This is a genomic window from Halopseudomonas sabulinigri (genome assembly GCF_900105255.1).
GTDB classification, from domain to species: domain Bacteria; phylum Pseudomonadota; class Gammaproteobacteria; order Pseudomonadales; family Pseudomonadaceae; genus Halopseudomonas; species Halopseudomonas sabulinigri.
On sequence record NZ_LT629763.1, the window covers coordinates 3,755,963 to 3,811,440 of the forward strand.

At 60.7% G+C, this 55,478-nt stretch carries 53 protein-coding genes and 2 tRNA genes (2 of these 55 running past the window's edge); 30 read left to right on the forward strand and 25 right to left on the reverse strand.

Going from position 1 to position 55,478, the window contains the following annotated elements; translation table 11 throughout:
- Positions 1–22 (reverse strand) — tRNA-Met (locus tag BLU26_RS17170); it reaches 55 nt to the left of the window's first position.
- A gap of 247 nt (positions 23–269) precedes the next feature.
- Between BLU26_RS17170 and BLU26_RS17175 the strand changes: the two genes are divergently transcribed.
- Both BLU26_RS17175 and dinB read left to right on the forward strand, forming a co-directional pair.
- Entirely contained in the window at positions 270–1,451 is a 1,182-nt protein-coding gene (locus tag BLU26_RS17175) for a GGDEF domain-containing protein (RefSeq protein WP_092288063.1), read from the forward strand.
- Between the two features lie 97 nt (positions 1,452–1,548).
- Positions 1,549–2,550 (forward strand): DNA polymerase IV, encoded by a 1,002-nt coding sequence (gene dinB, locus BLU26_RS17180; protein WP_231702084.1) that lies wholly within the window; start codon positions 1,549–1,551, stop codon positions 2,548–2,550.
- Here dinB and BLU26_RS17185 read toward each other — a convergent pair.
- Positions 2,547–2,990: a hypothetical protein gene (locus BLU26_RS17185; RefSeq protein WP_092288065.1), complete on the reverse strand. Its 444-nt coding sequence runs from the start codon at positions 2,988–2,990 to the stop codon at positions 2,547–2,549. The genes dinB and BLU26_RS17185 overlap by 4 nt on opposite strands.
- 148 nt (positions 2,991–3,138) lie before the next feature.
- Here BLU26_RS17185 and BLU26_RS17190 point away from each other — a divergent pair, with 148 nt between their 5' ends.
- On the forward strand, positions 3,139–3,921 hold the full coding sequence (locus BLU26_RS17190; protein WP_092288066.1) for an SDR family oxidoreductase: 783 nt from the start codon (positions 3,139–3,141) through the stop codon (positions 3,919–3,921).
- Between the two features lie 34 nt (positions 3,922–3,955).
- On the opposite strand, the gene BLU26_RS17195 is transcribed toward BLU26_RS17190, so the two are convergent.
- Both BLU26_RS17195 and BLU26_RS17200 read right to left on the reverse strand, forming a co-directional pair.
- Positions 3,956–4,396: a DUF2489 domain-containing protein gene (locus tag BLU26_RS17195; protein ID WP_092288067.1), complete on the reverse strand. Its 441-nt coding sequence runs from the start codon at positions 4,394–4,396 to the stop codon at positions 3,956–3,958.
- Positions 4,397–4,401: 5 nt separating this feature from the next.
- Positions 4,402–4,872 (reverse strand): LEA type 2 family protein, encoded by a 471-nt coding sequence (locus BLU26_RS17200; protein WP_092288068.1) that lies wholly within the window; start codon positions 4,870–4,872, stop codon positions 4,402–4,404.
- Between the two features lie 103 nt (positions 4,873–4,975).
- Between BLU26_RS17200 and BLU26_RS17205 the strand changes: the two genes are divergently transcribed.
- A complete protein-coding gene (locus BLU26_RS17205; RefSeq protein ID WP_092288069.1) occupies positions 4,976–5,521 on the forward strand; it encodes a hypothetical protein in 546 nt (181 codons plus the stop codon).
- A 12-nt stretch (positions 5,522–5,533) separates the two neighbouring features.
- On the opposite strand, the gene BLU26_RS17210 is transcribed toward BLU26_RS17205, so the two are convergent.
- A complete protein-coding gene (locus BLU26_RS17210; protein WP_092288070.1) occupies positions 5,534–6,013 on the reverse strand; it encodes a YchJ family protein in 480 nt (159 codons plus the stop codon).
- A gap of 2 nt (positions 6,014–6,015) precedes the next feature.
- Entirely contained in the window at positions 6,016–6,507 is a 492-nt protein-coding gene (locus BLU26_RS17215; RefSeq protein WP_092288071.1) for a DUF6231 family protein, read from the reverse strand.
- Positions 6,508–6,638: 131 nt separating this feature from the next.
- Between BLU26_RS17215 and dinG the strand changes: the two genes are divergently transcribed.
- The 4 genes from dinG (at position 6,639) to BLU26_RS17235 (ending at position 11,695) form a co-directional block, all read left to right on the forward strand.
- On the forward strand, positions 6,639–8,774 hold the full coding sequence (gene dinG, locus BLU26_RS17220) for an ATP-dependent DNA helicase DinG (RefSeq protein WP_092288072.1): 2,136 nt from the start codon (positions 6,639–6,641) through the stop codon (positions 8,772–8,774).
- 114 nt (positions 8,775–8,888) lie between these two features.
- A complete protein-coding gene (locus tag BLU26_RS17225) occupies positions 8,889–10,061 on the forward strand; it encodes a serine hydrolase domain-containing protein (protein WP_092288073.1) in 1,173 nt (390 codons plus the stop codon).
- Positions 10,062–10,149: 88 nt separating this feature from the next.
- Positions 10,150–10,791 (forward strand): pyridoxamine 5'-phosphate oxidase, encoded by a 642-nt coding sequence (pdxH, locus tag BLU26_RS17230; RefSeq protein WP_092288074.1) that lies wholly within the window; start codon positions 10,150–10,152, stop codon positions 10,789–10,791.
- Positions 10,792–10,867: 76 nt separating this feature from the next.
- The gene (locus BLU26_RS17235; RefSeq protein WP_092288075.1) at positions 10,868–11,695 is read left to right on the forward strand and encodes an SDR family oxidoreductase; all 828 of its coding nucleotides are present in this window, start codon (positions 10,868–10,870) and stop codon (positions 11,693–11,695) included.
- On the opposite strand, the gene BLU26_RS17240 is transcribed toward BLU26_RS17235, so the two are convergent.
- Both BLU26_RS17240 and BLU26_RS17245 read right to left on the reverse strand, forming a co-directional pair.
- Positions 11,670–12,914 (reverse strand): TIGR03862 family flavoprotein, encoded by a 1,245-nt coding sequence (locus tag BLU26_RS17240; RefSeq protein ID WP_092288076.1) that lies wholly within the window; start codon positions 12,912–12,914, stop codon positions 11,670–11,672. The two genes, BLU26_RS17235 and BLU26_RS17240, sit on opposite strands and share 26 nt — an antisense overlap.
- Positions 12,915–12,945: 31 nt before the next feature.
- Entirely contained in the window at positions 12,946–13,866 is a 921-nt protein-coding gene (locus tag BLU26_RS17245; protein WP_172830668.1) for a histone deacetylase family protein, read from the reverse strand.
- Positions 13,867–14,072: 206 nt separating this feature from the next.
- Between BLU26_RS17245 and tesB the strand changes: the two genes are divergently transcribed.
- Together tesB and BLU26_RS17255 are read left to right on the forward strand one after the other, a co-directional pair.
- On the forward strand, positions 14,073–14,936 hold the full coding sequence (gene tesB / locus BLU26_RS17250) for an acyl-CoA thioesterase II (protein WP_092288077.1): 864 nt from the start codon (positions 14,073–14,075) through the stop codon (positions 14,934–14,936).
- Positions 14,933–15,517: an HAD family hydrolase gene (locus tag BLU26_RS17255; protein WP_092288078.1), complete on the forward strand. Its 585-nt coding sequence runs from the start codon at positions 14,933–14,935 to the stop codon at positions 15,515–15,517. Before tesB ends, BLU26_RS17255 begins: the two co-directional genes overlap by 4 nt.
- A gap of 7 nt (positions 15,518–15,524) precedes the next feature.
- Here BLU26_RS17255 and nadC read toward each other — a convergent pair whose 3' ends face one another.
- Both nadC and BLU26_RS17265 read right to left on the reverse strand, forming a co-directional pair.
- Positions 15,525–16,382: a carboxylating nicotinate-nucleotide diphosphorylase gene (gene nadC / locus BLU26_RS17260; RefSeq protein WP_092288079.1), complete on the reverse strand. Its 858-nt coding sequence runs from the start codon at positions 16,380–16,382 to the stop codon at positions 15,525–15,527.
- A gap of 117 nt (positions 16,383–16,499) precedes the next feature.
- Positions 16,500–17,864 (reverse strand): alanine/glycine:cation symporter family protein, encoded by a 1,365-nt coding sequence (locus BLU26_RS17265; RefSeq protein WP_092288080.1) that lies wholly within the window; start codon positions 17,862–17,864, stop codon positions 16,500–16,502.
- A 347-nt stretch (positions 17,865–18,211) separates the two neighbouring features.
- Between BLU26_RS17265 and BLU26_RS17270 the strand changes: the two genes are divergently transcribed.
- From BLU26_RS17270 to BLU26_RS17285, 4 genes are all read left to right on the forward strand, one after another.
- Positions 18,212–20,623, forward strand: a complete 2,412-nt coding sequence (locus tag BLU26_RS17270) for a DUF1631 domain-containing protein (RefSeq protein WP_092288081.1) — start codon at positions 18,212–18,214, stop codon at positions 20,621–20,623.
- 81 nt (positions 20,624–20,704) lie between these two features.
- Complete coding sequence (gene ampD, locus BLU26_RS17275) at positions 20,705–21,265, forward strand: 1,6-anhydro-N-acetylmuramyl-L-alanine amidase AmpD (protein WP_092288082.1); 561 nt, start codon at positions 20,705–20,707, stop codon at positions 21,263–21,265.
- A gap of 11 nt (positions 21,266–21,276) precedes the next feature.
- Entirely contained in the window at positions 21,277–22,098 is an 822-nt protein-coding gene (ampE, locus tag BLU26_RS17280) for a regulatory signaling modulator protein AmpE (protein ID WP_092288083.1), read from the forward strand.
- Between the two features lie 174 nt (positions 22,099–22,272).
- Complete coding sequence (locus BLU26_RS17285) at positions 22,273–24,291, forward strand: methyl-accepting chemotaxis protein (RefSeq protein WP_092288084.1); 2,019 nt, start codon at positions 22,273–22,275, stop codon at positions 24,289–24,291.
- Between the two features lie 18 nt (positions 24,292–24,309).
- Here the strand turns inward: BLU26_RS17285 and BLU26_RS17290 are convergent, their stop codons facing one another.
- From BLU26_RS17290 to BLU26_RS17300, 3 genes are all read right to left on the reverse strand, one after another.
- Positions 24,310–24,876 (reverse strand): cob(I)yrinic acid a,c-diamide adenosyltransferase, encoded by a 567-nt coding sequence (locus tag BLU26_RS17290; protein WP_092288085.1) that lies wholly within the window; start codon positions 24,874–24,876, stop codon positions 24,310–24,312.
- Between the two features lie 72 nt (positions 24,877–24,948).
- Positions 24,949–25,860 (reverse strand): 2-dehydropantoate 2-reductase, encoded by a 912-nt coding sequence (locus tag BLU26_RS17295; RefSeq protein WP_092288086.1) that lies wholly within the window; start codon positions 25,858–25,860, stop codon positions 24,949–24,951.
- A 5-nt stretch (positions 25,861–25,865) separates the two neighbouring features.
- Positions 25,866–26,822 (reverse strand): GGDEF domain-containing response regulator, encoded by a 957-nt coding sequence (locus tag BLU26_RS17300; protein WP_092288087.1) that lies wholly within the window; start codon positions 26,820–26,822, stop codon positions 25,866–25,868.
- A 114-nt stretch (positions 26,823–26,936) separates the two neighbouring features.
- Here BLU26_RS17300 and BLU26_RS17305 point away from each other — a divergent pair, with 114 nt between their 5' ends.
- From BLU26_RS17305 to BLU26_RS17315, 3 genes are all read left to right on the forward strand, one after another.
- Complete coding sequence (locus tag BLU26_RS17305; RefSeq protein WP_092288088.1) at positions 26,937–27,422, forward strand: YajQ family cyclic di-GMP-binding protein; 486 nt, start codon at positions 26,937–26,939, stop codon at positions 27,420–27,422.
- A gap of 27 nt (positions 27,423–27,449) precedes the next feature.
- Positions 27,450–28,301: a mechanosensitive ion channel family protein gene (locus tag BLU26_RS17310; RefSeq protein ID WP_092288089.1), complete on the forward strand. Its 852-nt coding sequence runs from the start codon at positions 27,450–27,452 to the stop codon at positions 28,299–28,301.
- Positions 28,302–28,582: 281 nt separating this feature from the next.
- The gene (locus tag BLU26_RS17315) at positions 28,583–29,041 is read left to right on the forward strand and encodes a hypothetical protein (protein WP_407920333.1); all 459 of its coding nucleotides are present in this window, start codon (positions 28,583–28,585) and stop codon (positions 29,039–29,041) included.
- An 80-nt stretch (positions 29,042–29,121) separates the two neighbouring features.
- On the opposite strand, the gene BLU26_RS17320 is transcribed toward BLU26_RS17315, so the two are convergent.
- Together BLU26_RS17320 and BLU26_RS17325 are read right to left on the reverse strand one after the other, a co-directional pair.
- Positions 29,122–30,495, reverse strand: a complete 1,374-nt coding sequence (locus tag BLU26_RS17320; protein WP_092288091.1) for an AmpG family muropeptide MFS transporter — start codon at positions 30,493–30,495, stop codon at positions 29,122–29,124.
- A gap of 31 nt (positions 30,496–30,526) precedes the next feature.
- Positions 30,527–30,883, reverse strand: a complete 357-nt coding sequence (locus BLU26_RS17325; protein ID WP_092288092.1) for an MGMT family protein — start codon at positions 30,881–30,883, stop codon at positions 30,527–30,529.
- Positions 30,884–30,929: 46 nt separating this feature from the next.
- Between BLU26_RS17325 and BLU26_RS17330 the strand changes: the two genes are divergently transcribed.
- The gene (locus BLU26_RS17330) at positions 30,930–31,952 is read left to right on the forward strand and encodes a DUF481 domain-containing protein (protein ID WP_157719396.1); all 1,023 of its coding nucleotides are present in this window, start codon (positions 30,930–30,932) and stop codon (positions 31,950–31,952) included.
- Positions 31,953–32,018: 66 nt separating this feature from the next.
- Here BLU26_RS17330 and BLU26_RS17335 read toward each other — a convergent pair whose 3' ends face one another.
- Positions 32,019–32,777 (reverse strand): SDR family oxidoreductase, encoded by a 759-nt coding sequence (locus BLU26_RS17335; RefSeq protein WP_092288094.1) that lies wholly within the window; start codon positions 32,775–32,777, stop codon positions 32,019–32,021.
- A 189-nt stretch (positions 32,778–32,966) separates the two neighbouring features.
- Between BLU26_RS17335 and BLU26_RS17340 the strand changes: the two genes are divergently transcribed.
- The 3 genes from BLU26_RS17340 (at position 32,967) to groL (ending at position 35,610) form a co-directional block, all read left to right on the forward strand.
- Complete coding sequence (locus tag BLU26_RS17340; protein ID WP_092288095.1) at positions 32,967–33,416, forward strand: FxsA family protein; 450 nt, start codon at positions 32,967–32,969, stop codon at positions 33,414–33,416.
- A 202-nt stretch (positions 33,417–33,618) separates the two neighbouring features.
- Positions 33,619–33,912 (forward strand): co-chaperone GroES, encoded by a 294-nt coding sequence (locus tag BLU26_RS17345; protein ID WP_092288096.1) that lies wholly within the window; start codon positions 33,619–33,621, stop codon positions 33,910–33,912.
- Positions 33,913–33,960: 48 nt separating this feature from the next.
- Positions 33,961–35,610: a chaperonin GroEL gene (gene groL, locus BLU26_RS17350; RefSeq protein ID WP_092288097.1), complete on the forward strand. Its 1,650-nt coding sequence runs from the start codon at positions 33,961–33,963 to the stop codon at positions 35,608–35,610.
- A 609-nt stretch (positions 35,611–36,219) separates the two neighbouring features.
- Here the strand turns inward: groL and fdxA are convergent.
- Positions 36,220–36,543 carry a ferredoxin FdxA gene (gene fdxA, locus BLU26_RS17355; protein ID WP_092288098.1) on the reverse strand — a complete coding sequence of 108 codons (324 nt, stop codon included), beginning with the start codon at positions 36,541–36,543 and terminating at the stop codon, positions 36,220–36,222.
- A gap of 157 nt (positions 36,544–36,700) precedes the next feature.
- Positions 36,701–39,277 (reverse strand): DNA mismatch repair protein MutS, encoded by a 2,577-nt coding sequence (gene mutS / locus BLU26_RS17360; protein WP_092288099.1) that lies wholly within the window; start codon positions 39,275–39,277, stop codon positions 36,701–36,703.
- Between the two features lie 287 nt (positions 39,278–39,564).
- Here mutS and BLU26_RS17365 point away from each other — a divergent pair, with 287 nt between their 5' ends.
- The 3 genes from BLU26_RS17365 to BLU26_RS17375 all read left to right on the forward strand — a co-directional run bounded on the left by BLU26_RS17365 (position 39,565) and on the right by BLU26_RS17375 (position 41,687).
- Positions 39,565–40,086 (forward strand): CinA family protein, encoded by a 522-nt coding sequence (locus BLU26_RS17365; RefSeq protein WP_092288100.1) that lies wholly within the window; start codon positions 39,565–39,567, stop codon positions 40,084–40,086.
- Between the two features lie 110 nt (positions 40,087–40,196).
- On the forward strand, positions 40,197–41,231 hold the full coding sequence (gene recA / locus BLU26_RS17370) for a recombinase RecA (RefSeq protein ID WP_092288101.1): 1,035 nt from the start codon (positions 40,197–40,199) through the stop codon (positions 41,229–41,231).
- Between the two features lie 12 nt (positions 41,232–41,243).
- Positions 41,244–41,687 (forward strand): regulatory protein RecX, encoded by a 444-nt coding sequence (locus BLU26_RS17375; protein ID WP_092288102.1) that lies wholly within the window; start codon positions 41,244–41,246, stop codon positions 41,685–41,687.
- On the opposite strand, the gene BLU26_RS17380 is transcribed toward BLU26_RS17375, so the two are convergent.
- Positions 41,647–42,732 (reverse strand): LOG family protein, encoded by a 1,086-nt coding sequence (locus BLU26_RS17380; RefSeq protein ID WP_092288103.1) that lies wholly within the window; start codon positions 42,730–42,732, stop codon positions 41,647–41,649. The genes BLU26_RS17375 and BLU26_RS17380 overlap by 41 nt on opposite strands.
- A gap of 39 nt (positions 42,733–42,771) precedes the next feature.
- Positions 42,772–43,170, reverse strand: coding sequence for a PA3611 family quorum-sensing-regulated virulence factor (locus BLU26_RS17385; protein WP_092288104.1), 399 nt, complete (start codon positions 43,168–43,170; stop codon positions 42,772–42,774).
- A 165-nt stretch (positions 43,171–43,335) separates the two neighbouring features.
- Between BLU26_RS17385 and BLU26_RS17390 the strand changes: the two genes are divergently transcribed.
- Complete coding sequence (locus tag BLU26_RS17390; RefSeq protein WP_172830669.1) at positions 43,336–44,040, forward strand: tRNA-uridine aminocarboxypropyltransferase; 705 nt, start codon at positions 43,336–43,338, stop codon at positions 44,038–44,040.
- On the opposite strand, the gene BLU26_RS17395 is transcribed toward BLU26_RS17390, so the two are convergent.
- Positions 44,034–44,966 (reverse strand): DMT family transporter, encoded by a 933-nt coding sequence (locus tag BLU26_RS17395; protein ID WP_092288105.1) that lies wholly within the window; start codon positions 44,964–44,966, stop codon positions 44,034–44,036. The two genes, BLU26_RS17390 and BLU26_RS17395, sit on opposite strands and share 7 nt — an antisense overlap.
- Positions 44,967–45,148: 182 nt before the next feature.
- On the opposite strand from BLU26_RS17395, the gene BLU26_RS17400 reads away from it, so the two are divergent.
- From BLU26_RS17400 to BLU26_RS17415, 4 genes are all read left to right on the forward strand, one after another.
- Complete coding sequence (locus BLU26_RS17400) at positions 45,149–45,802, forward strand: response regulator (RefSeq protein WP_092288106.1); 654 nt, start codon at positions 45,149–45,151, stop codon at positions 45,800–45,802.
- A gap of 145 nt (positions 45,803–45,947) precedes the next feature.
- On the forward strand, positions 45,948–49,445 hold the full coding sequence (locus BLU26_RS17405; RefSeq protein WP_092288107.1) for a hybrid sensor histidine kinase/response regulator: 3,498 nt from the start codon (positions 45,948–45,950) through the stop codon (positions 49,443–49,445).
- Positions 49,446–49,563: 118 nt separating this feature from the next.
- Entirely contained in the window at positions 49,564–50,286 is a 723-nt protein-coding gene (locus BLU26_RS17410; RefSeq protein WP_092288108.1) for an AzlC family ABC transporter permease, read from the forward strand.
- The gene (locus BLU26_RS17415) at positions 50,283–50,609 is read left to right on the forward strand and encodes an AzlD domain-containing protein (protein WP_092288109.1); all 327 of its coding nucleotides are present in this window, start codon (positions 50,283–50,285) and stop codon (positions 50,607–50,609) included. The genes BLU26_RS17410 and BLU26_RS17415 overlap by 4 nt, the downstream gene beginning before the upstream one ends.
- Positions 50,610–50,612: 3 nt before the next feature.
- Here BLU26_RS17415 and BLU26_RS17420 read toward each other — a convergent pair whose 3' ends face one another.
- The 3 genes from BLU26_RS17420 to BLU26_RS17430 all read right to left on the reverse strand — a co-directional run bounded on the left by BLU26_RS17420 (position 50,613) and on the right by BLU26_RS17430 (position 53,764).
- Entirely contained in the window at positions 50,613–51,842 is a 1,230-nt protein-coding gene (locus tag BLU26_RS17420; RefSeq protein WP_092288110.1) for an MFS transporter, read from the reverse strand.
- Between the two features lie 72 nt (positions 51,843–51,914).
- A complete protein-coding gene (locus tag BLU26_RS17425; protein WP_092288111.1) occupies positions 51,915–52,979 on the reverse strand; it encodes a metal-dependent hydrolase in 1,065 nt (354 codons plus the stop codon).
- A gap of 92 nt (positions 52,980–53,071) precedes the next feature.
- Complete coding sequence (locus BLU26_RS17430) at positions 53,072–53,764, reverse strand: crotonase/enoyl-CoA hydratase family protein (protein WP_092288112.1); 693 nt, start codon at positions 53,762–53,764, stop codon at positions 53,072–53,074.
- Between the two features lie 211 nt (positions 53,765–53,975).
- Between BLU26_RS17430 and BLU26_RS17435 the strand changes: the two genes are divergently transcribed.
- Positions 53,976–54,065, forward strand: a tRNA-Ser gene (locus BLU26_RS17435).
- Positions 54,066–54,260: 195 nt separating this feature from the next.
- Here BLU26_RS17435 and BLU26_RS17440 read toward each other — a convergent pair.
- Positions 54,261–55,478 carry the 3' portion of a hybrid sensor histidine kinase/response regulator gene (locus BLU26_RS17440; RefSeq protein WP_092288113.1) on the reverse strand. 720 nt of this gene lie beyond the right edge of the window, so 1,218 of the gene's 1,938 nt are visible here — the last part of the coding sequence; its start codon lies off the right edge, out of view — the gene reads right to left on this strand; the stop codon is at positions 54,261–54,263.

Consider the following 55,478-nt stretch of genomic DNA (forward strand, 5'->3'; position numbering starts at 1 on the left):
TACCAGACTGCTCCACCCCGCGTCAGAGGTGGCCATTCTACTCACAGAAAGTTTTCTGTCAAGCGATTGAAGAGAAAAGATTTTTTATTGGCGGGCAGGCTTGGTTCTACAGATCAGGCGGTAGGGGAAAGGATCGGGTTTATTTGACGTCATAATGACATCACTGAATATTTGACTTACTCTGCTCTTAAGGCAAAATCGCTGTCTTGTAGTTGAGACGCAGAACAATAAAACGGCCCAAGCCGGACAGAGAAACAGGTAACAGCTACGTGGAAAATACGCACGCAACCTATGACGTGTCGCCTTGGCGCGGAGAGTTCTCCGATCCCGCAATAGAACGTGCCTATCGCAAACACAGCGAGGTCACTGTTGCTCGTCACCTGCGTCGCGGGCTGATGGTCTGGCTGGTATTGCTGTTGCTGTTCGGGATGCTGGATTACCCGGTTCTGGGCAACAGCGCCGATTTTGCGCTTGTCGCGGGTTTACGCCTGGCGACGGCGGCCCTGCTGTTGACCCTGTTCTTTTACAGCAAGCGCAAGCCTTCCCTGGCGACTGACGGTTATGCCGTCACCGCTATTGAGGCGTTCGGCTTTGTGCTGTTCTTTTTTCTCTACTTCATTCGTCACGATATTGTCAGTTGGATAATCGGCGTAGTCGCGATGCTGATCATCAGCCTGTACGTCTTTATTCCGAACCGTGTGTACCTCTCGACCCTGGCAGCCGCATTCGGGATTGGTGGGATGATGTTTGCGGTTTGGCTGCGCGGCTTTGGCGCCCCGGTATTGGTTGGTCTGCTGTTTATGCTGTCGTTACCTATGGTGGTGGGTTTTTTTACCGCGTTGCGACTGCAAACCGTGCAACGCCAGGAGTACGCATTGTTTCAGCAGGTCAGTTCGATCAACCGCGACCTGCAGAACGAAATCAAGCAGCGGCAGGCCCTGGAAGAAGAGCTCAAGCGGCAGGCCACAACCGACCCCTTGACCGGCCTGTTCAACCGCCGCCAATACGAAATGCTGTTCAACCGTGAGCGTGAGCGTTGTAGTCGGCAACACAAGTTTATTAGCCTGTGCGTTGCGGATCTGGATCATTTCAAACGAATCAACGACACCTACGGGCATGACATCGGCGATCTGGCGCTGCGCCATGCTGCCGATCTGTTCAGCAACCTGTTACGCCAGTCGGATGTGGTGGGGCGATTTGGGGGCGAGGAGTTCGTCCTGATCCTGCCCGATACCGACCTTGAACAGGCGGTAGCGGTTATCAGTCGTTTACGGCAGGAACTGGAGTCCACCCCGCTGGCTTCCCCGGCCGGGGCAATCAGATTGACCGCGACCTTCGGTGTGACCCAGGTCTTTACCGGAGATGACAGCATCGAGACCGTTATCAAGCGCGCTGACCAAGGGTTGTACGAAGGTAAAGGCGCCGGTCGCAATCGGGTAATGACCGCCTGATCGGTTACACTGACCGTCTCCCTGTTGCGGTCTGGTGCGGTCTGCTGTGCGCAAGATTATCCATGTCGATTGTGATTGCTTTTACGCCGCAATAGAAATGCGCGACGATCCGCGCCTGCGCGGTCGTCCGCTGGCGGTGGGTGGCGACCCGGGCAAGCGCGGGGTGATCTCTACCTGTAATTATGAGGCCCGCGCCTACGGCGTACACTCGGCGATGGCCTCTGCCTACGCCAAGCGCCTGTGCCCGGACCTGTTGATCGTGCCGGGGCGTATGTCGGTCTACCGTGAGGTATCAGCCGCCATCCAGGCGATCTTCGCCGACTACACCGACCTGATTCAGCCGCTGTCGCTGGACGAGGCCTATCTTGATGTTACTGCTGCAGAGGCCTGTCGCGGCAGCGCCACGCTGATTGCCAAGGAAATTCGCCAGCGCGTGCAGGCCACCCAGGGCATTACCGTGTCTGCCGGGGTGGCGCCCAACAAATTTCTCGCCAAGATCGCCAGCGACTGGAACAAGCCCGATGGTCTGAAAGTGATTTTGCCGCACGAAGTAGAATCCTTTGTGCACGATCTGCCGGTCACCAAACTGCACGGTGTGGGCAAGGTCACGGCAGAGCGGCTCAAGCGCGTGGGCGTTGATGTGTGCAGCGAGCTACTGCCGTGGCGCAAGCAGGATCTGGCGCGTGAGTTCGGCAGCTTTGGCGAGCGTTTGTGGCAGCTGGCCCGTGGTATTGATGATCGGCCGGTCGTCGTGGAAAGCAAGCGCCAGTCGGTCAGCGTGGAGCATACCTACGAGCACGATCTGCCGGATCTGGCCGCCTGCCTGGCGGCATTACCGCCGCTGCTCGACAAGTTGGCCGAGCGTCTGGGCCGGCTGGACAGTGTCTATCGAGTCAGCAAGCCGTTCATCAAACTCAAGTTCCACGACTTTACCCAGACCACCCTGGAGCAGGCCGGTGCACCGGTGACGCCGGAAGGTTATGCCGAACTGTGCACTCAGGCTTACGCCCGGGGCGGACGGGCGGTGCGGCTGATCGGCGTGGGAGTGCGCCTGGATAATGCCCACTCGCCCATGGGCGAGCAGCTGGCGTTGTTCTAGCCGTGCGCTTGCTGGCGGGCGCAGGCCGGGCAGAGGTGGTTCTCACCCACGGGCTGCCAGCCCAGTTCGGCAATGCGCGCTACGGCTTTCTGTGTGCGCGCCGGCAGGTCATCTCGCTCGGCCGCCAGAAACTCGAAGGCCTGTTCGCGCGCGCACTGATCACAGGTAATTGACCAGCCGAGTACGGACTGGCCGCGCAGATCAGGGCCTTTGGCAGTGGCAGTCCATTGGCCGGCCGGGTTGATCAGGTAACGAACCTTCTCCACGGTCAGGCGCAATGGCAGATCCCGACTACCCTTGACGGTACAGATCAGGCGGTCGCCGGGCTGCACGCCGCCGCCCTGACCGGTTACCTGAAACAGGCCGGCGCCCAGCGTGCGGCACTCGATCAGGGTGTGAGACGGGTTGAAAGCAGTGCGTCTGAAGTCGTGTTCGGCCATGGCTGGGGTCCGCGTTGGTAAAGGCGCGCATGATAACACCTGTGTGGGGCGGCATATCACCCGGATCACTGATGGTCGGCCTTCACCCCTCGGGTGTCTATGATGCCCAGGTTGAATTGTCATCCATAACGACACAAGAGGATATTCCATGAGCGTCAAGCAACTGTTCGACATGACCGGCAAGGTTGCCCTGATCACGGGTGGTACCAAAGGCCTGGGCCTGCAGATGGCGGAAGCCTTCGGTGAGCAGGGCGCCAAGGTGTTCATCAGCGCGCGTAATGCGGCAGAGATCGAGGCCGTTGTCGCCGAGCTGAAGTCCCAAGGTATCGAGGCCGCCGGTGTGGCCTGCGATCTCGGCAAACTGGATACCAATCCGGTCAAGACGCTGGTGGACGCTGCCGAAGCGGCTTTCGGTACCGTCGACGTACTGGTGAACAACGCCGGTACTACTTGGGGTCAGCCCGCCGAAGAGCACAGCTATGAAGGCTGGCAGAAAGTGATGACCTTGAACGTTGATGTCTGCTTCCTGGTGGCGCAGGAAGTGGCCCGCCGTTTCATGATTCCGCGCCAGTCCGGCAAGATCATCAACATCGCCTCGATTGCCGGCTTCAAGGGTAACCGCGCCAATTCCGGTATCCACACCGTGGCTTACAACACCTCCAAGGCCGCCGCCATCAACCTGACACGCGCGCTGGCTGGCGAGTGGGGCCCGTATAACATCAACGTCAATGCCATCTGCCCCGGCTACTTCCCGACCAAGCTGGCCAAAGGTCTGGAGAAGGTCACCGAGCTGATCAAGCAGGGCACGCCGCTGGGTCGCATTGGCGGTGAAGAGGACATCAAGGGCGCAGCCGTGTTCCTCGCCAGCGAGGCGTCACGCCACGTTAGTGGTCAGGCATTGGCGGTCGATGGTGGTAACTCGGTAGTCTGAAGCAGGCCGGGCGGCGCAATGCCGCCCGTGTCATTCAGTGTAGGCCGTCAGCCAGTTGGCGTGCGGCCTGTTGTACCTGCTGCTGATGGTCACGCTCGATGGTGTCCATCAGGCGCAGGTGCAGTTTCCGCTCTGCTGCGCTCAGCTGCTTCCAGGCCTCATGGGTGGGGATGTGGGCAGTCTGATCGTACACCTCGGTAAAGACCTCCAGCGTCAGACCTTCCCGACGTGGGCCGGCATAATTATCCAGCAATACCTTGAGGCGAATCGAGCCTTCGATCATCGGCACTTGGCCGTTGACCAGGCTTTGCGCGATGAACTGGATGTCGCCAGCCAGCCGAGCGTTACGCTGATCCTGCTGGGCCTGTTGGTCGGCACGCTGCCGCCATACGCGGCGCCAGAGGTACCAGGCATAACCGGCCAGGGCGGCGATGATGAGCAGGCCGCCAAGCAGCAGCCAGTGATATAGGTGCATAGGTGTCAGAAACTCAGTTGCGAGGGATCCAGCGTCCCTTCTTCTTTCAGATTGATGTTGGGCGCAAGGAACAGCCCGGTGCTGATATGGCCTTCAATGCGGTAGCTAACGGACTGCTGCTTTTCTACCAGCTTGACCAGGTCGGCAAGATGCCGCCAGAGGTTTGAGCGTACTTCCAGTTCAAATGTTTCCGAGCCATAGGCCGGTACGTCAAAGACATTGTTGCTGACGCCTGTGGCCAAGCGCATGTCGTTCAGATAAACCTTGTACTGCATGCCGCGAATCGGCAGCGACTTGCTATTGGGGTTATCGACCCGTAGCTGCAGTCGGAAAGACTGCTCCCACAGATTGGATTTGAGCATTTCTACGTTGGCCAGACTCACATCCGGTTTGCTGTAAGACGGCATGAATATGGCGCAACCGTGCAGCAGCAGGCAGGACATCAGCACCAGCGATCCCAGCACACGCGACTTCATTGTCTCCCCCCTCGCGATCGATACAGGCTGACTTATATGTGGAGTTGTCGATCAGCTTGCCTCGGACCATACTAACCCTAATTGACGTACAGGGAGTGACAAGATGGCCCGTTTCGAGATTGTTTTTCAAGGACAAGTGCAACCCGGTACGCCGGAAGACCAAGCGCGAGCGCGTATCGGTCAACTGTTTCAGGTGGCGGGCGAGCAGCTGGATATGCTGTTCTCCGGCCGCCGGATTGTGATCAAGCAGGGCCTGGATGAAGCGGCGGCCGCCAAGTACCGCACAGCCATTGAGCGTGCCGGGGCGTTGTGCAGTATCGAATTGATGGAGCCCGCCGAGGCAGTGCCTGCCAGCGCGTTGGCGCCCGCAGCAGAACCCGCGCCGACGCCGATTACCTCGGGCAAGGCGGCGGGCAAACTGGTGCCGCGTGACGAATACATGGCGGCATTCGCCGATGTGGAAGCGCCAGATTTCGATATTGCCCCGCTGGGCGCGGACCTGCAGGACGACTACGAAGCGCCTGCGCCGCTACCGATTGACCTCAGTGCCCTCAGCCTGGCTCCGGTGGGCAGTGACATGGGTGAGCTGAAGCGCGATCTGCCAGAGGTAGTACCCAATACCGATCATCTGAAATTGCAGGACGACTGACGGCGCAACCGCCTAGAGCGCGCAGCACTGCTTGAACTTGCGCCCCGAGCCGCAGGGGCAGGGTTCATTGCGACCCGCCTTGATCACATGGTTGGGGTCGATGAAGTACCAGCGCTCACCCAGCCGCTTGAAGTCCGAGCATTCACGATGGCTTTGCTGGCTGCCGTCCGGGTCGGCCCAGCGCGCGACAAAGGCGACCTGGGCGCGGTCGCTGCCGGGGCCATCGGCTACCTGCTCAACGCTCAAACCCTGCCACTGACTCTGCGCGCTCCACAGGCGCATCTGTTCGACCTCCAGCAGCCCCTGCTGGGCGGGCAGGGTGGTCGCTACCAGGTAGTCAATCAAGCCCAGGGTGTACGCACTGTAGCGTGAGCGCATCAGGCGTTCGGCGCTTTGCGCCGCCGTGCCATGGTGCAATGGCTGGCAGCATTCGGCGTAGGTCTGAGCGCGGCCGCAGGGGCAGGCGTCCTGGCTGCTGATCATCTTGTGCATGCTTACCACCAGTACTTGTCGAACATCTCGGGATTCGCCCAGTATTTGGAGTTGAGCCAATCCGGTACCTGTTTGTAATCGGCCAAGTCATAAGTGTAGAGCGACAGGGTGCGTTGGTCGTCAGCGCCGGTGAAATTGGCGCGGCGTTGCAGGGCCAGGGCAAAAAAGTCGTTCTCCTGCCAGTCGGCGGCCTGCAGCAGATCAACCAGTACCGCCAACCGGCTGGCCGACAGGTTGCGCAGGCCAGCGAGCAGTTCAACACCGGTACGCTGTGGCACATGCTCCAGTTGGTCGGCGATGATCGCCAGATCATAGCGCTGGTTGGCAACTCCTGCGGGCAAGGGCGCCTGGTCGCTGGTCACCAGTTGGGTAGCCGGGTGAGTAGCGCAGTAGGCCTCGACCGCAGGTACCCGTGATTGGCTGACGCAAAGCAGGCGAGCGGGCTGATAATGCTCAAGAATGCTCAGCAGGGTGGCGTTGGGGGTAGCCGTCATGGCGCTCCTCGGGTGGGTAGGCGAAAGAAACGGCAACAGACCCTAGAGCGAGTTGCCGGTGGATGCAAGCCTGATGGCAGTCGGTTGCCAGACGGTTCAATGTTATCATTGCCGGCTAGCCCGGAGCCCGCATGCTGAACGATGAACTCAAAGGCCAGATTCAAACGGCCTACCGCACCTTTCTCGACAACAAATCCCTCAAGCCGCGTTACGGCCAGCGGGTGATGATTGCCGAGGTGGCCAAGCTGTTTGGTGGCGTCAACCTGGATGACGACGGCCATCGTGACGGTGACCCGGCGGTTGCGGTCATCGAGGCCGGCACCGGTACTGGCAAGACGGTGGCCTACTGTCTGGCCGCCATTCCCATCGCCAAGCACCTGGGCAAGCCGTTGGTGATTTCCACCGCCACGGTCGCGCTGCAGGAGCAGATCGTACTCAAGGATCTGCCCGATATTCAACGTAACGCCGGCCTGCAATTCGGCTTCTCGCTGGCCAAGGGGCGGGGACGCTACGTGTGCCTGTCCAAGCTCGATAACCTGCTGCGCGAAAACCAGTCCATGGCCGATCAGCAGCAGATTTTCGCCGACGACGGTTTCAAACTGGACGTGGATGAGGCCGGACTCAAGCTCTACACCCGCATGGTGGAAGCCCTGGGCGGCAACAAGTGGGATGGCGAGCGCGATTCCTGGCCTGAAGCGCTGGAGGATCAGCACTGGTCACGTCTGACCACCGACCACATCCAGTGCAGCAACCGCCGCTGCGGGCATTTTCAGCAATGCGTGTTTTATAAGGCACGTGAAGGCGTGCAGAAAGTGGACGTGATTGTCACCAACCACGACCTGGTGCTGGCCGACCTGGCGCTGGGCGGCGGCGCCATTCTGCCCGACCCGCGCGATTGCCTGTATATCTTCGACGAAGCCCACCATCTGCCCGACAAGGCGATTTCACACTTTGCCCACAACACGCGTCTGCACGCGACCGCCGACTGGCTGGAACAACTCGACAAGAACCTGAGCAAGCTGCTTGCTCAGCATCCGCTGCCTGGCGAGCTTGGCCGGGTATTGGAAAAAGTGCCGTTGGAGGCGCGTGACCTGAAACCGCACCAACAGTTCATGCAGCAGGCGATGGGCGAGGTCGCGGATTTCTCCAGCGCAGAAGACCTGCGCGGTAACGTGCGCCCCCAGCACCGCTTTGAGCATGGCGTAGTGCCGGAAGAGCTGGTCGAGATGGGGCTGGAGCTCAAGGCCGGCTTTGGCCGCATCACCGATTTGCTGCAGCGCATGGTCGACATGCTGAAGGAGGCGATGGATGGCGAGGCGACGGTCGGCGTCTCGGAGTCCCAGGCTGAGGAGTGGTATCCGCTGTTTGGTGCCCTGCTGGCGCGCGCCGAGGCCAACTGGACGCTGTGGACCCAGTTCTGTCTGCAGGACCCGGAAGGCAGGCCCCCAACCGCGCGCTGGCTGACGCTGACCGACACCAATGACATTGAAGTGCACGTGAGCCCGATTCTGGCTGCTGATACCCTGCGCCAGTATCTGTGGCATAGCGCCTTTGCTGCGCTGGCCACCTCGGCCACGCTGACCGCACTGGGCAAGTTTGATCGTTTCAGCCACCGTGCCGGCCTGCCGAAGAGCGCCGTGTGTACACTGGCGCCGAGCCCGTTCAAGCACGGCGAGGCGGGCTTGTTACACGTGCCAAACCACGGCGCCGATCCGCGTGACAGCGCCGGCCACACGGCGGCCATTACCGAGCACTTGCCGGATATTCTGGCCGACGAGCGCGGCAGTCTGGTGCTCTATTCGTCGCGCAAGCAGATGCTGGAGGTTTACTCTGGTTTGCCGGCGGCCTTCCGTGAGCGCGTGCTGGTGCAGGGCGACCTCTCCAAGCAGGAACTGATCCGCCAGCACCGCAGCGCGGTGGATGATGGCAAGCAGAGCGTGATCTTTGGCCTGGCCAGCTTTGCCGAAGGTGTGGATCTGCCTGGCAAGTACTGTGAGCACGTGGTGATCGCCAAGATTCCCTTTGCCGTGCCGGATGATCCGGTCGAGGCAGCGCTGGCTGAATGGATCGAAAAGAACGGCGGCAACCCCTTTATGGAAATTGCCGTGCCGGACGCCAGCCTGCGGCTGATTCAGGCCTGCGGGCGACTGCTGCGGACCGAGCAGGATACCGGCACCATTACCGTGCTTGATCGTCGTCTGGTTACCCAGCGCTACGGCAAGGCGATTCTCAAGGCGCTGCCGCCGTTCCGTCAGCAGATTGACTAAGCGTCATCAGCCTGCTCGATACTGCACTGACGCAGCGCCTTATGGTCGCTGCTTTCGAATGCGCGGCGCGGTTAAATGGCAATACAACAAGACACTGACCCAAGGACTATTCCGATGAGCAACGTGCAGGGCTACTTTGACCCACGCTTCGAGCGGGTACGCGAACTCTTTGCCGAGCAGCAACAGGACGAGCAGGCGCGTGGCGTCGCGCTCTGCGTGACCGTGGGTGGCGACACCGTGCTGGATCTCTGGCAGGGCGTGATGGACAAGGACAACCAGCAGGTCTGGGAGCAGGACACCTTGGTCAATGTGTTCTCCTGTACCAAGCCGCTGGGTGCGGTCGCTTTGCTGCAGCAGGTGGCTGCCGGTCGTATCGAGCTGGATACCCCCATTGCCGAGGTCTGGCCCGAGTTTGCCCAGGCTGGCAAGCAGCAAATCAGCCTGCGCCAGTTGCTCAGCCACCAGTCCGGCCTGTCGGCAGTTTCCAAACCCCTGCCACCCGAAGCGCTGTTTGACTGGGCCGCCATGAGCCAAGCCCTGGCCGAACAGGCGCCGTGGTGGCAGCCGGGCACGGCCCATGGCTACGCGCCGGTGACCTATGCCTGGCTGCTGGGTGAGCCGCTGGCGCGGCTGAGCGGTCAGCGGCCCGGCGGCTATATCCAGCAGCATATCTGCGCGCCTCTGGGTATGGACTTTCACGTTGGCGTGCCGGATCAGGATCTGGCACGCGTGGCGCATGTTTCGCGCCTGCGTAACCAATATGGCGACGAGGGCGCCCGCGCCCTGTTCGCCGCCATGGGGCAGCCTGAAGGGCTCACCGCCAAGGCGTTTGGCAACCCGGCCAGCATGATGACCAGTACCAATAAACGCGAATGGCAGCAGGCGGAGATCCTCTCCGCCAACGGCACCGGCAATGCGCGCTCGCTGGCGCGCTTCTGGCAGCTGCTGGCGCACGGCGGCGAACTGGACGGCGTCAAACTGCTGGACGCTGAGCTGGTTGCCCTCATGCAACAGGAACACAGCCAGGGCCAGGATCGCACCCTGCTTTGCCCCACGCGCTTCGGGCTGGGCGTGATGCTGGAGCAAAACACGCCCGGTGGTGGGTTCGGTATGGGTCCGCAGGCCTTTGGCCACCCGGGTGCGGGCGGCTCGTTGGGTTTTTGTGACCCCGAGGCAGGGGTTGGCTTTGGCTACGTTACCAACACCATGGGCCCCTACGTGCTGATGGATCCGCGCGCACTGGCCTTGAGCGAGTCGATTTATCAGTGCCTGCGCGAGCTGGACTGAACACTGCTGCAGATCAAGGTGTCTGTAACAGGGAGTGCTAGGCTTGGCCTGGAGATGACTGGCTTGAATGCATGAAGGAGTGACGCTGATGAAACCGACCATTGCCGACCTGCGGCGTGATTACACCCGCGACGGGCTGACCGAAGCTCAGGCGCCAGACGAGCCGCACCTGCTGTTCGCCACCTGGTTTGCCCAGGCAGTGGAGATTGAAACCACCGAAGCCAATGCGATGATGCTGGCCACGGTAGACGAGCAGGGTCAGCCGCATCTGCGCACCCTGCTGCTCAAGGGTTTTGATGAGCGCGGCTTTGTGTTTTTCACCAATTACCAGAGTGCCAAGGGCGAGCAACTGGCGACCCAGCCACGGGCAGCCATGACCTTCTGGTGGCACGACCTGGAGCGGCAGGTGCGTATCGAGGGCCAGGTGGAAAAGGTCAGCGATGAAGAGTCCGATGTGTACTTCCATAGTCGCCCGGCGGGCAGCCGGCTCGGTGCCTGGGCCTCACCGCAAAGCCAGGTAATTGCCGGGCGCGAGGTGCTGGAGCAGCGTCTGGCTGCGCTGGAAATACAATATGCCGAGGATCAGCCACCGCGGCCACCGCATTGGGGCGGATATCGGCTGGTGCCGCAGGTGATCGAGTTCTGGCAGGGGCGTGCCAGTCGCCTGCACGACCGCCTGCGCTATCAATTGCAGGACGGTCAATGGCGGCGCGAGCGCCTGGCGCCCTGACCCCGTATCCTGATGTGCTTGCCGCCATTCTCCGCTGGCTTTAGGCTGAGCTCAAAGCCGTCAACAAGGAGGCGCTATGGGCCGGCGAGTCTTTCAGCAGAAAGTAGTAGTGATCACGGGCGGCTGCGCGGGGATTGGCCGCGCTCTGGCCCTGCGCTTTGCCCAGGCTGGCGCGCACATTGCCATCCTGGATATTCACGATGAGTCGCTGGTCGCCTTTCGCCAGCAACTGCAGGACAAACTCAACGCCGATGTTATGGCCTTGCACTGCGATGTCTCCGATGACCAGCAGTGCGCCGAAGCCATCAGTCAGATAGTCGAACGTTTCGGCGGTATAGATTTGCTGATCAACAACGCCGGCATTACTCACCGCAGCACCTTCGCCGAAACCGACGCTGCGGTATTCCAGCGCATCATGGCGGTCAATTACTTCGGTGCTCTCAACTGTACGCGTCATGCCTTGCCGAGCCTGCTGGCGCGCGGCGGCCAGGTGATCGTCCTCAGCTCACTCTCCGGCTTCGCGCCGCTGCTTTATCGCAGTGCCTACAATGCCAGCAAGCACGCCTTGCACGGTCTGTTCGAGACGCTGCGCATGGAGGTGCGTGAGCAGGGCGTTAACGTCATGCTGGTCACACCCGGTTTTACTGCTACGGACATTCGCAAGAATGCGCTAGTGGGCGATGGCTCGGTAAACCAGGGTACAGTCAATCTGGCATTCAAGGTATCCGCGCCGGCGGACGTGGCGGACGCGATCTACCAGGGTGCCTGCAAGCGCAAGCGGCTGCTGGTACTGTCGAATGTCGATTGGCAGGCGCGGCTGGTGGCTCGGCTGTTTCCGCACCTGTTCGAGCGCTGGATGGTGCCGCGCTTGTCGGGTGTCAAGCCGGCGCGAGCCAACGAATAACCCCTTCACCGGCGCGCGTGCCGCTGGCAAAGCAAGCGGTGAGCAGGTAGCCGCCGGTGGGTGCTTCCCAGTCAAGCATCTCTCCGGCGCAGAACACGCCGGGCAAGGCTTTCAGCATCAAATCTGCATTCAGCGCCTGCTGTTCTACACCGCCGGCGCTGCTGATCGCCTGGTCCAGCGGGCGGGTGGCGTTGAAGCTGAGCGGCAATTGCTTGATCGCGCGGGCCAGTTGCTCGGCGGTACTCAATTGGCTTTTATCGAAACGCTCATGCAATAGCGCGACCTTGAGCGCGTCCAGTCCGGCTTTCTTGCGGAGCAAGGTGGCCAGAGATTGGCCCTTGCGGCTGCCTGCCAGCGCAGCAGCAAGCTGCGCTTCGTTGCGGTCGGGTGCCAAATCGAGCGTCAGCCGAGCTTCGCCTACGGTTGTCAGTTGCTCGCGCAGCGGCGCAGACAGCGCATAGATCAGGCTGCCTTCCATACCATCGTGGGTAAGAATGCACTCACCGCGTCGGCTGATGATCTGGTCGTCTTTATCCTGCACGCTGGCGACCACCGGTTTGAGTGGCTGACCGGCGAAGCGCTCGCTGAGAAAGGCACTCCAGTTGCAGATGAAACCACAGTTGCTCGGCTGCAGGTCGCGTATGGCAGCGCCCTGCGCGCGTAGCGGGGCAACCCAACTACCGTCGGAGCCCAGGCGCGCCCAGCTGCCGCCGCCCAGTGCCAGCACGCAGGCCTTTGGGTTAATGTTTAGCTCACCCTCAGGGCCTTGTAAGCGCAGTGCGCCCTCTGTCGTCCAGCCCAGCCAGCGGTGCCTGGTGTGCAGCTGCACCCCGGCCTCGCGCAGTCGTCTGAGCCAGGCGCGCAGTAGCGGCGCAGCCTTCATGTCGGTAGGGAAGACGCGACCGGAGCTGCCGACGAAGGTGTCGATGCCCAGTTCATGGATCCAGGCTTGCAAGCGTTCGGCGTCAAGGTTCTCTAGCCAGTCGGCGATCCAGGGCGCGGCTTCGCGGTAGCGCGAGATGAAGTCCAGCTTGGCTTCGGAGTGGGTGATGTTCATGCCGCCGACCCCAGCCAACAGAAATTTGCGGCCGACCGAGGGCATAGCGTCAAACAGGTCCACCCGGTACCCGGCATTGGCAATGATTTCCGCGGCCATCAGGCCAGCCGGTCCACCGCCTATTACGGCAATGCTGTCGGTGTACGGCTGTTGCTTGGTCATCACGTTGCCCCTGGTCTGCAAGTCGCGCAGTTTACCCCAAACCTTGTGCCTGCCATATCTGCGCGGCGCTGTGGTGCAGTAGCCCGTGGCGTTTGGCCAGGGCGTCTCGATCCTTGTCGTAGCCGCCGCCGATAACGGCGCAAACGGGGATGTCATGTGCCAGGCAGGCGTTGAGTACATGACTGTCACGCGCGGCAATGCCGGCATCGCTCAGTGCCAGATGGCCAAGCGCGTCGGCGACATGCACATCGACGCCGGCGTCATACAGCACCAGGTCCGGCTGGTACAGCGGCAGCAGGTAGTCCAGGGTATCTGCAACTACCTTCAGGTAGCCGGTATCGTCGAGATTACGCGGTAACGGGATGTCCCAATCACCGTGCGCCTTGCGCGCCGGGAAGTTGTTCTCGCAGTGCAGCGAGACAGTGATGATGTCGTTGTCGTTCTCCAGGATGCGCGCGGTGCCGTCGCCCTGGTGCACGTCGCAGTCGAAGATGAGTACGCACTGCGCTCGGCCGCTCGCCAGCAGGTAGCGGCTGGTGATGGCCAGGTCATTGAAGATGCAGAAGCCGGAGGCAAAATCGTAATGTGCGTGGTGGGTGCCGCCGGCCAGGTGGCAGGCCAGCCCGTGCTGGAGTGCCAGTTCGGCGGTCAGCAGGGTGCCGCCCACCGCGCGCTGGGTTCTGGCTACCAGCCGCTCGCTCCAGGGCAGACCCATGCGGCGCTGCGCGGCCGCATCCAGTTGGTTGCTGCAAAAGCGCGCAACGTAGTCGGCGTCGTGGGCCAGTAGCAACAGATCGGTAGGGCACGGTTGTGGTTGATAGAGATTATTGCCGTGCAGTAGCCCGCTGGCGCTGAGATGGTCGTGCAGGCGCACGAACTTGTCCATCGGGAAGCGGTGCGGCGCCGGGAAGGCAAAACTGTAGTCGGGGTGATATACCAGTGGCAGGTCCACCTGTGCTCCCCTTGCTGTACGAAGAGTCCGAGTATGCTGGAGCCGATGCTGCGCAAACAAGTCTCACGGTGAATCAGGCGGCCGCTGAACTGCTAAGTTGGGACAATCCGGGTTAAACTTGCCGGCATTCTGGTGGCGACCAAGATCGCTGCTGCTGGTGTGGAGTAGAGCGACAGCCGTGGTCGCGCCGATTGTGAGGAAGGAATATGAGCCAATTGCTGGATGATCTGGTAGACCTGCTGGCGCTGGAAAAAATTGAAGAAAACCTGTTCCGCGGGCGTAGCCAGGACCTTGGCTTCAAGCAGCTGTTTGGCGGTCAGGTGCTGGGGCAGTCGCTCTCGGCTGCCAGCCAGACGGTCGATAACGAGCGCCATGTGCACTCGGTGCACGGTTACTTCCTGCGACCCGGCGATGCCACTCACCCCATTGTGTATCAGGTAGATCCGTTGCGTGATGGCGGTAGCTTCACCACACGCCGCGTGCAGGCTATTCAGAAAGGCAAGCCGATCTTCACCATGATCTGCTCCTTTCAGGGCGATGAAGAAGGCTACAGTCATCAGGCCCAGATGCCGGATGTGCCGGGCCCGGATGACCTGCCGAATGAAACCGACTGGACGCGCAAGTACCAGCACCTGATTCATGAAAAGGTGCGCGACAAGGTGCTGTGCGGCAAGCCGATCGAGATTCGCCCGGTAGGCGAGTTCAACCCCTTCGAGCCCAAGGTGTCCGAGCCGGTGCGCTACATGTGGTATCGCGCCGACGGACAGCTGCCGGACGACCCCCAGGTACATCGCTATCTGTTGGCCTATGCCTCGGACTTCCACCTGCTCGGTACCGCCATGCAGCCCCACGCGATTTCCAGCTGGTCGACCAAGCTGCAGGTCGCCAGCCTGGATCATGCGCTCTGGTATCACCGCCCCCTGCGCATGGACGACTGGCTGCTCTACGCCATGGATAGCCCCTCGGCGGCCGGTTCACGCGGCATGTCTCGCGGGCAGATCTTCAACCGTGCCGGCGAGCTGGTGGCCTCGGTGGCGCAGGAATCGCTGATGCGCAAGGTCAAGGACTGAACGTGCGCGAGTTGCAGGGCTGGATATTCGATCTCGATGGCACGCTGACGCTGGCGCAGCATGACTTTCCGGCAATCCGACGCGAGCTGGGCGTACCGGCTGAGGCGGATATCCTCACGTATATGGCGGCGTTGCCTGATTCAGAACGTTTTGCCATGAAGGCGCAGCTGGATCAGATTGAGCTGCGCCTGGCGGCAGAGGTGCAGGCCGCACCCGGCGCGGTTGAGTTGATTCGCAGCTTGCACGGGCGCGGCTTGCGGTTGGGTATTCTCACCCGCAATTTGCAGGCGGTAGCGCAGTCGACCCTGGCGCACCTGGGGGTACTCGACTGCTTTGCGGCTGAGGATGTATTGGGCCGCGAAGAAGCTGCGCCCAAGCCACACCCTGAAGGCATACAGCTGTTGCTCAAGCGCTGGAGGTTATTGCCGGCACAGGCGGTGATGGTTGGCGATTTTCGCTTTGATCTGGAAGCGGGCCGGGCAGCAGGCGCCCGCACTTGTCTGGTTCATGCCGACAACCAATGGCCCGCGTTGGCCGATTGGCACGTGGCTGACTGTCGGCACCTGTTAGCCCAGTGTTGAGCCGCACTCAGCTCGCCCGATAGCGCAGGCGCATGGACAGGTCCACCGCCTTTACGTCCTTGGTCAGGCTGCCGATAGAGATGTAGTCGACCCCGGTTTCCGCCACACTGCGCAGCGTGGTCTCGTTGATGCCACCGGAAGCCTCGAGCTTGGCTTTGCCGGCGGTCAGTTCCACTGCGGTGCGCATGTCTTCCAGGCTCAGCTCGTCGAGCATGACAATATCGGCTCCGGCTGCCAGCGCCTGACGCAGTTCATCCAGGCTTTCCACCTCCACTTCCACCGGCTTGCCCGGCGCAATATGGTGCGCCTGATTGATGGCTGCGGCGATGCCACCGCAGGCGGCGATATGGTTTTCCTTGATCAGAAAGGCATCGAACAGGCCAATGCGGTGATTGTGGCAGCCGCCACAGGTAACCGCGTATTTCTGCGCCATGCGTAGCCCCGGCAGCGTTTTGCGCGTATCCAGCAGCTGTACCGGCGTGTCTTTTACCAACGCCGCAAAATGGTGGCTGCGGGTAGCGGTGGCCGACAGCGTCTGAATGAAGTTGAGCATACAGCGCTCGGCGGTCAGCAGGCCGCGAGCCGGTCCTTTCAGGCGGCACAGGGTCTGGTCGGCGATCAGCTGGTCGCCATCGCGCACCAGCCACTCGATCTCGATGCTGGCATCCACCTGCCGCACCACCTCGTGCGCCCAGGCGCGACCACAGAACACCGCCGGCTCGCGGGTGATGATGCTGGCCTCGGCGCGGTGCTCGGCGGGAATCAGGCTGGCGGTAATGTCGCCATCGCCAACGTCTTCATTCAGGGCGCGGCGCACATCGTCAACAATGACCGCTTGCAGGCTGTCGAGGGTGAGGTTTGGCATGGGGGCTCCAGCAGGTGTGACAGTCAATATGAATGGGCGCGAGTATACCCCAGCGAACAAAAAATACCCGCCGGGTAGGGCGGGTATTGGTATTGCAGAGGTGTTTCTGAACGGTGGCTACTTGTTCAGGTAGTTCGCCGGATCATTGAAATAATCGCGGGTCAGGCGGAACACGACCGGGCTCAGCAGCAGCAGGGCGATCAAGTTGGGAATCGCCATCATGGCATTCAGCGTGTCCGCTACCAGCCACAGGCTGCCCAGATCGATACCGGGGAGGGTGCCCAGTGGTACCGCGATGATCCAGAGTACGCGGAAGGGTACATTCGAACGCTCACCAAACAGGAACTGGGTGCACTTTTCCGAGTAGAAGCTCCAGCCGATGATGGTGGTGAAGGCGAATACCGCCAAGCCAATGCTGACAATGTACTGACCCCAACCGCCTGGCAGACCCTGACTGAAGGCCAGGGCCGACAAGGGCGCACCGTTCTCGCCGCTTTGCCAGGCCCCGGTCACCATGATCACCAGGCCGGTAATCGAGCAGATGATGATGGTGTCGATAAAGGTGCCGAGCATGGCAACGGTACCCTGACGGATCGGGTTGTTGGTTTGCGCCGCAGCGTGGGCGATGGGCGCACTGCCCAGGCCTGCCTCGTTGGAGAACACGCCGCGGGCAATACCAAAACGCATGGCCGCCCACACGGTTGCACCGGCAAAGCCACCGGCAGCGGCGGCGGGGTTGAAGGCGTAATACAGAATGTCGCCGAAGGCGGCAGGAATGCGGTCGAAGTGCATGATCAGAATGATCAGGCCGCCACCCACGTAGAACAGCGCCATGATGGGTACCAGCTTGCCGGCGACGTCACCGATACGCTTGATACCGCCCAGCAGCACCAGCGCTACCAGCACGGCAATGATGATGCCGGTTACCAGCGGCGGGATGCCGAAGCTGCTGCTCAGCGCGTCAGCAACCGAGTTGGACTGAATGGTGTTGCCGATGCCAAAGCCAGCCAGCATGCCAAAGATGGCGAACAGGATGCCCAGCCACTTCCACTTGGCGCCCAGGCCGTTCTTGATGTAGTACATCGGGCCACCGACGTGGTTGCCCAGCGCATCTTTCTCGCGAAAGCACACAGCCAGTACCGCCTCGGCGAATTTGGTGGCCATGCCCACCAGCGCGATGACCCACATCCAGAACAACGCGCCAGGGCCGCCAAAGAAGATGGCGGTGGCCACGCCGGCGATGTTACCCGTGCCGACGGTAGCGGAGAGGGCGGTCATCAGTGCGTTGAAGGGGCTGATATCGCCCTCTTCGGTGCTCTTGCGACCCCGCCAAAGCATGCTGAAGCCATAGAAAAGCTTGCGTTGGGGGATGAGCTTGAGGCCGAGGGTGAGGTAAAGGCCGGTGCCTGCCAGCAGGGCAAGCATGGCAGGTCCCCAGACAATGCCATTGATATCGCCGATCAGGCTTATGAGTGCTTCCATTGACGCTGCTCCTGATTATCTTTTGTATTGATGCACTGGGTGGCGCATCAGTGTTATGAGGGTGCCTTTTGGGCGATCCGTTGTCAGGATATACCAGGATTGCCAGTTGCGGGGTAGGCAAAGCCTGCCAAGTTCTGAAGCGTGCGAAACGCAAGCGACTAAACTCAATATCAAGTGTGACCTGCTTCAAGAAATCGCATCGGCCAGGGGTGCGTTCAATTTGAAAACGGGTATACTGAATAAAATTTTTGACGCCAAATTTACGACACACGGAAGGCAGCCCTTGTTAGCAGGATAAGCAACCCAGGCGTTGTACGCGATAAGCCAGGCTTATCAGGAGAGGTAGCATGTCCCAGGACCCGAAGGTGGTCTCGATCAAACCGAATCTCGCCAGCCGCAATATGCAGAGCGCCGGCACCGGTTCGTCATCGTTGCCAGCGCCGCTGATCAGCGTGCGCGATCACCTGCAGCAGTACCTGAGCACGGCCTTCAATGTGCTGTTTGACAATGCCGACGACAACCTCTTCGAAATGGCTGATCGGGCGACCAGTAATGCCGATCAAACCCTGTTCTTTGAAGCCATGCGCACCGTGCGGTTGCAGCGTGGCAGCATCCTGAAAAGTATCGGCGCCAGTCTGCACCAGGTGACCGAGCAGATGAATGGCGAAGCCCCCGCCGCCGCCGCGGCGTACTCCTCCTTTGAACTCGATAGCCTGACGCTGGTACAGCCGGACGAGCTGGAGCAGTCTGTTGCGCTAGACGGCATGATCAGCCGCGTCAATAACCGCAATCAGCAAGCGCTGATGCATCTGGCGATGCGTACCAACAGTCTGGTCAAGAACCTGGTGGATGAGCGCAATAATCCGCTGGCGCCCGCTGCGCTGGCCGACTATTTTGCCGATGCCCTCAAGCCTCTGGCGCTGGAGATCAAGGTTCGGCTGATCATCTTCAAACTCTTTGAACGCTATGTGTTTAACGGTATCGACGCCGAGTACGAGGCGCTGAATACGCTGCTGGTTAATGCCGGCGTCATGCCTGATCTGCGTTTGGCTCAGGTGACGCCCTCGCGCCGTCGGTCACCGCCGGCCGGCGCTGGAAATGGCGCTGCGGCTGAATCCAGCCCCGGTAATCGGCAGAGCAGCGCAGATCAGCAGGAAGTGCTGAGCATGTTCAGCGAGCTGATCGGTAACTGGCGGCATGCCAGCGGCGATATGGCGCTATCGGGGCTCTCTGGTAGTGCCGCACGTACGATGCCCAGCGACGAGTTACTGCAGGTTCTGGCTGATATTCCGCTCGATGAGTTGCCCGACAGGGCGGCGGACAGCCCCGCGGACATGCGCCAGCGCATCCAGCGTGCGTTGCAGGCTCAGCGTCAATCTGTGGGTGCTGCTGAGCAAAAAGTGGTGGGTCGGGTGGATGATGACGTCATCAGCCTGGTCTCTATGTTGTTTGACTTCATTCTCGAAGACCCGGCGCTGCCTGCGGCGGTCAAGGCCATGATCGGGCGGCTGCAATTACCGGTTTTGCGGGTAGCCATCGCCGACAAGAGCTTTTTCAGTCGCGGCGCGCATCCGGCTCGCCGATTGTTGAATGAGCTCGCTCGGGCAACCATGGGCTGGAATGATCACGATGATTTGCGTCGGGATCAGTTGCACGGGCTGCTCGAAAGCATTGTCGAGCGCCTGTTGGCAGTCAGTGAGCCGCAGGATGCCCTGTTTGAAACGCTGCACGCAGAGCTGACCGACTTTCAACGCAACGAGCAGCGCCGCTCCGACCGGATCGAGCAGCGTACGCGCGACGCCGAAGAGGGCCGGGCGCGCATGCAGGCGGCGCGCAGTCATGTCGCCAAGGCGGTCAACGGGTTGCTGGTTGGGCGAACCTTGCCGGTCACTCTGGTCGATCTGTTGCGCGACACCTGGAGTCAGGTGCTGCATATGGTGTGTCTGCGTGAGGGCGTTGATTCGGCAGCCTGGGATCAGGCGATTCGTGCCGCGCAGCAGATGATCGACAGTGTCGAGCCGGTTCCCGCCGGTGAGTTGCGGTATCGTGCCGATAGCAACGAGCAAGTCCTGGAGGCGCTGCGCCGCGGCCTGGAGCTGCTTGGGCTGGATGCGTCGGCGGTCGCTGTTCAGGTCGCACGCCTGGCGCAACCACAGGCGCTCGCCCTGGCCAAAGCGCAGGAGGCTGCGGCAAGAAAAGTACGTGAGGCGCAGGCCGCTCGGCTGGCGGCGGAGGCTGCCCAGGCGAAGGCTTCCGGCGCTGCAGAGACTGTAGCGGAAACCGAGCGGGCCGCGGAGCAACCGCTACCCGTCGCTGAAGCCGCTGTGCCGCAGCCAGAGCAGGCGCAGACGGCCGAGGTGGTCATGCCGGTGGTCGAGCCGATTGAGCAGGTGCACGTTGAGGCGCCGGTGTTGCAGGCAGAGGAGGAGTCTGAGCCGCTTGCCGAAACCGTGGACGACTTGCCCAGTGTCGGCGCGATGCGCTGGATTGAAAGCCTGCGTGCTGGCTGTTGGTTTCGTCTGGGCGCTACCGAAGGCCAGCCGGAGCAGCGCTGCAAACTGGCTGCCATCATCAGCTTCAGCGGCAAGTACATTTTCGTCAATCGTGGCGGCATGAAAGTCGCCGAGTTTGGCAAGAACGAGCTGGCCCAGCACTTCGAGCAGGGGCTTATTACCCTGCTGGATGAGAATCAGCTGTTTGATCGTGCGCTTGAGTCGGTGATCGGCAACCTGCGCCGTTTGCAGTCAGCCAAGCCCTGAACATGCCCTGAGCAAAGCCTGATGCACCGCCGCTGAGCTCCTGTTAGCATAAGGTTTTTGGCTGATGGGGGCGGGACGATCATGCGCCTGCAAGAGGGTTGGCTGGAGGGCGTGCAGATCTGTCGCTCCGCGCATTTCAATCCCCGACCGGATGGGGATGTGGTTTCTCTCCTGGTTATTCACAACATCAGCCTGCCGCCCGGCGAGTTTGGTGGCGGGCACGTGCAACGCTTTTTCTGTGGCCAGCTAGACTCCTCGCTGCATCCCTACTTCGCCGAGATCGCCGAGCTACGCGTTTCTGCGCACTTCCTGATCGAGCGTGACGGCGGCATCACCCAGTTTGTCAGTTGCGATGAGCGCGCCTGGCATGCCGGTGCCTCGCGCTACGCCGGACGCGATAACTGCAATGACTTCTCCATTGGTGTGGAGCTTGAGGGCACCGATGACAGGCCTTATACCGATGCGCAGTACCAGGCCCTGCGTGAGTTGACCCACGCGCTGCAGCGCGCCTACCCGGCGATTACCCGCCAGCGGATCACCGGCCACGAATTCATCGCGCCAGGGCGCAAGACCGATCCGGGCGCGGCGTTCGACTGGCGTCGCTATCTGCGCAGCTTGCTGGCTGCACCACTTAACCAATAAAGGCCCCCTCGATGCGGTTTCTGATCCTGCTGATCACAGTTTTGCTGGTGCGCTTCACACCATTGCGTGCGGGTATACACCCGGACCCCGTAGCGGCGTGGGCGGATTACAGTGCCGGGGTTGCGGAGCGCCGTGCTGGTTGGCAGGCACTGCTCTGCCTGCTATTGCCGCTGATACCGCTGGAACTTGCATTCTGGGCGCTGGCTGATGTGGCCAACGGCGTATTCGTGCTGGTGCTGGGCGTGCTGGTCCTGTTGCTGGGGTTGGGCAGCACCAGTCGCGTTTACGGCGCCAGTCGGCGCTTTGAGCAGGCCTGGGCGCGAGGTGATTGCGAGGCCGCGGCGCTGATTGCCGAGCATGATCTGGCGGTGCGGGCTGACGACGACAACGATCTGCTCGCGCAGGTGCGCGGTCGCCTGCTCTGGGCTGCGCTAGCCGGCTACTTTGTGCCGGTTTTGTGGTTTCTCTTGCTGGGTCCGCTGGGCGCGCTGGGCTACCGTCTACTAAGGTTGTTTGTAGACCGCTTGCCGGCGGAGTCGCAAGGGTATGCTGGCAGTCTGGTGCACGCCATGGAGTGGTTGCCGGCCCGGCTGCTGGTCGCGAGCTTTGCCTTGGTAGGGCATTTCGATCGGGTATTCGAGTCGCTGCGCGGCGTCTGGAGTGACTGGGATAAGGCGCCTGAATCCTTGTTGATGACAGCGGCTGATGCGGCCCTGTCAGGCGGTGCAGAGCCAGAGCCAGACGCGCCCGTGCTGGCCGCAACCCGAGACTTGCTGCTGCGCGCGATGCTTGCTTGGGCGGTACCCGTGGCATTGTTGGCGTTACTGGGTTAGATTTCGCGCCAGTAGTAAAGTTGTCTCCGATCTGGCCGATAGAATCAGCATGAGACAGTAGGGCGCGACCTCGCTTGCCCTTGAACGCGGTAGCAAATATAACAAAACACAGGCGCCCGAAACGGCGGCCTGATAGGCCCCACCGCAGGCCGGTCAATTTAGGAGAAAAACTGGGTGAATAGTCTTCTTGCGCCTGCCATTGCCCTGATGAATCGCCTGAGCTATGGCATGAAGTTCTGCCTGATCAGCGTCTTGTTCTTTGTCCCTCTCGGTATTATCAGCAGCATGGTGGTCCACCAGGCCTATGAGCGCGTGCAGGTCACCCAGCATGCCCAGGACAATCTCGCTCTGGTCCGGGCGGCCTCCGATATTTTGCGCGATGCCGAGCTGATTCGGGACATGGAACACGTCAATGCACTACTCGGGCAGGGTCAACTCGCCGCCGAGCTGGAGGCCCGTGGCGCAGAGTTGCGCAAGAAGGCGATCGATAAACTGCGCGCCTTGCCGCTTGATGTTGAAGACGCGGCGGCAGCTGATGTGGTGGCCAAGCGCGACGAGTTGCTGGCGCTCTATGAGGGTCTGGCCAATGAATCCGTCAGTGGCAAGCAGGTGCTGGCGGTGCAGGGTCTGGCCGAGGCCAGTACGCTGCTTAACTTCAGTGCTGCCTATGCAGGGCTGCCGCAGGATTTTGACCGCAATGTACGGCAGCTGACCGAACTCTTGATCGATGTCACCCCGCAGGTGACCTCCGCATTGGGTGAGGGGCGCGCGGTCGGTGCTTATTCCATGGGGCTTGGCTACATCAACTCTGACGCCAGTCGCGCGATGGACGATCTGTTCGAGCTGCTGCAGAAGCTGACGGCCAACTACGAGCAGATCTTGAACCAGACCCTCGAGGGCAGCGATCTGCAAGGCATCAAGCCGGCTGCCGATGCGAGTCTTGAAAGCCTGAGCATTGCGCAAAATATCTTTGATGAAGAAATCATCATGGCTAACTCGCTGGAAGGTACCTGGGATGGCTATTTTCAGCGCCTTACCGCCGAGATCGACAAAACTTACGCACTCGACACCGCGGTGTTTGACGCCTTGCGTGAACGCTTGAGTGAGCGTCTCGGACAGAACCGCAGCTCCATGCTGGTATTGATCGTCTCGCTGTCGTTGGTGGGGCTGCTGATCATCTATCTGTATGCGGGCTTCTATATGGCGACCCGTCGTACGCTCAAGCGGTTGTCGTCGCAAATGGGCCAAGTCGCCGGTGGCGACATGACAGTGCAGGTCGACGTGGACAGCCGCGACGAGCTGGGCGATCTGGCCGCTGATTTCAACAATACCGTGCAGAAGGTGCGGGAGTTGATCCGTCAGGTCAGCTCGACCTCGGATCAGGTGCAGGAGCAGTCGCGACAGGTCGAAAACATTGCCAGCGAAAGCAGTCAGGCCGCGACTTCGCAGCGTAGTCAGATCGAGCAGGTTGCCACGGCGATGAACGAGATGGCCGCCACCTCGCAGGAAGTTGCGCGCAGCGCCGCTCTGGCGGTCACCAATGCCGAGCAGGTGAATACTCAGACCCTGAATGGCCGCCGTCTGGTGGAGTCCTCGGTCGACGGTATTGAAAAGCTGTCCGGCGAGATCGAAAACTCGGTGCGCGTTATCAATCAACTGGCCGATGACAGTTCGTCCATCAGCCGGGTGCTGGATGTGATCAAGGGCGTAGCCGAGCAGACCAACCTGCTGGCGCTTAACGCCGCAATCGAGGCGGCGCGGGCCGGTGAACAGGGCCGCGGCTTTGCCGTAGTCGCTGACGAGGTACGGACGCTGGCCCGCCGCACGCAGCAGTCCACCGAAGAGATCGAGCAGATGATTGTGCGTCTGCAAGACGGCGTGGGTGCGGCAGTGAAAGCTATGGGCAGCAGCCATAGCATGACGGCGGAAACCGTGGATGCTTCCCTCAAGGTGCAGGAAGGGCTCGACAACATCCTCAAGGCGGTTACTCACATCGTTGACCAAAGCCAGCAGATCGCCGCAGCAGCGGAAGAGCAGACGGCGGTCAGCCACGATATTGATCAGAACATCGTCGAGATCAACCATGCCGGTGAGCGTACTGCTGAGGGCGCGCGCAAGGCAGAAGAGTCCAGTGGCCGCATGGCCCAGCTGGTGCAATCACTGCAGGGCATCATCAGCGCCTTCAAGGTGTAAGGCTCGACGCGCCCGGACTCAGGCCGTTGGCTTGGGTTTGGGCGCCCAGAGTACTTCCGGTGTTTCTTCCAGGCGGGCAATGGTCCGCGCCATCACAAACAACAGGTCGGACAGGCGATTCAGATAAATCAGTGCCTGCTGGTTCACGTTGTCCTGCTGTGCCACGCCGAGGTATTGCCGTTCTGCGCGCCGACACACGCTGCGCGCCAGGTGGGCCTGAGCGATCGCCCGCGAGCCGCCGGGCAGAATGAAATTTTTCAGCGGTTCCAGCTCGGTGTTAAGGGCATCGATGTGCTGCTCCAGCGCACTGACGTCAGCGGCCGCAATGATGTCGTACCCGGGTACCGCCAGCTCACCGCCGAGATCGAAGAGGCGATGCTGGATGGGCGTGAGAATGGCCAGCAGCGGGTGCAGGCGGTAGTCGGTCAGCTCGGTGATCAGCAGTCCGACATGGCAGTTCAGCTCATCCACATCGCCCATGGCCGCCACGCGGGGATGGTTCTTGGCAATGCGATCACCATTGGCCAGACCGGTTTCGCCCTGGTCGCCGGTACGGGTATAGAGTTTGCTAAGGCGATAGCCCATGGTTGGATGCTCTCTGCGGACGCGAATGTTGGACCCTGAAGGGGGTCGTTAGCCTAGCGGCAAACAGCCTGTTCAGTCTACCGGCAGGCCCAGCTCTGAAAGGCGCCGGCGCGATGCGGTCAGCAGGCGCTCCAGCGCGGGCACTGGTACGCCGCTGCGCTGCGCCTCTGCGCAGGCATAGCCCAGAATGTAGCTGAGCTCGGTGCGGCGCCCTGCGTGCAGGTCCTGGCGCATGGAGGAGCTATTGCTGGCGGTACGGCGAATGACCTCGTGAATCTGTTGGCCGAGGTCCGGGGCCGCGATGCCCTGGGCAGCCAGCACTGTCTGCAACTCGGTAATACACTCGTCCAGCCAGGGGCCAGCCCGCAGTGGCACCTCGCCGTTGCAGCAATCGAACAACAGGGTGAAGGGGTTTACAGCGCAGTTCACCGCCAGCTTGCGCCAGAGTACGGCGAGGATCTGTTCGCTCCATTGCCAGTTGATGATGCGCTGATCCAGCTGCAGCAGCCAATCGGGCGGTGGTTGCAGCGCCGGATCGCCAATCAGGGTCTGGCCCTGACCCGCCCAGATCAGCTGCTGCGGCGCGGGTTGCCAGGCGCCGTCCGTTACGCTGGCGTACAGCACGCGTTGTTCGGGAAACGCCTGGGTAACCTGCTGTTGCACGCCCAGGCCGTTTTGCAGCAAGAGTATCTGGCTATTGCTGCTCAGCCGCTGGCGCAGCGGCGCCAGCGCGGTCATTACCGCATGTGCTTTGGTGGCAACGATCAGGATTGCGATGGCTGTGTCGCTTTGGGTAGCTACTTCGCAACTGACGCGCAGGTGCTGTTGGCCATTCGGTGCGGTGAAGTGCAGCAGGTTGTCGGCGGCTTGCCAACGCTGCAGGGCGGCCTGATCGCGCAGTAGAAGACGACAGTCCAGGCCTGCCTGTTGCAGACGAGCAATCCACAACAGGCCCAGGCTGCCGGCGCCCAGTACGTGAAACACCGGCTTTACTTGTTGCGCACTTCGGTAATCAGATTGGTCTCGTACGCTTCATGCAAGTGTTCTTCAACCAACTCCAGCAACGCCTCCGGACTGGGCAGGTCATGCTTGTTGGTCACTGTATTCAGGGCCATGCCGGCGCGAATGGAGAGATAGCCCTCGGTGGTTTTGAACGCCTTGAGGTTGAGGCCGTCGTGCAGGCGGCGGAAGCTGTTGGGCTTGCAGTCGCTGGCATCGTCGGCGAGGGTGACGATGGCAAAGGCATTGTTGCCCACCCGTGCAATGACGTCGGTCGGACGTACCAACTGCTGCAGGCGACGCGCGGTGCCACGTAGCACTTCCTGCTGTACGGCTTCGCCAAAGCGCTCGCCGAGCGAGGCGAGGTTCTGCACACCCAGCACCACCACACAGCAGGCGCCGCCACGGGCGTCAACGTTGCGCAGGGCGTCGTTCAGGCGTTGCAGCAGATAACGGCGGTTGCCAATGGCGGTCAGGGTGTCGACCAGATTGTGCTCTTCCAGCTGGGCGTTGTTGTTGGCCAGCAGGTGATTTTCATCCAGCAGGCGGTTGATCAGTTGGGAGGTGCGGTCAGCGGCAAAGATGCGCGGCAGCAGTTGTTCGTTCATCGACGACTTGCTGATGAAGTCGTCCACGCCGCGGTCAAAGGCTTCGCTGAGCACGTTATCGCCCTCGCGCGCGGTGAGCAGTACCACGTAGGTGTAATGGTCATCCTGCTCGTCCATCTGACGGATGCGGGTGGTCAGCTCCAGGCCGTCCATCTCCGGCATCAGCCAATCGGCGACCATGACGCTGGCCGGGCGCTGCTCGTGCATGCGCAAGGCATCCATGGCCGAGCTGGCAAACCGAATGTCGTTATAGCCGGCCTGACTCAGCGTATGGCCGATAACGGCGCTGCTGAACTTCGTATCGTCTACCACCATGATACTGAGTTGGGGGTTAGGCATATAGAAGGTGCTCCCTGCTGTTCGTTGGCTGACTGCCGTTATAATGCCACGAGGTTATACTGTTGTTTTGTATTGAACATCATAATTTTGTGCTTTTTGTTTGAGGTTATTTGCATGCCATCTTTTGACGTTGTCTCCGAACTTGATAAACATGAAGTAACCAACGCAGTGGATAATGCCACGAAAGAACTGGAGCGGCGCTACGATTTGCGAGGCAAGGGCGAGTTTGAGTTCAACCCCAAGGCCTTGCAGGTGACCATCAGTGCAGATGCCGACTTTCAGCTGGAGCAGATGTTGGAAATTCTCAAGTTGTGTCTGGTCAAGCGCAAGGTCGATATCCAGTGCCTTGAAATCAAGGCGTCATTTGCCTCTGGCAAGCAAGTAAAGCAGGATGTTGTGTTTAAAGAAGGGATCGACAAGGAACTGTCGAAAAAAATTGTTGCCCTGATAAAGGATGCCAAATTGAAGGTACAGGCGGCGATTCAGGGTGAGCAGGTGCGGGTGACCGGTAAAAAGCGCGACGACCTTCAGGATGTTATGGCGCTGTTGCGTGGTGCATCGCTCGATATGCCGTTGCAGTTCAACAATTTTCGCGACTGATTGTATTTATCCAACTGGGGGAAGACGATGGAAGAGATGATGGAAAAGCTCAAAGGCCTGGAAGAAGCTTGGCTGCCGCTGGTTATCGAGTACGGTAGCCAGTTTTTGCTGGCGCTGCTGACACTCGCAGTTGGCTGGTGGGTGATCGGTCGGCTGATCAGTGCGCTGCACAAAGTGATGCAGAAGCGCAATGTAGAGCCTACCTTGCACGGCTTTGTCTGCTCGCTGGCCGGCATTGCGCTCAAGGTGCTGTTGCTGGTCAGTGTGGCTGGCATGGTCGGTATCGAGACCACCTCCTTCATCGCCGTATTGGGTGCCGCCGGTCTGGCGGTTGGTCTGGCGCTGCAGGGCAGTCTGGCCAACTTTGCCGGTGGGGCCTTGATCCTGTTCTTGCGTCCCTTCCGCGCCGGTGAGTACATCGAAGCGCAGGGTGTTGCCGGTACTGTCGACAGTATCCAGATTTTCAACACCATCCTGAAAACGCCGGACAACAAGACAGTGATAGTGCCCAACGGCAGCCTGTCGAACGGCAATATCATCAACTACTCCCGTCAGGCTACCCGTCGCGTGGATGTGAATATCGGCATTGATTACGGCGACGACGTCAAGCAGGCGCGCTCTATCCTGCTGGGCTTGGCCGCTGCAGACAGCCGTGTGTTGAAGGATCCGGAAGCCGTCGTCTGGCTGGTCTCGCTGGGTGATAACTCGGTCAACCTGTCGTTGCGCATGTGGGCCAAGACCGAAGATTTCTGGGGTGTGTTCTGGGACATCCAGGAGCAGGCCAAGGAAGCCTTCGACGCGCAGGGCATTACCATCCCATTCCCGCAGCGCACGCTGCACATGGTAACGCAGCCAGCAGCGGAGTCCGCTGCCGAGTAAGCGCCTCAGCGGTACGCAAAAACCCGGTCTCGCGCCGGGTTTTTCTCTTTTTGCGCTCACTGCAAGCTTTCTAACCCAATCAGTGCGCTTTTCGTCGATCCCGTCTCAGTTCGCGATACGCGGCGCGAGAAAGTCTGAACGTCTCTACTTTGTGTTTGTCCTTATCTATGGCCGACGCACCTTTAGGCGCGTTACTTAACGAACTACATGAGAAGGTGAACACTATGAAACACGTCTTGAGAACCTCCTTGTTTGTAGCAGCTTTGATCCCAGCTTGGGGCATGGCCGCTCCTTCGGCGGGTGATAATGAAATAACCTTGAGTGGTGCTGGTGCCAGCGACAAGGATTTCGATAACAACGGGATTTCATTCCAAGGTAGCTGGGGTCAGTACCTGAGTGAGTCTTCCCTTTGGGGTATTCGCCAAAGCCTCGGGATTTCCGACTCTGAGGGCGAAAGCACCGATTTCACCGGTTCTACCCGCGCGTTCTACGACTATCACTTTGGTAGCGGCTCGCTGAAGCCGTTCATCGGCGCCAGTGTTGGTGGCATTTACGGTGATGGCGTGGACGACAGCTTCACGGCCGGTCCGGAACTGGGCCTGAAGTACTGGGTCAAGGATGACGTTTTCATCACCGGTATGATGGAGTATCAGTTCCTGTTCAAGAATAGCGACGGCGCCAGCGACAACTACGACGACGGCGCGATCTTCTACAGCGTAGGTGTTGGTTTCAACTACTAAGCCTCACAGCACGGCGCCCTGGCGGGCGCCGCTTGCTTTTGTACCGCTAACTCCCCTCTTTTTTGCCACGCTAACCCGCATCAGTCGATGCCGGGGCGTTTCATCCTGTCCGGGTGAGCGAACTTCAACAGCATGAAGGCCAGTACTATGGCGGGCAAGCCGGTCAGCGCGGTCAGCATGAAAAACTCGGTCCACCCGACGCTCTGCGCCAATACACCGGTAAAGCCCGCGGCGAATTGACCGGGCAGCGTCATGACCGAACTGAACAGCGCATATTGAGTAGCGGTGTAGGCGGTATTGGTCAGACTTGAGAGATAGGCAATAAACACCGAAATGGCCAGGCCGCCCGTTATATTGTCGGCGATGATGGCCAGTACCAGTCCATCCGGTTGCGGGCCTACGTGGGCCAGCCAGGCAAAGATCAGGTTGGTGGCTGGTGCCATGAAAGCGGTCAGGATCAGAATCGGCGCAATGCCGAAACGGGCTACCAGCAGACCGCCGAAGGCGGCGCCGGTCAGCGTCATGGCGAGTCCGAACGCGGCGGCGATGTTGGCGATCTGCTCCTTGCTGAAGCCGATGTCCAGGTAGAAGGGGTTGGCCATGGTGCCCATGAAAATATCGCTGATACGGAAGGTGGCGACAAACAGCAGTATCACCAGAGCAGCCTTCCCGTACCGGCTGAAGAATTCGGTAAAGGGTGAGACAAAAGCACTGAAAAACCAGGTCGACAGCGACAGGCGCCAGCCACGGTGCGGTGACTGATTGAGAAAGTGAGCCAGATGCGCTTCCTGCGCGAGCGTGTCCTGGGTGATGTGCACCTTGGGCTCGGCGATGCATAGCGTGGTCAGCACGCCAATCAGCATGCACAAGGCCATGCCGCTGTAGGCCAGGCTCCAGCTATCCAGCGCGGCGATGTGCAGCGCACCGGCGCCAGCCGCCAGAATCGCCACACGGTAGCCGGTCACGTATGTTGCCGCCATGGCCGCCTGGCGGTGCTTGGCTTCAGCTTCAACGCGGTAGGCATCGATGGCGACATCCTGGGTGGCCGAGCCAAAGGCAACCAGCACGGCCCAGACGGCGACCAGTTCCAGGTGTTCGCGCGGATCGCTCACCGCCATGCCGACCAGGCCGCCGGCAATCACCAGCTGGGCCAGCAGCATCCAGCTGCGCCGCCGACCCAGCAGACGCGTCAGCAGCGGTACGGGCAACCGGTCAATCAGCGGTGCCCAGAGCACCTTGATTGAGTGGGCCATGCCGACCCAGCTGAGAAAGCCGATCGCCGCCAGTTCTACTCCCAGGTCGCGCAGCCAGGCGCTGAAGGTGCCGCCCACCAGGAGCAGTGGCAAACCAGCCGAGAAGCCAAGAAACAGCATGCCGATAACGCGGGGTTGCAGATAAACCTTCAGCCCTTCCGGTTTGGGTGGGGTAGTGGAGTCGGAAGCAGGGGAGTGCATGAATGTCCTTGTTGTGTTGTTGTAAGGCGGCTTATGGCCAGCCGTGCTGGCGCAGGTTGACCCGGCCGTTGCGCACCAATACGCCTTCGGCCATCAGGCGTCGGCGTTGTTCCGCGCCGCTGGTGCTTTCGGGCGGCAGCGACAGTTTGCCCTGGCTGTTGAGTACCCGATGCCACGGCAGGCGCGTGCCATCCGGTAGCTGGCCTAGCCAACGGCCGACCAAACGGGCGCCGCGGCCCATGCCAGCCAGTTCTGCCACCTTGCCATAGCTGGTGACCTTGCCAACCGGAATGCTGGCCAGCACCTGAAAAAAAGCTTCTTTGTGCCGCTCCGGCGCATCTACGCTCGGGCTCTGTGGGAACACTGTCACCTTTTGCGGGTCTTTCATGGATAATGCCCCGTTTTATCCGACGTTCCATTTGAAAGGTGAGAGCATGCTGTTTGTACGCAAGGCCCTAATGTTGAGTCTGTCACTTGTGCCGCTGAGCAGTGTCGCCGATACGCTCTGGCTGGACAATGGGGATCGACTGACCGGCAAGATCGAGTTTCTTGAAGGCAGCAAAATATCGATAAAGACCGACTTCGCCGGCCTGATCGTGGTGAGCACGGCGCGGGTCAAAACCTTCGAGAGTGAGGATCCCCTGTTGCTCAAGCTGGGCGACAAGGCGCAGTACATCACGCGGGTCAATGCCGCAGACGAGGACGGGCAGGTCATGCTCGCTTTCGATGAGTCGAAGAATCAGGCGCGCTCCGTGCCGGTGGCCCAGATCAGTCAGCTGCTGGTGCCCAAGCCGATCATTCAGGACATGGTCTGGGAGGGCGATGCAACTGCCTCGCTGGAGCTCAAGGACACCTCGGGCACGGAAACCGAGGACCTGGACGTCGACCTGGCCACGCGCCTGCGCCACGGCGCCTGGCGGCATGATGTGGCACTGGACTACGAGCGCGATTACCGCGACGACGTGAAAAGCCGCCACGCCTGGGAGGCCGACTACGACCTTAACCGCTTCCTCACCGAACACTGGTTCTGGATGACCAGTGTGCGCTATCAGCGCGATTACCTGAACGAAATCGCCAAGCAGCGCCAGTTCGGTATGGGTCCGGGCTATGAATGGTGGAACAACTCGCTGGGCCGCTTTGAGACCTCGGCACGACTGGACCGCATCTGGACTGAGGAGCGCGATGGCACCGAGAATGCCTACAACGCCCTGGGTCTGCAGTGGGATTACCGCCGCTTCCTGTTGGGCAAGCGGTTTGAGCTGTTCCACAAAGCCGAGACGCAGATACCGGATGACCCGAATGTGCGTTACATGATCGATACCGAGGCAGGGCTGCGTTACCTGTTGACCAGTTGGGCATCACTCAGTTTGAAAGCGGAGCTGGATTACCTGAACACCTCGGATGATACCGGTTACCGTGACACCCGCTATACTATGGGGCTGGGCGTCGGCTGGTAAGGCAAAGAGTCAAGGCAAAAAAACGGGCGCTCGCAGCGCCCGTTTTTTTGTGCGGTAGCGGTCAGGCTAGATGCGCAGGCCGCCGTCCAGCTCCAGAATACGGCCGGTGTAGTAGTCGTTTTCGAACAGGTAGGCTGCCGAGTGCGCGATCTCTTCCGGTTTGCCCATCCGCTTGAGCGGGATGCCAGAAGTCATTTTTTCCAGTGCCTCGGGCTTCATGCTGCCGGTCATTTCGGTTTCGATGAAGCCGGGTGCAATGCCCGCAACGCGGATGTTGTAGCGCGACAGCTCCTTGGCCCAAGTCACCGTCATGGCAGCGACACCGGCCTTGGCGGCGGTGTAGTTGGACTGACCTACGTTGCCGGCACGGGAGATCGAAGAGATGTTGATGATCAGGCCCTGATTGCCCAGCTCGATCATTTTGGCAGCCACTTCGCGGGTACCGAGGAATACGCCGGTCAGGTTGACGTCGATCACCGCCTGCCACTGTGCCAGACTCATTTTCTGCGTCTGACCGTCTTTCACCTTGAGCAGCAGCCCGTCGCGCAGAATGCCAGCGTTGTTGATCAGGCCGTTGATGGCACCAAAGTCATCTGCCACCTGGCTCACCATATCAATGACCTGTTCTTCATTGGCCACGTTGCAAATGTAGGAGCGTGCGTCACCGCCGGCCGCCTTACAGGCCGCAACAGCGGCGTCGAGGGCTTCCTGATTGAGGTCAACGAGGGCCAGCTTGGCGCCTTTGCTCGCCAGGAACTCGCCCATGGAGCGGCCAAGACCCTGCCCGCCGCCGGTGATGATGATGACGCTGTCTTTCAATTGCATGAGGTGCTCCTCGGAAAGAATGATTGGTTCAGGTCGGCAAGAATGCCCGAGTTTCCCTGCGTTTTGAATACCTTTAACACCAGGTTGGTCACTTTCTGACTTGTGCCTGGGGTGACCTGTGGCGCTGTGCCTTGAAAGTGAGGCGTTTTATACCCATATACACGAGACATACATCCTTGAGAGGTGCGCATGCCCTTTTTTCGCTTACTGATGTTGGCCTTCCCGCTGCTGGAGCTGGCATCACTCATTCTGCTTGGCGACCGCATTGGCGTCGGCGCAACGCTGTTGTGGGTGCTGGGTAGCGGCTTGCTGGGCTTGGTGCTGATTCAGCGGCAGGGTTTCAGCATGCTGCAGCAGCTACAGCTCAAAATGGCCGAGAATCGCTCGCCCTTCGCCGTACTTAAGACCGGTATGTGGTGGTTGCTTGCGGGCGTACTGCTGATGATCCCGGGCCTGATCACTGACGCGCTGGCGGTGCCCTGTCTGGTCATGGCGTTGCTCAACAAGGGGCGGCCCGCACCCGGCGAACCCGGCGGGCCGGGCGTCTACAAGCAGGGTGGCAACACCATCATTGAAGGCGAGTGGAAGCCCGGCGAGGAAAAGCCGGTAGAGCCGGACCAGCGGATTGATCGGCAATGAAAAAAATCTGCCGCAGGCCCTTGAAATAGCGAGTCGGGGCCCCATCTAGGTTGCACCGGTTTTGACAGGCTCTCCCGGAAGGGGAGCGACAGAACAGTGACGTGGCCTCTGGCCCGTCCTTCGGACCCGGTAAGGGTTCGTTTTTAACTCGAGATAGCCGTTTTTGCGGCATTTGACATTACCTATTGGGAGACACATAACGATGAAAATTCGTCCGTTACACGATCGCGTTGTCGTTCGTCGCAGCGAAGAAGAGACCAAAACCGCTGGTGGTATCGTTCTGCCAGGCTCAGCCGCAGAAAAGCCGAACACCGGTGTTGTCGTGTCCGTAGGTACCGGCCGTGTGCTGGACAACGGTGAAGTCCGCCCGTTGGCCCTCAAAGAAGGCGACAAGGTTGTTTTCGGTCCCTATTCCGGCAACAACACCATCAAGGTTGATGGTGAAGACCTGCTGATCATGAGCGAAACCGAAATCTTTGGTGTGCTGGAAGCCTGAAACGGCTGCGCCGCACCCCTTTACGAACTCATTTGAAGGAAAGCAAAAATGGCTGCTAAAGAAGTTAAATTTGGTATCTCCGGTCGCAACAAGATGCTGGATGGCGTCAACACCCTGGCTAACGCGGTAAAAGCCACCTTGGGGCCAAAGGGCCGCAACGTGCTGATCGAGCGTAGCTTCGGCGCGCCGCTGATCACCAAAGACGGTGTTTCCGTTGCCAAGGAAATCGAGCTGAAAGATCGCTTCGAAAACATGGGCGCTCAGTTGGTTAAAGACGTTGCCTCGCGTGCCAACGACGACGCGGGTGACGGTACTACTACCGCTACCGTTCTGGCCCAGGCCATCGTTACCGAAGGTCTGAAGGCCGTTGCTGCCGGCATGAACCCGATGGACCTGAAGCGCGGTATCGACAAGGCCACTGCTGCCATCGTTGCCGAGCTGAAGAACCTGGCCAAGCCCTGCGCTGATTCCAAAGCCATTGCCCAGGTAGGTACCATCTCCGCCAACTCCGATGAGTCTGTTGGCAGCATCATCGCCGAAGCCATGGATCGTGTTGGTAAGGAAGGCGTGATCACGGTTGAAGAAGGTTCCGGCCTGGAAAACGAACTCTCTGTCGTTGAAGGCATGCAGTTTGACCGCGGCTACCTGTCTCCGTACTTCGTCAACAAGCCGGAAACCATGTCTGCCGACCTGGATCAGCCGTACATCCTGCTGGTCGACAAGAAAATCTCCAACATCCGCGAACTGCTGCCGGTACTGGAAGCCGTTGCCAAGGCTGGCCGCCCGCTGATGATCGTTGCCGAAGACGTTGAAGGCGAAGCGCTGGCGACTCTGGTCGTCAACAACATGCGTGGCATCGTCAAGGTTGCTGCCGTCAAGGCGCCTGGCTTTGGTGACCGTCGCAAGGCCATGCTGCAGGACATCGCTGTACTGACCGGTGGTACCGTGATCAGCGAAGAGATCGGCCTGAGCCTGGAAACCGCGACTCTCGAGCACCTGGGTCAAGCCAAGAGCGTACAGATCAACAAGGACAACTCCACCATCGTTGACGGCGCCGGCGCCAAGGCCGACATCGAAGGTCGCGTTGCTCAGATCCGCAAGCAGGTTGAAGACACTTCTTCCGATTACGACCGTGAGAAGCTGCAAGAGCGTCTGGCCAAGCTGGCTGGCGGTGTTGCTGTGATCAAGGTTGGCGCGGCTACCGAAGTTGAAATGAAAGAGAAGAAGCACCGCGTAGAAGACGCGCTGCACGCTACTCGCGCTGCCGTAGAAGAAGGTGTGGTACCTGGTGGTGGTGTAGCACTGGTTCGCACGCTGGCTGCTATCGACGGTCTGAAGGGCGACAACGAAGATCAGAACGTCGGTATCAAGCTGCTGCGCCGCGCTGTTGAAGCGCCGCTGCGTCAGATCGTGACCAACGCCGGTGACGAAGCCGCTGTTGTACTGCAGGCAGTCAAGGCTGGCGAAGGTAACTACGGTTACAACGCTGCTACTGGCGAGTACGGCGACATGATCGAGATGGGTATCCTTGATCCCGCCAAGGTGACTCGCGCTGCGCTGCAGGCGGCTGCTTCGGTTGCCAGCCTGATGATCACCACTGAAGCCATGATTGCCGACCTGCCAGAAGAGGGCGGCGCTCCGGCGATGCCTGATATGGGCGGCATGGGTGGCATGGGTGGTATGGGCGGCATGATGTAACACTGCTCCACCGCAGGCCCCGAAACCCGGCTCACTTGAGCCGGGTTTTTTATTGCCGCCTGTTAAAGCGGGCGGTACACGCTGCTCGGCTGGTCAGGTACGGTGACTGTTTTGTAAGAGATCACCTACAAGGTGCGTAAGCGATTCGCACTTGAGTGCGTGGGGGATTGGTTGTTTTTGCTTAGGATAAACTCTAAGTGACTGTTTGTTATTGATTTTTATTTTGCAGTGCGGTGGCTGTTGCTGTTTTTGCCGGGTTGCGCGGAACTTATGAAACGTTAAGATACACCCATGCGCAACGGACAGCGCTGCTCGGCAGGGAGCTTGAGCCAGGGAATTTCAGGATGATGAAGCCAGGATGGCTGGACACGGATAGCACGTATGGACTGAAGAGTGGGCGAGTTTACTCGCCCCTTTTTTTTTGCCTGAAATTTAGCCCAAGCCCCAAGCCCCAAGCCCCAAGCCCCAAGCCCCAAGCCCCAAGCCCCAAGCCCCAAGCCCCATAAAACTATTAATGTTGACGACTGCACGTCTAGTCTGCGCCTGCCGCTTGCCCACAAAAAGCCGGCGCGAGGCCGGCTTTTTCATAGGCATTGAGCGTGTTGGTGCTCAGCGCTCCAGATACTGCAGCTTGTCCGGTACGCCATCCCACTCTTCGGCGTCGGCCAGTGCGTCTTTCTTCTCGGTGATGTTTGGCCAGACTTCTGCCAGATCGGCATTCAGTTCGGTGAATTCCTGCATATCCTCCGGGATCTCGTCTTCGGAGAAAATCGCGGTAGCCGGACATTCTGGTTCGCACAGGGCGCAATCGATGCACTCGTCCGGGTGAATGACCAGAAAGTTGGGGCCTTCGTAGAAGCAGTCAACCGGGCAGACCTCAACGCAATCGGTGTACTTGCACTTGATGCAGTTGTCGGTAACAACAAAAGTCATGGTGGGGTCTCCATCGAATCAGGCGAACAAAATCTGGCGCGTAGTCTATCAGCTTTTACGTGCCGGTACAGAGCGCTCGCGCGCTTTGTACCGATTAAGCGGTGTTTGCGGCACGTTTAATGAAAATAAGTATCATTTACCTGCGTGTTGGCCAAAGTTAAAGCCACTCTTTCTTCATCTGGTATAGCAGGTCAAGTGCCTGGCGGGGGCTGAGGTCATCCGGGTTCAGGCCCTGCAACTGCTCAACCAGCGGGTGCGCCGCACTGGCAAACAGGTCGTTCTGGATAGGCTGGCCGGCCTGCGCGCTGCGGGCGCCACTTTGTTGTTCCAGGCTGCTTTGTTCCAGCTTGGCCAGGTGCTCCCGCGCACGCAGGATGACCGGCCGGGGTACCCCGGCCAACTGCGCCACCTGCAGGCCATAGCTCTGGCTGGCGGGCCCGGGTTGTACCTTGTGCAGGAACACAATGCGCTCATTGTGCTCGGTGGCGTTGAGGTGCACGTTGGCCACGCCAGGGTCGGTATCGACCATACTGGTGAGCTCAAAGTAATGGGTCGCAAACAGGGTGAAGGCGCGTATTCTGGCCAGATACTCGGCGGCCGACCAAGCCAGTGACAGGCCGTCAAAGGTGCTGGTGCCGCGCCCGACTTCATCCATCAGCACCAGGCTGTGTTCGGTTGCGTTGTTGAGGATGTTGGCGGTTTCGCTCATTTCGACCATGAAGGTCGAGCGGCCACCGGCCAGATCGTCGCTGGAGCCGATGCGGGTAAAGATGCGGTCTACGCAGGACAACTCGACCTCCGCTGCCGGCACGAAGCTGCCGATGTGCGCCAGCAGTACAATCAACGCCGTCTGGCGCATGTAGGTCGATTTACCGCCCATGTTGGGACCGGTAATGATCAGCATGCGGGTTGCATCATCCAGCGTCAGGTCGTTGGCCACGAAGGGCGTTTCCAGCACCTGCTCAACCACCGAGTGGCGGCCCTGGCGGATATCAATCCGGCTGTCAGCAACAAAGCGCGGCCGACTGTAGCCCAGGGCGGCGGCGCGCTCAGCCAGGGTGGCCAGCACATCGACCTCGGCCAGGCTGGCTGCCGTGGTCTGCAGCTCGGCCAGCTCTTGATTGAGGCGATCCAGCAGCTCCTCGTACAACTGTTTTTCCCGTGCCAGGGCGCGGCTCTTGGCCGACAGCGCCTTGTCCTCGAAGGTCTTGAGCTCGGGAGTGATGAAACGTTCGGCGCCCTTGAGTGTCTGCCGGCGGATATAGTCCGCGGGGGCCTGCTCGGCCTGGCTGCGCGATAGCTCAATGAAATAGCCGTGGACGCGGTTATAACCGACTTTCAGGCTGCTGAGACCGCTGCGTTCGCGCTCGCGGGTTTCCAGGTCGATCAGATATTGGCCGGCGTTTTCGCTGATGTTCTGTAGCTCATCCAGCTCGGCATCAAAGCCCGCCTTGATTACGCCGCCGTCACGCAATACGGCGGGCGGGTTGTCGATTACCGCGCGGCTGAGCAGTTCGGCCAGTTCGGGATAAGTTTGAATGCGCCGGGCAAGGCCCATCAGATGGTCTGCCTCGAGGCTGTGCATGCAGTCCTGCAGTTCCGGCAGCGCCAGCAGTGCATCGCGCAGGCGTGCGAGGTCGCGGGGGCGGGCCGAGCGCAGGGCGACGCGAGCGAGAATGCGTTCAATGTCGCCAATGCCTTTGAGTCTGGGCTGCAGGTCAAGATAGTACTGCTGGTCGAGCAGGGTGCTGATACTGGCCTGTCGCGCGTTCAGCACCTGCATGTCACGTAGTGGGCGATTCAGCCAGCGGCAAAGCAGTCGGCTGCCCATGGCGGTGGCGCTGTGGTCCAGTACCTCCAGCAGGGTATTGTCGCGCCCGCCACCCAGGTTTTGATCGATCTCCAGATTGCGGCGGCTGGCGCCGTCGATAATCACGCTGTCTTCAAAGCGCTCTTGAGCAATGCTGCGCAGGTGCGGCAGGGCGGTGCGCTGGGTTTCCTTGGCGTAGCTCAGCAGCGCGCCGGCCGCGCCGAGGCCCAGGGTCAACGAGGCACAGCCGAAGCCGGCCAGATCCTTGGTGCCAAATTGTTGAGTCAGTGCTTTGTGCGCGCTGTCCTGATCAAACTCCCAGGGCGCTCTACGGCGCACCGCGCGCCGGCGCTCAATGGGGGTGTTGCTCTCCCAGTCATCGGGAATCAACAGCTCGGCCGGTGCCAGGCGCTCAAGCTCGCCCAGCAGGGTCTCCCAGCCGCGTAGCTCCATGGCTACAAAGCGGCCGCTGTTGATATCCAGGGTGGCCAGACCAAAGCCCTTTTCTGCACCTACCAGGGCGGCCAGCAGGTTATCGCGGCGCTCGTCCAGCAGGGCTTCATCGCTCACGGTGCCGGGGGTGATGATGCGCGCCACCTGGCGTTCAACCGGGCCCTTGCTAGTGGCAGGATCGCCAATCTGCTCGCAGATCACCACCGATTCGCCGAGCTTTACCAATTTGGCCAGATAGCCTTCGGCGGCGTGATACGGAATGCCCGCCATGGGGATTGGCTGACCACCGGATTGGCCGCGTGCTGTCAGGGTAATGTCCAACAGGCGTGCAGCCTTTTTGGCGTCGTCATAAAACAGCTCGTAGAAGTCACCCATGCGGTAGAACAGCAGTTGATCGGGGTGCTCCTGCTTGATGCTGAAATACTGCTGCATCATCGGCGTGTGCTGGCCAGCGGTCTTGTCTTTTTTCATCGGGTTTGTAGCGGGTATCGTCAATGAGGTTGGGCGCAAGCGGGGGTGGGTGCCGCGCGCTGTCGAATTGGCAGCAAGGTTATCATGCCCCTCTGGCCGGCTGCAGGTTCCGTAACGCAATTTAAGGGGAATTGGCTAGATGCCGCGGGCTTGCGGGTGACCGCGTGCAATCCGTGCACATGCGCGGCCCAGCGGTTGCAACCTGCGGCTGATTCCGGGGTCCAGGGTATTCGCAGCATGCGTTGCCCGTGGCATGCTTGGTCGTTGGTTTTTTCGAGAGGTAGCCCATGTCGCACTATGATCCGTTGATTGATTCCATGGCCGCCCGCCTGGGCCGAGTGCTGGGCCACCTGCAAGCGCGGGTTGCCACGGCTGAGTCCTGTACCGGTGGCGGTATTGCTGAGGCCATTACCCGGGTTGCGGGGAGTTCGGCCTGGTTTGAAACCGGCTTTGTGACCTACGCCAATCACAGCAAACAGCGTTGGCTTGGCGTTGCTGCCGATCTACTGGAGGCTCACGGGGCTGTGAGTGAAGAGGTCGTTCAGGCTATGGCCAGTGGCGCCGCTGCGGCGGCCGAGGCGCAGTTTGCGGTAGCGGTGAGCGGGGTGGCCGGCCCGGATGGCGGCTCCGCGGAAAAGCCCGTCGGCACCGTCTGGTTTGGCTGGGCGCTGGACGATGGCAGTGTGCTAACCGAGCGTAAGCGCTTTCTCGGCGGACGCCGGGAAGTGCGCGCACAGACTGTGCTGCACGCCCTTGAACGGCTGGTAAACGAAGCAGAAAAACGGGCTGCGAACCGGTTATCAGTCTGAGCGAAAAAGGGGGTAGGCAACGCCAGACTTCTGTGGAACAATACTGACCAAATATACAGTACTTTCACTTTTCGGGTGTCACAGCCCCGCCAAGCCAAAGAGGATGCACAATGGACGACAACAAGAAAAAGGCGCTTTCCGCTGCTTTGAGTCAGATTGAACGTCAATTTGGCAAAGGCGCGGTCATGCGCATGGGTGATCACGAGCGTCAGGCGATTCCGTCGATCTCCACCGGCTCGCTCGGTCTGGATATCGCGCTGGGACTCGGCGGTCTGCCCAAGGGCCGGATTGTTGAAATTTACGGCCCGGAGTCATCCGGTAAAACCACTCTGACCCTGTCGGTTATCGCGCAGGCACAGAAGAGCGGTGCAACCTGTGCCTTCGTCGATGCCGAGCATGCGCTCGATCCCGAGTACGCCGGCAAGTTGGGCGTCAACGTTGACGACCTGCTGGTCTCGCAGCCGGACACCGGCGAACAGGCGCTGGAAATTACCGATATGCTGGTGCGCTCCAACGCCGTAGACGTGATCATCGTCGACTCGGTGGCCGCGCTGGTACCCAAGGCAGAAATCGAAGGCGAGATGGGTGATCACCACGTGGGTGTGCAGGCGCGCTTGATGTCGCAGGCGCTGCGCAAAATCACCGGTAACATCAAGAACGCCAACTGTCTGGTGATCTTTATCAACCAGATCCGTATGAAGATCGGTGTCATGTTCGGTAACCCGGAAACCACCACCGGCGGTAACGCGCTGAAGTTTTACTCCTCCGTGCGTCTGGACATTCGCCGCACCGGTGCGGTGAAAGATGGCGATGAGGTGGTTGGCAGCGAAACCCGCGTCAAGGTCGTCAAGAACAAGGTAGCGCCGCCGTTCCGGCAGGCCGAGTTCCAGATTTTGTACGGCGCCGGCATCTACCACAATGCCGAGATCGTCGACCTGGGCGTACAGATCGGCCTGGTTGAGAAATCCGGTGCCTGGTACAGCTATCAGGGCAACAAGATTGGCCAGGGTAAGGCCAATGCGGCCAAGTACATGGAAGAAAATCCCGCGATCGCCGAAGAAATCGAAAAGGCCATCCGCGACAAGTTACTGGCCAAGCCTACTAAGAAGGTAGAAGCCGACGCCGACGCCGAGCTGGAAGGCTAATACCGTCAGGCCATGTTCTCTCGCACAGTTCTGGAAACGCCCGCTGCAATACGCCGCTCAGCGATGGATCTGCTGGCGCGGCGCGAACATAGCTATCGCGAGCTGTTACGCAAGTTGCGCCAGCGCGGCGCAACGACCGCGGCAGCCGAGGTTGAGCTTGATCGGCTGGTAGAAGATGGCCTGCTTAGCGACGAACGCTTTTGTGAGGCCTACGTTTATTCGCGCAGCCAGCGAGGCTACGGCCCGGCCCGGCTGCGTGAAGAGTTGCGGCAACGTGGCGTCGCTGAAGCCCTGGTAGAGCAGACCCTGAGTGAAGCACAATGGGACTGGCAGGCGTTGGCACAACAGGTGTTCAGCAAGCGCTTTCCCGAGGGTGAGGCACTAGATGCAACTGAACGGGCCAAACAACTGCGTTTTATGCAGTATCGTGGCTTTTCAGGTTTTCAGCTTGATTGACGAAGTCGATCAGGCTACGCAAGGTACCCTGATCGCGACCGTTGAAAGCAAATCGCAAGCCGGTCAGCGAGTTTAGTTCCGGCTCGTCTCCTGCAATACCTTTTTCCTCCTGAACGAATCCTCCCTGCCGGCAAAGGCTACCGAACGTCGACGGCAGTTGTGCGAGCGCCTGGCTGCTGAGCGGCTGATTCAAACGCAACAGGTATTCCTCGCCCAGCCAGCGGGCAGAGTGAAAGTTGTGATAGAAACTCAGCACCTCTTGCATGGCTGCCGCCGGGCTCTTGACCAAGGTCAGCAAATTGAAGTCGTTGGCGCGTATGTAGCCCGCGCTCTGCAGTTGTTCGCGAAAGAAGTTGAGCAGACTGTCCCAGTAACGCCCTTGGGGTTCATCGAGCAAAATAATCGGCACTAGCGGACTTTTGCCGGTTTGTACCAGCGTCAGAACTTCCAGCGTTTCGTCCAAAGTGCCGAATCCACCAGGGCACAGAATCAGCGCATCTGCCTCCTTGACGAAGAACAGCTTGCGCAGAAAGAAAAATTTGAACGCCAGTTCGTGCTCGGTACCTCTGACAATCGTATTGGCGCGCTGCTCAAAAGGCAGGGTTATGTTGAAGCCAAGGCTGTTATCGACCCCGGCGCCTTCATGCGCTGCCGCCATGATGCCGCCGCCACCGCCGGTAATCGTCATATAGTCATGCTGGCTAAGGGTCTGCCCCATGTCTTTGGCGAGTTGGTAAAGCGCGTGCGTGGGAGCGGTTCGGGCGGAGCCGAACACGGTTACCTTGCGGCGGCGCTTGAACAACGCCAAACGGGCAAAGCTGCGTTCCAGCTCGCGAATTGTCTGCAGCAGTATCTTTGCATCCCAGCGATTGCGCTCCGCCTGGGCCATACGGATGACTTCGAGCAGCATGTCGCGGTAAAGCTCCGCGTTTTCGCTGCTGCCGGCGCAGAGGGAAATCAGTTCTTCGATTTTTTCCGGCAGCTGGCTGCTGCCGGTTTGCCAATGGCGGCTAAGGTAATCGACCGTTTCCTGGTCGTCGGTCATGTCCAACCTCCGATCGATCAAATGTCGCGGCGGGCGCCGCTACAGCGTCTGGCAGTGCTCGGCAATAAAGCTTTGGGTCAGTACCGGCTGATCGCTGTCCTTGATCATGAAGTGATAGGTAAGCGTCGCGCCCATGTCGAGCAGCCGCCGAAAACGCAAGTCAGTACACACACTGGCCTGTAATTGGGAGCGGATCAACAGCGGATCTTCCTGCATGCGCTCGGCATAGGCGGGCTCGACCGATAGCCGATTGATCAACTCGTCACCCTGCGCTTCAAACCCCATATCGGTGATGTTGGCGTTGATGGTGCGGGGCGTGCCTTCGCTGCTTTCCTCGGCAACTTTCTGCAGGGTCTCTTCAAGACGGATGTCACGCAGCGACGCTGCTTGCGAGGGGGCAGTCAGAAAGACGGCGAGCAGCAGGGGTAACCAACGCATGTAATTTCTCCAGTTCAGATGACAATATGACATGACTCACGGGTTCTGACCGCGCAGCCCGGTACTGGTTCGGCGTTTGACCAATATCTTCTGGCCAAACGCGCGGCGGCGGTTAGAATGGCGCCGCCCGGCGTAGACCGGTACGCCACTGGAGAATATCAAGCGATGACAGCCAAGCAAGCCAATGCGGTGCAGCGTCTGCGTGAAGCGGCGATCGCGCGCTCAACCCGCCCCTTTCTGGCGCGTGGCGCGCGGGTCAAGCGGTGCCCCGAATGCCAATTGGCGTTGACGGCCTGCATCTGTGCGCAGCGTCCGCAACTGGATACAAGTGTTTCCTTTTGCTTGCTGATGCATTCGCTGGAGCCGCTCAAGCCAACCAATACCGGGCGGCTGATTGCCGAATGCCTGAGCGACACCCAGGCCTTTGTCTGGGCCAGAACCGAGGTCGACGCGCAGTTGCTGGCGCTGCTGGCCGATCCGGCGTATCAGCCGTATGTGGTGTTTCCGGGTGAGTACGCACTGCCAGAACAAGTGGTATACGAGTCGATTGCGCCGCCGCCTGGGCGTCGACCTTTGCTGATTATTCTGGATGCGACCTGGACCCAGGCGCGCAAGATGTTTCGCAAAAGCCCCTATCTCGCCGCGTTGCCCGTGCTGAGCATGCACACCGAGCAACTGTCACGCTATCGGCTACGGCGTTCCACGCGGGACGATCATCTGTGTACCGTCGAGGTGGCTATCGCCGCGCTGGCACTGGCCGGCGAAGAGCAGGCGGCGCTGCAACTCAACCGTTACTTCGAGACCTTCAGCGACGCCTATCTGAGCGCGATTCGCCTCAGGCCAGGGCAGGGGGTAGGGTCTGGTCAGTGATGCCCGGCCGGCTCCTGTTGCACCGGCACGGGCTGTTTGCGTCGCTCCAGGTAAATAGGTACCAGTTGCGCTACCAGCATGCCGCCGAGCATCAGGGCGCAGCCCAGCAGGCCGCGCGGACTCAGGGTTTCATCCAGGATCAGCCAGCCAGCTAGGGCGGCGAATACCGCCTCCAGGCTGAGAATGATCGCGGCGTGAGAGGTAATCGCGTCCTTCTGAGCGACAACCTGCAGAGTGAAAGCGACGCCCACCGCCAGCACGCCGCCGTACAGGATGGCCGGCAGGGCCTGCTGAATCATCGGCCACTGAATTGGCTCAAACACCAGGGCCAGGCTAAGGCTCACTACGGCGCAGACCATAAACTGAATGAAGGACACCAGAATAGGGTCGTAACGGCTGGCCAGCGCGCCGACCATTAACACGTGGACTGCCCAGCAGGCGGCGCCAATCAGCTGCAACCAGTCGCCGGAGGCCACGGTAAAGCCGGGCCCGACGCTCAGCAGCACCATGCCGACCAACGCCAGCAGCGCGCCAGCCCAGGTCCCCTTGTGGGTACGCATGCCGATAAACAGACCAAATACCGGCACCAGGATCACATAGAGCCCGGTGATGAAGCCGGAGTTGGTGACTGTGGTGAACATCAATCCAATCTGTTGCAGGTTGATGCCCAGCGTCAGCGCTGCGCCGAGCGCCATGCTACCCAGCAGCATGGGTTTGCTCAGGCGCGACTGGGTCTTGGCCGTGGCGGGTTTGCGCAGCAGCCAGATCAGCGGCATCACGGCCAACGCCCCCACCATGAAGCGCAAACCGGTATAAAGAAAGGGGCCTATGTGGTCCATGCCCAGACGCTGAGCAACGAAGGTACTACCCCAGATCATGGCAGTCAGGAGCATCAGCGCGTCGGCGCGGTAGTGACGGAAATTCATGCAGGCAGCTCGGCAGGAAAAACCACCATTATCCTGTTTCGGTGAACCCGAAAGCCAGATACAGTTGAGCGCGCTTACTGTGCTGCTGTTAGGCCAAAGCAGCATTGACGGCGACAGCGTCGGCTGGCAGTCTCAGCCTGATACAAAACCATAAGAATAACGATGCCTTGGGACAATACCGCATGGGTCTTAGCTATGACATCCTGATTGCTGACGATCACCCGCTGTTCCGCAGTGCTCTGCGCCAGGCTCTGTTTGCCGGTCTCGGCGATACCATCAGTTTGAATGAGGTGGGCAGCATCGCCGACCTGCAAACGCAACTGGCCACCCGTGCCGATTGGGACCTGGTGCTGCTCGATTTGAACATGCCCGGCGCCTATGGTTTTTCTGGCCTGGCCCAGCTGCGCGGCCAGTACCCGCACATCCCCGTTATCATGATTTCCGCCCAGGAAGAGGGCTCGGTAGTCCGGCGTGCCAAGGATTTTGGCGCGAGCGGGTTTATCCCCAAATCCGCCACCCTGGAAGACATCCAGGCCTCGGTGCAGGCCGTGCTGGAGGGCGGTGTGTGCTGGCCGCCCGGCCTCGACAACCCGACCGGCATGACGCCCGAGCAGCAGAGCATCAGCGCCCGCGTTGCCAGCCTCACCCCCCAGCAGTTCCGCGTGCTGACCATGGTGTGCGATGGTTTGCTGAACAAGCAGATTGCCTACGAACTGGACGTGTCGGAAGCCACCATCAAGGCGCACGTCACCGCTATTTTCCGCAAACTCGAAGTGCGGACCCGTACCCAGGCTGCGCTGGCATTGCAGCAGATGGAGCTGAGCAAGACCGGTTGAGTCTTCGCGGCCGGGTTGGCGCCGCGAGCCCTCGCGCTGCCGGTGCAGCCTCTCTACGACTGAAGTCTGAGCGCCAGGTGCTGGGCAAAGGCGCGGCGCGCTGCCAGACTGGAGCGCAGATACAGAACGAGATGAAAACCCCGCAATGATGCTCTCCGGCGGCCTGGTCGCCCTGATATTTCTGCTCTATATGGCGCTGCTGTTTGTGATCGCCTTTTGGGGCGACCGTCGCCGTACCGAGCTGAGCCCGCGGCTTCGCGTCTGGGTTTACAGCCTGTCGCTGGCTGTCTGGTGTACCAGCTGGACCTTCTTTGGCGCCGTGGGTATGGCGGCGGATCAGTTGTGGGGGTTTCTGCCGATCTATCTGGGGCCGGTGCTGTTGTTCCTGTTTGGTTGGCGCTTGTATGCGCGCATGATCGCCATCAGCAAGCAGGAGAACATCACCTCCATCGCCGACTTCATCGCCTCGCGCTATGGCAAGTCGCAGAGCCTGGGTGTGGTGGTCTCGCTGCTTTGTCTGGTCAGCGTGTTGCCCTACATTGCGCTGCAGCTCAAGGGCATAGTCCTGGGTTACAACCTGCTCAGCGCGGCGCCGCTGGTGGGCGGTGTGCCGACCGATGCGGTGGGCGCCGAAGACACCGCCCTGGTGGTCACCCTGGTACTCGCGTTGTTCACCGTCCTGTTTGGTACCCGCAGCCTGGATGTGACCGAGCATCACCGCGGCATGATGCTGGCCATCGCCTTCGAGTCGATCGTCAAGCTGCTGGCTTTTCTGGCGGTGGGCGTGTTCGTGACCTTCGGTTTGTTTGGTGGCGCGGCGGAGCTGTTCAGTGATGCGCGCAACAACGCCGCGTTGGCCACTTACTGGCAACGCGATACGCCAGTGCTGAGCTTGCTGTTCCAGACCTTCATTGCGGTGCTGGCCTTTGTCTGCCTGCCGCGTCAGTTTCAGGTCGCGGTGGTGGAAAACAGCGAACCCGGCGATCTGCGTCTGGCGCGGTGGGTATTTCCGGTATACGTGATTCTCGCCGCGCTCTTTGTGATCCCGATCAGTCTGGCCGGGCAGATGACGCTTGGCTCAGGCTTATCCGCCGATTCCTACGTGATCAGCCTGCCATTGTTGCAGGGGCATCCGGAGCTGGCCATGTTGGCCTTTCTGGGCGGCGCCTCGGCGGCCTCGGGCATGGTGATTGTGGCGGCGATTGCGCTCAGTACCATGGTCTCGAACGACGTGGTGCTGCCGGTGCTGCTGCGCAGCAAGACCCGGCCGGAACACTCCTACGAGCAATTCCGTGGCTGGCTGCTGAACGTGCGGCGCACCAGTATTCTGATCATCCTGTTGCTGGCCTACGTGGTCTACCGCCTGATCGGGTCGGACACCAGTCTGGCCAGCATCGGCCAGGTGGCCTTTGCCGCCATCGCGCAGCTGGCGCCGGCGATGTTCGGCGCGCTGTTCTGGAAGCAAGCCAATCGCACGGGTGTGCTCGCCGGGCTGCTGGTGGGGATCAGCCTGTGGCTGTATCTGCTGGTGCTGCCGTTGGTAGGTGCCGGGCTGCACTGGCAGGTGGGCGGCTGGCCGTTGGTCGAGGGCATGCGCGCTGCGGCGGGCAACTGGAATCTGGATGTGATTACGCTGGGCAGCTTGCTGTCGCTGGCGTGCAACTTTGCTGTGTTTGTCGCCGGTTCGCTGTTCAGCCGCACGCGCGTGCTGGAGCACTGGCAGGCCAGCCGCTTTGTCAGCCAGGACGCGCAGCCCTGGAGCGACAGTCCCAGCCGCGTGCTGTTGCGGGTGCGTCTGGACGATCTGCTGGAGCTGGCCGCGCGTTTTGTTGGCAGTGAGCGTGCCGAAGCCAGCTTTGATGCCTACGCTCGCAGCCAGGGCGGCAGTTTTTCCGGTAGCCAGACGGCAGACTCGGGCTGGATTACCCTGACCGAACGCCTGCTGGCCGGCGTCTTGGGCGCCTCGTCGGCGCGCATCGTGGTGAAAGCCGCGATTGAAGGGCGCGACATGCAGTTCGACGATGTGGTGCGTATCGTCGATGAGGCCTCCGAGGTACTGCAGTTCAATCGCGGCCTGCTGCAAGGCGCCATCGAAAACATCACCCAGGGCATCAGCGTGGTCGACAAGTCGCTGCGGCTGGTGGCCTGGAACTTCCGCTACCTGGAAATGTTCGAGTATCCAGAAGGGCTGATCACCATCGGCCGGCCGATAGCCGACATCATTTTGTACAACGCCCAGCGTGGCTTGTGTGGGCCGGGCGATCCGCAGGTGCATGTCGATAAACGCATTGCCTGGATGCAGCAGGGCACTGCGCACCGCTCCGAGCGCATGTTCCCCAACGGCAGTGTGATCGAGATCATCGGCAATCCCATGCCCAAGGGCGGCTTTGTCATGAGCTTCACCGATATTTCCGACTTTCGTAATGCAGAGAAGGCGCTTCAGGAGGCCAACGAAAGCCTGGAGCGGCGGGTGATCGAACGTACTCAGGAGTTGTCGGCGCTGAACCAGGCGCTGTTGCAGGCCAAGGCGCAGACCGAACGTACCAGCCAGTCGAAAAGCCGCTTTCTCACTGCCGTCAGCCATGACCTGATGCAGCCGCTGAATGCCGCACGGCTGTTCTCTGCCTCGTTGTCGCACCAGCCTGGCCTGCCCGGTGAGGCGCCGCAATTGGTGCGCCACCTGGATAGCGCCCTGAGTTCGGCTGAGGAGCTGATTACCGACCTGCTGGATATCTCACGGCTGGAAGCCGGGCGGGTAACACCGGAACTCAGCGATTTCGCCCTCAGCGAGTTGATCGAGCCGTTGCGTATCGAATTCACTGCCTTGGCAGCAGAGCAGGGCGTTGATCTGCGCGTGCACCCCAGCCATCTGCGCGTGCGCTCGGACATTCGCCTGCTGCGGCGGGTGTTGCAGAACTTTCTCACCAACGCCTTTCGCTACGCGGGCTCGGCACGCGTGGTACTGGGGGTACGCCTGCAGCAAAACACCGTGCGCCTGGAAGTGTGGGATCAGGGCCCCGGCATTGCACAGGACAAATTGCAGGTGATTTTCGAGGAGTTTCAGCGTTTGGACAGCCACCGTACCCAGGCGGAAAAAGGTTTGGGTCTGGGGCTGGCCATCGCCGATGGCTTGTGCCGCGTGCTCGGTCACTCGCTCAATGTGCGCTCCTGGCCGGGCCGGGGCAGCGTGTTTAGCGTCACTGTGCCTATCGCCCAGCAAAGCCGGCTGGCGCGTCCGGCGGAGAGTGCCGCCGAGATACAACCCGAGCTGCAGGGGGCTCCAGTGCTTTGCATTGATAACGAAAGCAGCATTCTGGCGGGTATGCAGAGCCTGTTGCGGCGTTGGCAGTGCCAGGTAGCCGTGGCACGTAACCGTGAAGAGGTCCGCGGCGTGTTGGCCGGCGGTTTTGTGCCGCAGCTGATTCTGGTCGATTACCACCTGGATGGCGGCGATACCGGAACCCAGGTGATGGTCTGGCTGCGCGAGCAGCTGGGCGTGGATCTGCCCGGTGTGGTGATCAGCGCGGACGGGCGGCAGGAGCTGATCAGCCAGATCGAGCTGGCGGGGTTGGACTACTTGCCCAAACCGGTCAAACCGGCTGCGCTGCGCGCGCTGATCAGCCGGCACATTGCCCTGGCGTGATGCCGGGCTGCGCGGCAACTGTTACAGCGCAACTGTATCTTGTGAGCGGAACCTGTGCGGGATAGGGTGCCGGTCTTCATTCTGGCCCCATTGCGGCCTGCTCAACGGATCATCTGTCATGTCGGCGCACGTCAAAGCCTTTGCCCTCGGTGCTCGCGATACCCTGCCCATGCTGTTGGGCGCGCTGCCGTTCGGCATTATCTTCGGCACCCTGGCGATAGCCTCCGGGCTATCCATGCCGGCCACCTTGCTGATGTCGGCGCTGGTGTTTGCCGGCTCGGCGCAGTTTATTGCGGTCAGCCTGATTGCCTCGGGCGCAGGCCTGGCAGTGCTGTTGGCCACCACGCTGGTAGTAAACCTGCGCCACATGCTCTACAGCGCCAGCCTGCTACCCTACGTACGGCATTTGCCGCAGCGCTGGAAGCTGCCATTGGCGTTCTGGCTCACCGACGAAACCTTTGCCGTGGTGCACCGGCACTATCTGGACAATCAGATTCCTGTCACCCACAAGCACTGGTACTTTTTCGGCTCCTGTCTGGCGATGTACAGCAACTGGTTTCTTTGCACGCTGATTGGCGCGCTGCTGGGTAGTTCGCTGCCGGGCATGGCGGGCTGGGGGCTGGACTTTGCCATGGTCGCCACCTTTGTTGGGATTGTCGTGCCCTTGCTGCGCACCCGGCCGATGCTGCTGGCGGCACTGGTCGCCTCGGCGGTGGCGCTGGCCGCACACGCGCTGCCCTACAAGCTGGGGTTGATGTTGGCGGCGCTGGCGGGCGTCAGCGTTGCGGTATTGGCCGAGCGCTGGGCGCCCCAGCCACTGCAGCCGGGGAGCCAGCCATGAGCGCGTTCGAGATGGCGCTGATCGCCGGCATGGCGCTGATTACCTTTGGCATCCGCTATACCTTGTTTGCCGTTGGCCACCGCGTGCGCTTCAATCTGCTGGTAAGCCGCGCGCTGACCTATGTGCCGGTGGCCGTGCTGAGCGCGATCATCGCGCCGGCCATGCTGATGCCGGGCGAGGGCGGCTGGCAGTTGACCTGGCATAACGCCTATCTGGTCGGCGGGCTGGCCGCCGTGTTGATCTCTGCGCTTACGCGCAACCTGCTGGCGACCATTTTCGGCAGCATGCTGGTGTTCTTTCTCTGGCGCTGGCTGCTGGGCTAGCGCTTACCAGAGTGTTACCCGCTTGGTGCTGATCGCCACAATCAGCAGACTCAGCGCTGCCAGGGAAATCACGCTGGTAAAGCCAATCACGGTGGCGGCAAAACCGATCAAATCGCTGACAAAACCCACGCCCAGCACCACAGTTGCCATGGTCAGATAGGCCATCAGGTAGAACGCCGAGATGATGCCGCCGCGCGTTTCCGGCGGTGCCACGTTGCTGATCGACGCAATGGCCACCACGCCGGTAGCGCCGGCGCCACTGGCGGTCGCCAGCGTCGCCAGGGCAAACATCCAGGGCGAGCTGGCCATCACTGCCGCTGCCATCACCCCCAAGCCGATGATCAGGGTCATCGGGCCGACGATCAGCATGCGGTCGACCGGTTGTCGCTGGCAGGCAAACTGACTGAACCCGGCCATCAACTGCCAGGCCGCAGCAAACAGCCCGGCGTTGGCGCGATCGTTGATGCCGATCAGCTTGGTTGCCAGCGAGGGGCCGAGTGAGGCATACAGGCTGCCTGTTGACCAGGCCAGGCAGATCGCGGCGGCGGCAAAGGCAAAAGCGCCGATCAGCTCGCGCGGCACCTTGACCGGAGTCGGCCGCCAGGCGCGCCAGCGAAACTCTGGGTGGCGTTGGCCAATGTGCGACGGCCAGGGTGCGGTCAGCAACAAGATTATGGTCGCCAGCGTCAGCGCAATCACGACCAGAAAAGGCCAGCCCAGTGCGCTGCTGGCGCCCCACTTGAGCGCCAGCGAACTCACGGTCGGGCCGGCAAAGGCGCCGAGAGTAAAAAACAGCGCAGACAGGGTCGCGGCGCGGGTCCAGTTTTCGTTAGGTTCCAGCTCCACCAAAGCAGCAGAGGCCGCGCCAGTCACGATGCCAGTGCCGATGCCGGTCAGCACCCGCGCCGCGCCCAGGGCGTAAATATCGGTGGCCAGATAGAACATCACCGCGCCGGCCATGATAAACAGCAGGCCGGGCACCATCATTTGGCGGCGGCCAAGCTTGTCCGATAGCGCGCCGAGTGTCAGCAGGGTGCTGACCACGCCCAGCACATAGATAGAGAACACCGCCGTCAGCGCGGTGGACGAGAAGCCCCATTGCGCTTGCCATACCGCGTACAGCGGCGTAGGCAGATTGGAGGCAAAAATGGTGGTGAAGATGGCCATCAGCGCCGCCGACATCGCTAGCGCGCGACTATCCGTGGTCCCTGTGGTCTGTCCTGCGCCCGCCATGCTATGCCCCCGCTGAGATAAAAGAGCGGCATTATCGCAAAGAACCACCGCCAAGGCGCGATGGTTGTTGCATCACGGTTGTTGATGGGGCGGCAATGACAGTGGCGCCGCCAGGTCGCTCAAGGAAATAGCGTAGTGTGCATCCAGCGCCCTTGCACCCAATGCCCGCAGGCTGGCCAGATCCGCGGGCGGGGCGGGCCACAAGCGGGTGTGCTCGATCACCCTTGGCGCTTGGCCGTCCGGCGGTTGCTCCGCGAGGGCAAAGCGGAACGGGTGATAGCCGGTCATGCCCAGGCGCAGGTCGGTGGCCACCCACTGCTGCTCGATCAGATCAAAGCGCAGGCGGTCACCGGTGAACCAGCGCAGGCGTTCATATTGGGTAGAGCCGGCCAACACTTCATCAGCCGCGCTGGCATGCCGCGGCAGCGCCACCAGCACAGGTGGCTGGCTGTCGAGCCAACTGACCAGGCCTTCGTAATACTGATCACCCTCTATTGCCACCACCCGCCACAGCAGCGTATTGAACGGCGTAGGCGAGCTGAAGGTGCTTTGCGCCTCTATGCCCTGTGCTTGCAAAGCCTTTTGCAGCTGCGACTCGGCCATCCACTTGCCGCCCAGGGTGCTGGCCAAGTACAGGCTGCTCAGGGCCAGGCCAGCGTATTGCCAGCGCAGCGCGCTGCGCCGCAGGCCAAAGCACAGGCCCACCAGCATCGCCGCAAGCAGGGGCAGGGTGTAGAGCGGGTCGATGATAAATATGCTGGAGATCGCCACCGGCGGCGTGTCCAGCGGCCAGAACAGCTGGGTGCCGTAACTGGTGAAGCTGTCGAGCAGTGGATGGGTGCAGAGCACCAGCAGCAACGTCAGCCATAATCGTCGGCCACTGTACGCAGCACGTGGTCCAAACCTGCGGATGACCAGCGCCATCGCGGTCGCCAGCGCTGCCAACACAAACAAGGAATGGCTGAAGCCGCGATGATAGGTCATGTCGGCCACGGCATCGCCGTAATCCAGCAACACGTCCATATCCGGCAAGGTGGCCAACAATCCGCCATAGACCAGCGCCTTGCGGCCCTGCCACCGGCCAAGCATGGCGCCCTGAATCGAGGCGCCGAGTACTACCTGGGTAACTGAATCCAAAACGGCATCTCCGCGAATGACAGCCCACAGCCTAATGCAAAAACGCCGTGCAGAGCACGGCGCAATCGATTCGCAGTATTACAGCGGCAGGCTCAGCTCAGCGCGTGCTGCTTGTCCAGCTCGATGGAGCTATCCAGCAGCTCAAGCAGTGCCTTGCGCGTCTTCAGCTTGGTATTGCGGTGCGCGGTCATGTTCAGCCCGGCCAGCTGCTTGGCCATCGCCATGGCGGTGGCTTCCAGTTCTTCCGCCGGAACGATCTTGTCGAGAAAGCCAGCATCTACGGCATCGGCCGGATCAAACATCTCGGCATTGATCACCGAGCGGTTGAAGGCGCTGGGCGTCAGCCGCGCACGGGCCAGCTCAATGCCCACATGGTGCATGGTCATGCCAATCTGCACCTCATTCAGACCAATCTTGAACGGGCCTTCAACACCCAGACGGTAGTCAGACGACAGCAGCAGGAAGGCGCCCTTGGCGACTGCATGGCCGGTGCACACCGTGATGATCGGGAAAGGGTGCGACAGCATGCGCCGCGCCAGGGTAGAGCCGGAAGCAACCAGCCCCTTGGCCGCATCGGCGCTGGAAGTCATTACTTTCAGATCATAGCCGCCAGACAGAATGCCCGGCTTGCCACTCAGTACCACCACCGCACGGTCTTGCTCGGCTTGATCCAGCGCCGCGTTCAACGCCACCACCATGTCGGGCGACACGGCATTGACCTTGCCATTGTCCATGCTCAGCTGGGCGATGCCGTCGGCAAAACGATAGGAAACCAGGTCACTCATGAGGCAGTCCTCTATATCAAAGTCAGGCGGCAGCGCCGGCCGGGGAAACCCGCAGTTTATCAACTTAATACTGACTGACGAGTCTTGCATTCACATCTGAACCAGCATGGCACAAAGCCGAAAAAGCGTTTGCCAAACTCCGGCTTGTTCTGTAAATTAGCGCGCCTTGGTAGCCGGGTCACACCCAGCCGCCAAGCCGCATAGCGGTTCCGGAGAGGTGTCCGAGTGGCTGAAGGAGCACGCCTGGAAAGTGTGTATACGTTAATCCGTATCGAGGGTTCGAATCCCTCTCTCTCCGCCAGACAAATGAAAAAGCCCCAGCGAAAGCTGGGGCTTTTTCATTTGTGCGGTGAAACGACGGACGAGCACCCTCAAGGTTCAACGAACCTACGACAGCAGACGAGAAAGTTAACCCGAAGCGCCGAATAATCCCTCTCAGAGCCTCCACCCGCACCATCAAGGCATTTACTGCTTATTCACTAAAGCCGCCAGGCACTCAGTCTCCTGGATCCATCGCCCGCCCAATCGCCAACGCCAACCCCCGCTCATCAAACGGCTTGGCCAGGGTCGGTAGTGCGCGGGCTGGCTGGTCGGTGATCTCGGCGTAGCCAGAGGCGAGGATGACGGGCAGGTTGGGGTGGCTGACCGCGAGCTGCTCCGCGAGCTGGCTACCGGTCATGTGCGGCATGGCGTGGTCAGTGATGATCAGGTCGACTTCGACGCGCACGAGCATGTCGAGCGCCTGCTGCGCTGAGAGGGCGCGCAGGGCACGGTGGCCCAGCTCTTCGAGCAGGGCGCAGGTGTTGATGAGGACCAGTTCATCGTCATCCACCACCAGTATGCGCAGGCCCTGGATAACGGGTTGGGCCGGTTGTGGCTGGTTCTGTGTGTGCACGACCTGTGGGCTGTCGGCATCGGCGACGGGCAGCCATAGTTGCACCGTGGTGCCACTGCCGGGAATGCTCTGCAACTTCAGTTTGCCGCCCAGCTGCTCGACGATGCCATGCACCATGGATAAACCCAGCCCGGTACCTTTGCCTACGCCCTTGGTGGTGAAGAAGGGGTCGATGGCTTTTTCCAGGGTGTCGGGATCCATGCCTTCGCCGGAGTCGGCGATTTCCATCAGCAGGTAGTGCTCGGACGCGGCGCTGCTCAGCGGTTTGGCGGGCAGCTGCACGGGCCGAGCGGAAATAACTATTTTGCCGCCGTCGGGCATGGCATCTCTGGCATTGAGCACCAGGTTGAGCAGGGCGGTTTCCAGCTGGTGGGCGTCGGCTTTGATGCGCGGCAGGCCGAGCTCAAAGCGGGTGTCGATGGCGATCTTGGCGCCGATGGATTGTTTGATCAGGGCGTGCATGCCCAGCACCAACTCCGGCAGGGCGATGGATTCGACCTTGAGCGATTGCCGGCGAGAGAAGGCGAGCATACGCCGGGTCATGGCTGCGCCGCGCTCGCCCGCCTGCGCGGCGTTGTCGATCAGCTCCAGCAGCGGTGAGTCTGGCAGGCGTTTGCGGATCAGGTCGAGGCTGATGAGGATGACCGTCAGCAGGTTGTTGAAGTCGTGCGCTACGCCGCCGGTGAGGCGGCCGACCGCTTCCATCTTCTGCGCTTGAAAGAGCTCTTCGCGGGTTTTCTCAAGGGCTTGCTGGGTTTCATAACGCTCGGTCACGTCGCGCGTGACCTTGGCAAACCCGGTGAGTTGGCCGTGGTCGTC

Excerpts from the sequence above, each read along its gene's own strand:
- dinB (WP_231702084.1), top strand. The coding sequence starts at position 1,549 with ATGCGCGACGATCCGCGCCTGCGCGGTCGTCCGCTGGCGGTGGGTGGC.
- BLU26_RS17185 (WP_092288065.1), bottom strand. The coding sequence starts at position 2,990 with ATGGCCGAACACGACTTCAGACGCACTGCTTTCAACCCGTCTCACACC.
- BLU26_RS17190 (WP_092288066.1), top strand. The coding sequence starts at position 3,139 with ATGAGCGTCAAGCAACTGTTCGACATGACCGGCAAGGTTGCCCTGATC.
- BLU26_RS17195 (WP_092288067.1), bottom strand. The coding sequence starts at position 4,396 with ATGCACCTATATCACTGGCTGCTGCTTGGCGGCCTGCTCATCATCGCC.
- BLU26_RS17200 (WP_092288068.1), bottom strand. The coding sequence starts at position 4,872 with ATGAAGTCGCGTGTGCTGGGATCGCTGGTGCTGATGTCCTGCCTGCTG.
- BLU26_RS17205 (WP_092288069.1), top strand. The coding sequence starts at position 4,976 with ATGGCCCGTTTCGAGATTGTTTTTCAAGGACAAGTGCAACCCGGTACG.
- BLU26_RS17210 (WP_092288070.1), bottom strand. The coding sequence starts at position 6,013 with ATGCACAAGATGATCAGCAGCCAGGACGCCTGCCCCTGCGGCCGCGCT.
- BLU26_RS17215 (WP_092288071.1), bottom strand. The coding sequence starts at position 6,507 with ATGACGGCTACCCCCAACGCCACCCTGCTGAGCATTCTTGAGCATTAT.
- dinG (WP_092288072.1), top strand. The coding sequence starts at position 6,639 with ATGCTGAACGATGAACTCAAAGGCCAGATTCAAACGGCCTACCGCACC.
- BLU26_RS17225 (WP_092288073.1), top strand. The coding sequence starts at position 8,889 with ATGAGCAACGTGCAGGGCTACTTTGACCCACGCTTCGAGCGGGTACGC.
- pdxH (WP_092288074.1), top strand. The coding sequence starts at position 10,150 with ATGAAACCGACCATTGCCGACCTGCGGCGTGATTACACCCGCGACGGG.
- BLU26_RS17235 (WP_092288075.1), top strand. The coding sequence starts at position 10,868 with ATGGGCCGGCGAGTCTTTCAGCAGAAAGTAGTAGTGATCACGGGCGGC.
- BLU26_RS17240 (WP_092288076.1), bottom strand. The coding sequence starts at position 12,914 with ATGACCAAGCAACAGCCGTACACCGACAGCATTGCCGTAATAGGCGGT.
- tesB (WP_092288077.1), top strand. The coding sequence starts at position 14,073 with ATGAGCCAATTGCTGGATGATCTGGTAGACCTGCTGGCGCTGGAAAAA.
- nadC (WP_092288079.1), bottom strand. The coding sequence starts at position 16,382 with ATGCCAAACCTCACCCTCGACAGCCTGCAAGCGGTCATTGTTGACGAT.
- BLU26_RS17265 (WP_092288080.1), bottom strand. The coding sequence starts at position 17,864 with ATGGAAGCACTCATAAGCCTGATCGGCGATATCAATGGCATTGTCTGG.
- BLU26_RS17270 (WP_092288081.1), top strand. The coding sequence starts at position 18,212 with ATGTCCCAGGACCCGAAGGTGGTCTCGATCAAACCGAATCTCGCCAGC.
- ampD (WP_092288082.1), top strand. The coding sequence starts at position 20,705 with ATGCGCCTGCAAGAGGGTTGGCTGGAGGGCGTGCAGATCTGTCGCTCC.
- ampE (WP_092288083.1), top strand. The coding sequence starts at position 21,277 with ATGCGGTTTCTGATCCTGCTGATCACAGTTTTGCTGGTGCGCTTCACA.
- BLU26_RS17290 (WP_092288085.1), bottom strand. The coding sequence starts at position 24,876 with ATGGGCTATCGCCTTAGCAAACTCTATACCCGTACCGGCGACCAGGGC.
- BLU26_RS17300 (WP_092288087.1), bottom strand. The coding sequence starts at position 26,822 with ATGCCTAACCCCCAACTCAGTATCATGGTGGTAGACGATACGAAGTTC.
- BLU26_RS17305 (WP_092288088.1), top strand. The coding sequence starts at position 26,937 with ATGCCATCTTTTGACGTTGTCTCCGAACTTGATAAACATGAAGTAACC.
- BLU26_RS17310 (WP_092288089.1), top strand. The coding sequence starts at position 27,450 with ATGGAAGAGATGATGGAAAAGCTCAAAGGCCTGGAAGAAGCTTGGCTG.
- BLU26_RS17315 (WP_407920333.1), top strand. The coding sequence starts at position 28,583 with ATGGCCGCTCCTTCGGCGGGTGATAATGAAATAACCTTGAGTGGTGCT.
- BLU26_RS17320 (WP_092288091.1), bottom strand. The coding sequence starts at position 30,495 with ATGCACTCCCCTGCTTCCGACTCCACTACCCCACCCAAACCGGAAGGG.
- BLU26_RS17325 (WP_092288092.1), bottom strand. The coding sequence starts at position 30,883 with ATGAAAGACCCGCAAAAGGTGACAGTGTTCCCACAGAGCCCGAGCGTA.
- BLU26_RS17330 (WP_157719396.1), top strand. The coding sequence starts at position 30,930 with ATGCTGTTTGTACGCAAGGCCCTAATGTTGAGTCTGTCACTTGTGCCG.
- BLU26_RS17335 (WP_092288094.1), bottom strand. The coding sequence starts at position 32,777 with ATGCAATTGAAAGACAGCGTCATCATCATCACCGGCGGCGGGCAGGGT.
- BLU26_RS17340 (WP_092288095.1), top strand. The coding sequence starts at position 32,967 with ATGCCCTTTTTTCGCTTACTGATGTTGGCCTTCCCGCTGCTGGAGCTG.
- BLU26_RS17345 (WP_092288096.1), top strand. The coding sequence starts at position 33,619 with ATGAAAATTCGTCCGTTACACGATCGCGTTGTCGTTCGTCGCAGCGAA.
- groL (WP_092288097.1), top strand. The coding sequence starts at position 33,961 with ATGGCTGCTAAAGAAGTTAAATTTGGTATCTCCGGTCGCAACAAGATG.
- fdxA (WP_092288098.1), bottom strand. The coding sequence starts at position 36,543 with ATGACTTTTGTTGTTACCGACAACTGCATCAAGTGCAAGTACACCGAT.
- mutS (WP_092288099.1), bottom strand. The coding sequence starts at position 39,277 with ATGAAAAAAGACAAGACCGCTGGCCAGCACACGCCGATGATGCAGCAG.
- BLU26_RS17365 (WP_092288100.1), top strand. The coding sequence starts at position 39,565 with ATGTCGCACTATGATCCGTTGATTGATTCCATGGCCGCCCGCCTGGGC.
- recA (WP_092288101.1), top strand. The coding sequence starts at position 40,197 with ATGGACGACAACAAGAAAAAGGCGCTTTCCGCTGCTTTGAGTCAGATT.
- BLU26_RS17375 (WP_092288102.1), top strand. The coding sequence starts at position 41,244 with ATGTTCTCTCGCACAGTTCTGGAAACGCCCGCTGCAATACGCCGCTCA.
- BLU26_RS17380 (WP_092288103.1), bottom strand. The coding sequence starts at position 42,732 with ATGACCGACGACCAGGAAACGGTCGATTACCTTAGCCGCCATTGGCAA.
- BLU26_RS17385 (WP_092288104.1), bottom strand. The coding sequence starts at position 43,170 with ATGCGTTGGTTACCCCTGCTGCTCGCCGTCTTTCTGACTGCCCCCTCG.
- BLU26_RS17390 (WP_172830669.1), top strand. The coding sequence starts at position 43,336 with ATGACAGCCAAGCAAGCCAATGCGGTGCAGCGTCTGCGTGAAGCGGCG.
- BLU26_RS17395 (WP_092288105.1), bottom strand. The coding sequence starts at position 44,966 with ATGAATTTCCGTCACTACCGCGCCGACGCGCTGATGCTCCTGACTGCC.
- BLU26_RS17400 (WP_092288106.1), top strand. The coding sequence starts at position 45,149 with ATGGGTCTTAGCTATGACATCCTGATTGCTGACGATCACCCGCTGTTC.
- BLU26_RS17405 (WP_092288107.1), top strand. The coding sequence starts at position 45,948 with ATGATGCTCTCCGGCGGCCTGGTCGCCCTGATATTTCTGCTCTATATG.
- BLU26_RS17410 (WP_092288108.1), top strand. The coding sequence starts at position 49,564 with ATGTCGGCGCACGTCAAAGCCTTTGCCCTCGGTGCTCGCGATACCCTG.
- BLU26_RS17415 (WP_092288109.1), top strand. The coding sequence starts at position 50,283 with ATGAGCGCGTTCGAGATGGCGCTGATCGCCGGCATGGCGCTGATTACC.
- BLU26_RS17420 (WP_092288110.1), bottom strand. The coding sequence starts at position 51,842 with ATGGCGGGCGCAGGACAGACCACAGGGACCACGGATAGTCGCGCGCTA.
- BLU26_RS17430 (WP_092288112.1), bottom strand. The coding sequence starts at position 53,764 with ATGAGTGACCTGGTTTCCTATCGTTTTGCCGACGGCATCGCCCAGCTG.